Here is a 54,159-nt window from a genome sequence, read left to right as displayed (position 1 = left end):
CGGCTCCGGGGACGGCGCACTGCAACGCGGCAGGAATCGACAGCGTGCAGCTCGCCGTGCCCGACCAGGGTGTGCTCGACCCGTTCGCCGACCTGCGCAGCGCCGCGGCGGGACGGGTGCCAGGAGGCGTGGCGAGCCGCGCCCCGCCGGATTTGTCCGCCCTCTCCGTGCTGCGGATCTAGGCCGTCCCGCACGGCACGCCACGTGCCGTCCGCGCCATGGCCACCTCCGTAGTTTTCACGTCAGAGGACGTCACATCATGAACAGCATCACCCGTCGCTCCCTCGTGCTCGCCGGGCTCGGCACCGCCGGGGCGGGCGCGCTCGCCGCCTGCGGCAGCAACTCAGGATCGGGGAGCGGCCAGGCACTGGTCAGCCCCGCCGGCTCGGCGGTCGCCGACGCCGAGAAGAAGCGCGCAGGCACCGGGCGGGAGCACAAGCTCACGCTGACCGCCGCGCCCGCCACCATCGACCTGGGCGCCGGCATCATGCCCAAGACCTGGGCCTTCGACGGCCGCACGCCGGGCAAGGAGGTCCGGGTATCCGCCGGCGACACCCTGGTCGCCACCCTGGCCAACCAGCTTCCGGGGAAGACGCCGACCTCCGTCCACTGGCACGGCCTCGCGCTGCGCAACGACATGGACGGGGTGCCGCCCACCACACAGACCGCCGTACGGGCCGGTGCCACCTTCACGTACCGCTTCATCGCCGAGGCGCCCGGTACGTACTTCTTCCATCCGCACGTGGGCGTCCAGCTCGACCGCGGTCTGTACGCCCCGTTGGTCGTCGAGGACCCCAAGGAACCCCTCGGCTACGACGACGAGTGGGTCGTCGTGCTCGACGACTGGCTCGACGGCGTGAGCGGCACCCCCGACGAAGCCTTCGCCGAACTCAAGCACGGCATGGGCGACATGGGCGACATGCATGGCGGCGGTGACTCGGGCTCCGGAAGCATGTCGCACGACGGCATGTCCCACGGAGGCATGGGCGGGATGGGCGGGGGAAGTTCTGCCTCCGCTTCCCCCGCGTCGTCGGGCGACGGCATGTCCATGAAGTTCATGCTCATGGGCGCCACCAGCAAGCTGCTGGGCGGCGACGCGGGCGACGTGAAGTATCCGCACCACCTCGTCAACGGCCGGGTGCCCGCCGACCCGGACGTCTACACGGGCAAGCCGGGCAAGAAGGTCCGGCTGCGGATCATCAACGCCGGTTCGGACACCGCCTACCGGGTGGCCCTCGGCGGCCACCGGCTGACCGTCACCCACACCGACGGCTTCCCGGTCCGGCATCAGCAGGTGGACGCCCTGCTGATCGGTATGGGCGAACGCTACGACGTCCTGGTCACCCTCGGCGACGGGGTTTTCCCGCTGGTGGCAGCCGCGGAGGGCAAGGGCGCGAGCGGCCTCGCCCTGATGCGGACGGGCTCCGGAGGCAAGCCGTCGGCCACCGTCCGCCCGAAGGAGCTCGACGGGAAGATCGTCACGGCCTCGCAGCTGCGTGCCGCCGACAGCGTGCGGCTGAAGCAGGCCGGGACCGACGTCACCCACCGGATCCAACTGACCGGCGGCATGGCGAAGTACGACTGGGCCATCAACGGCAAGCCGTTCGACATGGCCGATCCCCAGGCAAATCCCCTCCGCATCACGGAGGGCCAGCGGGTACGGCTGGACTTCGTCAACGAGACCGACATGTGGCATCCGGTGCACCTGCACGGCCACACCTACCAACTCGGCGCATCAGGACCGCGCAAGGACACCACGATCGTGCTGCCGCAGCAGAAGCTCTCGGTGTTCTTCGACGCCGACAACCCCGGCCAGTGGATGCTCCACTGCCACAACGCGTACCACGGCGAGGCCGGGATGATGGCGAACGTGGCGTACCGCGCCTGAACGAGCCGTAGCCGCCGTGGCGGCGAAAGGTCCGGGCCCGTCGGGTGACGGGCCCGGACCTTTCGGCCGGCGGACGCTCAGACGCGGTCGGCGGCGATCAGGAGGTACTGGAAGGAGCCGTCCTCGTAGGAGTTGATGAACGCCTCTTCAATGCCGGTGACCAGGGACGACGTGGCCCGCAGCTTCCAGTACGGCAGCGTCGCGGGAGTCAGGTCGACGACGGCCTGCGGCACGAGACGGTTGTCGGCCATGGCGTGCAGGTCGGCCGGCAGCTCGTAGCCGCCGACGGTGTCGGTGATGGTGGGGCAGGGGCGGAAGTTGTTGAACTGGCGCATCGCCAGGTACTCCCACACCTCCGGAACCTGATCCGTCTGGGCCCAGGCGGCCTCGGCGAGGTACCCCAGGTGCAGACGGGCCATGTCGTGCCGGTACCGGTCGGCCTGCGAAGCGCTGGACTGCTGAAGGAAGTACTCCATGGCGGAGCGGTAGGCCCGCCGAGGGGCGTCCGACTGGAGCGACTCCACCCACGCCGGCGCGTACTCGTCCGTCGTGTGCAACGGGTCGAGTGCCGTGTGCGCCAGCAGGAGGCGGCTGCCGAGACCGATGGGCGAGCCGCCGTGGTCCTCGCAGTAGCAGTCATCGACCGCGTTCTCGGCGACCATCAGCCGTGTGGCGATCATCAGGTGGTCGACGGTCGGAGCGTCCGGATGGCAGGCGACCATGTAGCGGCCGACGGAGAAGCCGTCGAACTGGTCCTCCCACTCCGGCGGGTACGCCTGGACCTCGTGCACCGCCCAGGTTTTGATCCTGCGGCTGATCTCTGCCACCCGCGCCGGGTCGGGCTGCGGCACGGGATGGTGGTAGAGGCCAGGGACCGGTGTGCCATCCGCCGGCGTCTCGGGCGCCGCAGCGGCCGAAGGCTCCTCGCGGCGGCCCGGATGCAGGCTCGCCGTGCCCAGACCACTGGGGCCGCGCAGAATCCGTTCCAGGGCGGAGCCCGGTCGCGGCACCGTGGCCGCGGCCTCCCGCGCCTGCTGCGCGATCAGGTCACCACCCGGACCGTCCACGGGAGAGGCCCTGATGGCACGGAGGGAGGGCGGGCCGGGCAGAGCGGGCCGGGCGCCGGTTTCGGTACCGGTGACGTGGCCGTGCGCCCCGGAGCGGGGCGCCGTGGCAGGCGGGCTCGACTGTAGAGGGGAAGGCCCAGGATCGGGCATCCGTAGCTCCTTGGTGAGGTGGGGTGGGCTGCCCCGGATCCCGGGCGTGCTCGCCCGGCCCGGGAAGGTCCGGGCCGTCGTGGCCGCCGAACGGATCCGCTAGCCGTTGCGGCGGCCGATCTGCACGTTCTCCAGCACGCCGAGCGCATCGGGCACCAGGATGGCGGCGGAGTAATAGGTGGACACCAGGTACGAGATGATCGCCTGCTCGCTGATGCCCATGAAGCGCACCGACAGGCCCGGCTCGTACTCCTCCGGAAGGCCGGTCTGGCGCAGACCGACGACGCCCTGGTTCTCCTCGCCGGTACGCATGGCGAGGATCGAGCTGGTGTTTCCCTTGCTGATCGGGATCTTGCTGCAGGGCAGGATCGGAACCCCGCGCCAGGCCGGGACCTGCTGTCCGCCGAGGTCGACGTGGTCCGGGTAGAGCCCGCGGGCGTTGAACTCGCGCCCGATCGCCGCGATTGCCCTGGGGTGGGCGAGGAAGAGCTTCGTGCCGCGGCGACGGGAGAGGAGGTCGTCGAGGTCGTCCGGGGTCGGCAGCCCGGAGTGGCTCTGAATCCGCTGCTTGAAGGCGGCGTTGTGGAGGAGGCCGAACTCCCGGTTGTTGATCAGCTCGTGCTCCTGGCGCTCGCGCAGCGCCTCGATGGTGAGCCTGAGCTGCTCCTCGGTCTGGTTCATCGGCCCGTTGTAGAGGTCGGCGACCCTCGTGTGGATCCGCAGCACCGTCTGCGCGACGGAGAGTTCGTACTCACGCGGGCGGAGTTCGTAGTCGACGAAGGCGCCGGGCAGTTCGGGTTCACCGGTGTGACCGGCCGACATCGCGATTTCGGCCTCGCCGTGCTTGTTCTGCCGCTGGTGGGGAAGCGAGCGGAACTGCTCGGTGTGGGCCTGGAGGCTCGGCGTCGTGGACAGCACGGAGGCGAAGTCGGCGCGGGACAGGGTGAGCAGGGTGCCGGCGGTCTCGGCGGTGATGGTGCGGTCCCACGTGGCGTCGGAGTCCAGAAGGGCGTCCTCGCCGAAGTGGTCGCCGTCGGCGAGCACGTCGTCGGAGATCTCGGCGCCGTACTTGCCGACGGCGATCTGGCTGACCCGGCCGTGCGCGATCAGGTGGATCTGCTCGGCGTGGGCACGGCGCTCGGCCAGCACCTCGCCGGCGCGGAAGTCGCGCTGGACGCACCGGTTGGCGATCGCGGTCAGCACCTCGACGTCTTCGAAGCCGCGCAGCAGGGCCAGTTCGCCGAGCTCGCGGGGGATCACCCGGACGTTGGCGCCGTCTTGGACGAACTCGATCTGGCCATCGCCGACGGTGTAGGTCAGCCGGCGGTTCACCCGGTAGGCGCCGCCCTTGGTCTCCACCCAGGGGAGTACCCGCAGCAGCCAGCGAGAGGTGATCTCCTGCATCTGCGGGGCGGACTTGGTCGTGCTGGCAAGGTTGCGGGCAGCCGCGGTGCTCAGGCTGGTCTGCCGGGGTGCCTCCGGCTGCGCTTCCGGGCCGGTCTCAACGGTCATCTGGCGAAATCTCCTTCGCGAAGGGGGGATCGGGGTACGGCGGGCCAACCGGTGAATTAGGACGGAGGCCGGATGTCAGGAAATCCGTCCGGCTCCCGGGGACCGGTAAAGGGCCGTTACGCCCAGCTCACGCAAATGAGACCGGCGGTGTTACCTCGATGCAGTGATCTTGCTCCGCATCAGGTTTATACGGATAACCGAAAATATTCGGCCTACTTGATCGGGAGCGCGTCCGGTGCGCGGCACGGTTGCCGCCGCCGTGCTTCCTTCGGCGTCATTCGCACGTGAGGTGACGCCTCGTCAGCCAAAGATCAACGACCAGGAGTCCCGCGTACGTGCTGCCGCAGGGGAGGGCTGCCATCGACGTCGAAAGGGGCCCCGGGTGGCAGTCGGCCCCCGCCATCCGCGATGGCCCGAAGGCGCCCTCGGCACCCGGGCGGAGGTGAATCCGGCCAAGTTCACCGCCGAGCCGGATGCCGGAGGGCGGGAGCCGGGAACCGGCCGGATCACGTCCCGAGCCCCGGGGTGTGACGCCCGCGGCACCACACTGCGCGTAAACCCGCGTCCCCCAGATGTTGACGCCCACAACTGCCGTGATGGCGGCTCGCTTTGAGGCGGCAACTCGGTCGTGGCTGAAGTCCCGGGGGAATGCGAATGCGGGGGGAGCGCAGGGAAAGCAAAGGGTTCTGGGGGAGTGGGGCGGCAGGGCGACGGCGGTGCCACCCCTGCGGCGCTTGACCGGCACAGGGCTGGCCGCGGAGGTCGAAACACGGGCGGTTCCGCGCGACGTGGCATCCGCGCGGAACCGGGACCGCAGAGAGATCAGCTCATGTGCTCGCGCACTTCCGCCCGAGCCGGATCCCTACTTGCTGTGCATGATCTGGATCAGGTTGCCGCAGGTGTCGTCCAGCACCGCGGTGGTGACCGGGCCCATCTCCAGCGGCTCCTGGGTGAAGTGCACCCCCAGCTCGCGCAGCCGGTTGAACTCCGCGGGTACGTCGTCCACGGCGAAGGAGGTGACCGGGATGCCGTCCTGGACGAGCGCCGTCTTGTACGGCTTCACCGCGGGATGACCGGAGGGCTCCAGCAGGAGTTCGGTCCCGTCGGGTTCCTCCGGCGAGACCACGGTCAGCCACCGGTCCTCGCCCAGCGGGACGTCGTGCTTCGTCACGAATCCCAGCACGTCCCTGTAAAAACGCAGGGCCTTTTCCTGGTCATCGACGAAGACGCTGGTCAGGTGAATCTTCATGGGCGCTCTCCCGTGCATCGGGCCTGAGCCACCGGCTCACGATGCGCTCAAGGGGTTCGGTGTTCAGATCGTGGAACTTGTAGCGGCCCTGGCGTCGTGAATGGACCAGACCCGCGGATTCCATTACGGCAAGATGCTGGCTGATCGCCTGGCGGGACAGTCCGAGACCGTGCTTGGTCACCAGCCGTGCGCATATCTCGAACAGGGTTTGGCCGTCCCGCTCCACCAGCTCATCAAGGATGCGCCGACGGGTGGGATCGGCCAGAGCCTTGAAAAGATCCTCCGTCACACCTCGCACCATAGGCAAGTAGGGACTTGCCTATCAAGTTCGCCGCGCCTCATCGGTGGCTGACCGGGCTCTCGTCATCGCGTGCTTTCCCGGCCGCCGTTGCCTTGTCGCCCTTTTCATTGCCCTTGATGAGGTCGGCCGCTTTCTCCGCGGCCATGATGGTGGGGGCGTTGGTGTTTCCGCGCGGCACGGTCGGGAATACCGAGGCGTCGACGACCCGCAGGCACGCCACGTCGTATACGCGCAGTTCGGGGTCGATCACGGCGCCGATGGCGCAGGTAGACGTCGGGTGGTAGAGCGTATGCCCGGATCGCTGTGCCCAGGCGAGCAGGTCCGCGTCGGAGTCCGAGGCCGGCACGTCGTAGGGCCCGGTGATGAGGTCGGCCACCGCCCGTTGCGCCGCGATGTCGAGGGCGATCCGGAGGCCGGCGATGATGCTGTCCCGGTCTTCGGACGTCGTCAGGTAGTTGTGGACGATCCGGGGTGCGGTGTCGGGGCGGGGGGAGCGCAGTGTGACCGTGCCGCGGCTGGTGGGGGTGAGTACGCAGGGGCCGAAGGCGAAGCCGTGTTCGGTGGCAGGGCCGAGTCCTTCCTGGTGGAAGAGGACGGGGGCGGCGTGGAATTGCAGGTCCGGGGCGTCCAGGCCGATGCGGCTGCGGAAGAAGCCGCCGGCCTCACCGATGTTGGAGGTCAGCGGACCGCGCCCTTCGCTCCGCAGCAGTGCGGCGTTCTCCGGGCTCGCGGCGCCGGCCAGCGACTCGGCGTCGGTGCGGAAGTTCAGCAGCGTCATGTAGTGGTCCTGCAGGCCCTGGCCGACGGGCAGGTCGCGTATGACGTCGATGCCGAAGGCGGACAGGGCGGCGGCCGGCCCGATCCCGGACAGCATCAGCAGCTTCGGGGACTCGTAGGCGCCCGCGGACAGGATCACCTCACGCTCGGCACGGACGACCTCGACGGTGCCGCCCCGCTCCACCTCCACACCCGTCGCCCGGCCGTCCTCGATCACGATGCGGTGTGCGCGGGCCGAGGGGAGCACGGTGAGGTTGGGGCGTTCGAGGGCGGGGTGCAGTAGGCGACGGCCGTGCTGCAGCGCATGCCGCCGCGCTGGGTGAGCTGGTAGCGGCCGACGCCGAACTGTGTCTCGCCGTTGAAGTCGTCGTTCGCCTCGTGCCCGGACTGCTCGGCGGCGTGCAGGAAGGCTGAGGCGAGCGGGTGCCGGGACCTGCCGTCACTGACCGTCAGCGGCCCGCCCACGCCGTGGAATTCATCCTCACCGCGCTGGTTGTCCTCGGCGTGCCGGAAGTACGGCAGCACGTCGGTGTAGGACCAGCCGGTGGCGCCGGCCGCGGCCCAGCTGTCGTAGTCGGCGCGGTTGCCGCGAATGTAGATCATGGCGTTCATGGAGCTGGTGCCGCCGAACATCTTGCCCCGGGGCAGATAGGTCCGCCGGCCGCCGATCCCGGGTTCAGGGTCGGAGTCGAAGTCCCAGTCGAGGCCGGTCTTGAACAACTGGGGGAAGGCGGCGGGTATGTGGATCTCCTGGGCGGTGTCGGGGCCGCCCGCCTCGATCACCGCCACCCGGACGCCGGGGTCCTCGGACAGTCGTGCCGCCAGCACGGAGCCCGCTGATCCGGCGCCGACGATGACGTAGTCGTAACTGCTCATTCCGTCTCCTTCATGCTCATGACGTCTTCTTCGGCTGAGGAGTGCGTGGTACGGACGAAGAGTGCGCAGATCACGGACGGATGGGTGGGTACGTGCCGCCCTTGACCGGTACATCCGGGGAGCCCGGCGCCGTCCCGTCGACGGGGGAGCGCGCCGCATCGGGCAGCGCGACACGGTCGTCGGTGCCGGCCTGCACCAGGATCGGGCACGCCAGGTGCCCTGGAAAGGAGGCGTTGCTACCCGCTACGCCCCGGTTCCGCCCGCTCCTTGGTGAAGTTTCGGAAATCGCGTGCGGCGGGGGTGGTGCGACGGGTGCGGTGCCAGGCGAGGCCGATGGTGCGGTGGGCTGAGGGGCCGGTCAGGGGTATGAGGGCGAGGCCGGCGGGTTCGGTGGTGTCGGGGTCGTGGGGGAGTACGGAGACGCCCAGGCCGGAGGCGACCAGGCCGCGGATGGTGGCGATTTCGGTGGCCTCCAAGGCGATCGTGGGGGCGATCCCAGCCCGGGAGAACAGCAGGTCGGTGGTCTGGCGGAGGCCGAATTCCGTTCTTATGCCGGTGAACTTCTCCGCTCCGAACGCGCTGTCCACGCTCCCGAAGATCACCTGTGGGAGTACCCCTTCTCCGTGGACGTGGTCGACTACGGCATGCCGTATAGGGGGCTTTTTGCTGCCCGTTGGCCTGCCCCGGAGATCCGATGGCAGTAGACGACGGCCACGAGCCCACCAACCACCCCCACGCCCCCGGACGTCACCCGCCCCGTGGAGTACTTCCGCCACGGCGTAGCGGCGGCGTTCCCAGCGGACGGCCAGATGGGCGTCTGACCAGTGAGGTTTTCTCAATCAGCCGGCTGCAACGGGCATCCGGTGCCGACGCGCACCTCAAGGTCGGTTCGCAGGGCGGCGAGCTCGGCCATGCGCGCGTCGATGACTTGGATCTTCTCCTTGAGCAGTACAGACAGTGCTTCTGCGGCATTCGGCGCGTCACGAAGTTTCTCGCCGTGCCGTGCGATCTCCGCCAGTGAGAATCCGAGCGATTGTGCGGTGCGGATGTAGTGCAGCCAGGTCACTGTCTCGGGCGGAAAGTCGCGATAGCCGTTGGTCAACCGTCGACCTGTGACGAGGCCGAGTTTCTCGTAGAACCGAATGGTGTCCTTCGAAATGCCCGCTTGTGCGGCCAGTTCTCCGATGCGCATGCCCCTCCGTCGGATCGTGGCTTGACCCTGGAGCGTACTCCACCGTTTAGCGTGAAGCACCGCTGTCCGGCACGGCACCACCGTGGTGCGCCCAGTCGTCCGGCGCCGCGGCTCACCTGGTGGACAAGGCGGCCCACCACGACATGAATTGACTAGCCGTCACCGATTCCGAACTGCATTCCTGGAGAGGGAACTCGATGCGCATCCATCACCTGAACTGCGGCACGATGCAGCCGGTCGGCGGCCGGCTCATCAACGGCAACCGGCTGCCGTTCCAGACCGCCCGGATGGTCTGCCACTGCCTGCTGATCGAGACCGACCAAGGGCTGGTGCTGGTGGACACCGGGGTCGGCCTGCACGACATCGCCAACCCCGGGCAATCTCTGGGCCGCGAATTCCTGTTCTTCACCCGGCCGCGTCTGGACCTCGCCGAGACAGCGGTGCGCCAGGTGACCAAGCTGGGATACGCGGCCGACGACGTCAGGCACATCGTCCTGACCCACCTCGACCTCGACCACGCCGGCGGGCTGCCCGACTTCCCCAAGGCCAAGGTTCACCTCCACGCGACCGAACACCAAGCCGCGATGAGGGCCGCCACACGGGCCGATCGTTCCCGATACCGAACCGGCCAATGGGCCCATGGGCCCGACTGGGTCACCTACAACCCCGCCGGCGGAGACCACTGGTTCGGCTTCGAGGCCGTACGACAACTCCAGGGAATTCCAGCCGACATCGCGCTGATACCGCTACCTGGGCACACCCGCGGCCACACCGGTGTGGCAGTGCGCCGCCAAGAGGAAACGGAAGGCGTAACCAGCCCCCATTGGCTGCTGCACGCAGGGGACGCCTACTTCTCCCATAGCGAGATCGATCCACTGGCTCCACACTCCACGCCAGGATTGGCCCTCTTCCAGACGCTGGTCCAAACCGACGGCCCAGCCCGCCACCGCAATCAGGCCCGGCTGCGCGAACTGGCCAAAGACCATGGCGATCAGATCGAAATCTTCTCCGCCCATGATCCGGTCGAACTCGACCGCTACCGGAAAAACGAGCCGCGGACCGTTGCGCAAGAACGCCAAGCGGGCCAGCCGTCCTGACCACCGCCGACCCCGGCTCCCCCTCCGCACCGATGCTGCGCACCCTCGCCGGACGGCGACGCGAGGAGCATCGGCGCAGCGGCTGTCGGTGAGCACGATCACGGTCGTGCGCCGGATGCCGTCGGCGGGCGCGGACCTGGGAGTTCACGGTTCTTGGGGAAGGGGAGGGCCCGGCCGGGGAGGGGCGGCGGGTTTCGGTCAGCCGCCGTGCGCGGTGAGTGTGTACCCCTCCGGTCCCTCGAAGGAGAACATCGGCCCGAAAGGGCTGTCCTTCATCGGCGTGATGATCTTGATGCCGGCGGCGACGAGCTGGTCGTGGAGCTGGTGAGCGTCCGGAGTCCGGAACCAGAGCACCACGCCGAGGCCCGGTCGTGCGACGTCGGCAAGGTTGATGCCCGGGAGGAGTGCGCGGACGGCGAACGGGGTCGGCGCGGTGTCGAACACGACCGCATGCGGGGGCGAGACCGCGGCTCGGCGCAGCCCCAGGTGCTGCTCGCAGAAGGCCGCCGCGGCTTCCACGTCGTGGACCTGAAGGGCGATGAAGTCGGGACCGTCGATGGCAACAGGCATGAGTTTCCCTCTCGATGTCAGTACTTTGACATAGGGGAGACTAGGCTGCCGGAATAAGCTATGTCAAAATACTGACATGGATGAGGCCGGCATGAACGAGGATGCGCCGACGGACCCGCTCCGTCCCGCGGACGACGTCACCCACCACGTGGGATATCTGCTCAAACGCGCCCAGGCGGCCCTGCGCGGCGCCATGGACAAGGCTCTGCGCGAGCACGGGCTGACCGTGCCGCAGTACGCCACTCTCGAACTACTCGCCCTGAGCCCCGGCATGTCGAACGCCGACCTCGCCCGCGCGACCTTCGTCACCCGGCAGTCCGGGAACGTCGTTCTGCGGGGCCTCCAGGAAGCGGGACTGATCACCCGCCCCGCCACCGCCGATCACGGCCGGGCCCGGCCCGCCCGCCTCACCGAAGAGGGCCACACGCGTCTCGCCGCGGTCCAGGCCGCCGTGTACGCCGTCGAGCAGCGCATGGTCGAGGCGATCCCGCCCCAGCGCGTCGCGGCGCTCCTCACCGACCTCGACCACATCGCGGCGGCTCTGGAGGGCTGACCCGCCGAGCTGGTGCGAAGACGCCCTACGACGACGGCCAGGTGCGCGCGTGCGCGGCCTCCGGCCAAGGTTTTCCCCTGGCCGTTCGTACGGTTGCGTAGGACGCAGGGAGACTGCCGGTCAGCGTTGTTCGGTCCGGTGACCGGGCTCCGGGCGAATCACTGCTACGCCGGAGTGCAGGTCCACGGAACTGCGCGGCGGTGCAGCGGACTTGGCATCGTCACGGAGGGCGAGCCGGCGTTCCTTCTCCTCCTGGACATGCTGTCGTGAGGGCTGGAAGAGCTCGTCCCACGCTCCGGACGTCGCGCCGCCCCCTCCGAACTTGCGCCGGCGCCGGCCCGCCCACACAAAGAGCAGCACCCAAAGGGCGGCGACCACGCCTGCGACCGTCAGCAACACCTAACTCCGCCTCCGAATACCGATCTTCCGGGAGCTCGACCCCGATGTCCTGGTCGCTGCTTGTTCGTTGCTCCCTCAGGGAATCGTAGAGGAGCTGACTTCGGACGGTCTGTGGGAGCGAGGCGCCGAGACGCCCGAAGGGTGGCGGCACCTTTGCCAGGACCTCTAGAGAGCCCGTCGCCCCGTGGCGGTGACCGCCGGACTGTCGCACGTCGCCCTCGCATGTCCGGCGCAGCAGCCAGAAAATCGGAATCCGTTCGTGCCGATGGCGGATAGCATGGTGCTCATGCTGGCCCTTCTGATGTCCGAGGCGACAGACCGCGCGCAGTCCGCGGTCCGCTTCGGCATGGCCAGGTTCTCCCGGGGCCGCCGGGCCATCGACCGTCGCCCGGCCGGCCTGGTGTGGATCTCCAGGCGTCGGCCCGTGATGGCCTCCGGCGCCTGACGCGCGCACCGTTTCCGCGGTTCCACGCGTCCGGGCTCGCGCTTCCATCACCTCTGCGTCCTTTGCACACCTTGTCTTGGTGGTTCATGCGGGCTGCCATGCCGATGGAACGAAGATCCATGCATTCCCTCACCACAGAGTTCCCCCTGTCCGAACACCATGCGGCTGACCGGCGCCGCCGCTGGCTTGGCGTCATCGTCATCTGTCTGGCGCAACTGCTCGTCATCCTGGACGCCTCGATCATGAACATCGCCCTGCCGTCCGTGCAGCGCGCCCTGCACATCTCCGAGCCGACCCGCCAGTGGGGTGTGACCAGCTACATGCTGGCCTTCGGCGCACTGTTGCTGCTGGGCGGCCGGATCGCGGACAACGCCGGACGCAGGCGGGCCTTCGTCCTGGGTCTGGCCGGCTTCGCCGCCTGCTCCACGGTGGGCGGGCTCGCCGTGAACGGCCTGATGTTCTTCGTCATGCGGGCGGGCCAGGGAGCTTTCGCGGCTCTGCTCGCTCCGGCCGCACTGTCCCTGCTGTCCACCACCTTCAGCGACCCGTCCGACCGGGCGAAGGCGTTCGGCATCTACGGAGCGGCCTTCGGAGCGGGCTCCGCGATGGGGCTGATCGCGGGCGGCGCCCTGACCGAATTCGCGTCCTGGCGCTGGTGCATGGTCATCGCGGCGCCGTTCGCGTGGTGCGCTGCGGTGGCCGCCAGGCGCGTACTGGAGGAGAGCCGTACCGACGGCACGCGCCGTTACGACCTGCCCGGCGCGCTGACCGCCGTGCTCGGCCTGGGTGTCCTGGTGTACGGGGTGTCGGCCGCTCAGCAACACGGCTGGAGCTCGGTGTGGACGTGGGGCAGCTTCACGGTGGCACCGGTACTGCTCGTGACGTTCGTACGGCTGCAGCGGCGTGGCAGTCACCCGTTGCTGCCGCTGCGGATCGTCACCGACCGACGGCGTGCCTCCGGGATGCTCGCGGTGGGGCTCGGCGGCCTGGCCATCACCGGCATCTTCCTGCTGCTGAGCTACTACCTCCAGCGCAATCTGGGCATGTCCGCCCTGGTCACGGGACTGGCCTTCCTGCCGTACTCGGCCGGGATGGCCGTCTCCGCCACCCTCGGCGGACGCCTGCTGCCCCGTACCGGGCCGCTGCCCCTGATGACCGGCGGGCTGGCGGTCTCCGCCCTGGGCGTGCTGCTGCTGGCGCGGGTGAACGGCGACGGCGACTACCTGACCGCCGTGCTGCCCGGTCTGCTGGTGCTCTGCACGGGCGTCGGGCCGATGTTCGCCGCGGCCTCGAACACCGCGCTGGACCGGGTGCCCGAGGGCGACAGCGGCACGGCAGGAGCGGTGTTCAACTCCGTCAACGAGATCGCCGGCGCCTTGGGGTCCGCGGTCCTGGCCACGCTGGTCACCGCCGCCGGAAGCGGCCCGGCGGCAGCCGTCCACGGCTACCGCACCGCGTTCGTATTCAGCGCCGTCGCGCTCTCCGCCGGAGCGGTCGTGGTCGGCCTCCTGCTGCGCGAGCGGCGCACCGCCTAGCCGGCCGACCCCGAGCCGGCGCGCACGTAGCCCTCCGCGCCGGCTCGGGTCCGGGCCGGTACGCACCGCACGAAAAGACCGGCCGGACTCACGCCTCCGTACGCCCGACCGGACCCCGACGCCGGTAGCGCCGCCCTCAGCGAGAAGGACCGGGCCGGCGACCTGCTGCTCGCGGAGCCTCGTTCCTCAGTCCGCGTCGTCGGCGGGCTGCTGGCCTTCGCCGGCCATGAACTTCCAGACCAGCCCGTGGCCCAGCACGACCAGCAGGATCAGCAGCACCGCCTCGGCCTGGATCGGCTTCAGGCCGACGACGTCGGCGAGTTCGGGCCTCGCGCCCACCAGCGCGATCAAGGCGTAGAACAGGGCCGCCACCGTCTGAGTCAGGGACACGAACACGGACGAGCCGTTCCGGCCGCTGCGCCCGATCAGGCGCAGCGTCGACACACAGCCGATCACGGCGAACGCCACGAAGCTGAACCGCCAGATCTCCGGGGTCTCGGTACCGCCGACCTGCGCGAACAGGCCCATGAGCGCAGGGAGCAGGAACGAGATGTAGATGCCACCGACGATGCGGCGCAGCGCCGGTTCGCGCAGCCACTCCTGGTGCCCCTGCACCACGTTCCACCAGAGGCCGACCAGCGTGAAGCAGGTGGCCGAGAAGAGTGCGTAGAACGTGCTGACATCCACCGGGCCTCCCACGTCAGGATTCGCACGGCGCGTCCCCGGGACCGCCTTGAACGGTCACGGTCCCGGGGACGTGGACCCGTGCGGAGCGGTGCGAGCGTCCCACGACAACGCCGCCGCCCTGATGGACCGACACTCGTCACGCACCCCAACGGACGCCGGGCCGGCCGCCGTGCCGAGGCGGTTGTGTCACCGGTGTGCGTCGCCCCGTGGGCGTTCCAGGGTGACGCTGTCCACCGGGGTCAGCTCGCCGTGGGGGCCGTCGAAGGTGTAGTACGTGACCCGCATCCGGGTCCGGCCCTCGCGTGCGTCTCCGGGGTCGACGTCGAACGCGGCGAAGCCGTGGGTGTGTTCGCGGTCCTGGAACGCACGCCAGGGCGCGTCCTCGATGAACCACAAGGGCTTGCGGTGGCGGCCCTCCTGCTCCTTCGTCAGGTCCACGACCACCCGGCCCTTCGCCTCCCGGAACAGGTCGTCCTGCGTGGTGGCGAAGTTGCCGCCGCCTCCGATGGCCAGGTGCATCGTGCCCGGCCCGTGTCGGCCACATCGGTGCGGGTCTGCTTCGGCACGGGCGTGCGGGCGTCATTGGGCAGGGTGCCGCGTACGGGCAGGGACCGCTCGTAGTAGTGCTCGTGGCCGCCGAGTACCAGGTCGACACCGTAGGCGTCGAAGAGCGGGCCCCAGGCGCTGCGCACCCCGAGGTCACTGCCGGAACCGCTCCGGCTGCTGGAGATCATCGGATGGTGCATGCAGACCACGATCCAGTCGATCTCCCGGTTGTGCCGGGCGGCCTTCAACTCGCTTGCCAGCCAACGGTGTTGGGCGCCTGCGGAGTAGCCGCGCACGTAGGTGTCGCCGGTGTCCTGGATCGCCACGTCGTCATTGGCGAGCGAGAGGAAGCGGACCGCGCCCACGGTGAACGCGTAACAGAGCCCGCGGGTCTCCCCGGACGCAGGCCGGTGAGCCGGGCGTGGTGGACGTACACCTCCTCCTTCGACAGCGCGTCGCGGTAGGTCACGGTGTCCGCGTCGACGGCCGATCCCGCGCCGCCGTCGGGTGAGCCGAACCGGACCTGCGGTCTGCGGACGGACTGCGGGCTGATCCAGGACACCGTCATCTCCGTGGCGGGATCCGCACCGAACTGGAGATGCACCCCGCTCACCGCCGGTGTGCCGAGCCGGTGCGGCTGCCGCTGGAGGAGGGACGTGGGTGTGCGCTCGTCCGGGCCGGTTCCGTCGGCGGGCTCCGTCGTCCTGGCGGGCTCGGCCGTCGCCGGGACCGGAGCCGCGGCGCCCGCCACGACGTCGGCGGCCACCGCTGAACCCCGGAGTACGGACCTGCGTGCGAGCGTCGTGCGTGCCTCCTGCATGAAGGTCTCTTTCGAGGCGGGGAGCGGGGCGTGGGCAACCGTAGGCGCCCCGGTGCGCGGAATCGCGAACTCCGGCTGATCCGGAGGGAGTTGGCATATCGCCCTCAGGCCGGAAGCACCCTGCTTCGACGGCGAGGACTTCCTCCTCCCGAGGGTGCGGCGCATCGAACGAGTAGGCTCCTGGTCCGCGCCGGCGCCGCCCAACGCCCCGTCGCCGTATAGGTGATAGGTCACCGCTCCGTCTCGTCGGCCGTCTACTGTACGGACACGCCGTGCTGCTCATCGCAGCCACCTGAGGAGGAATGCCATGTCATCGCCCTGCGACCCCCAGCACGCTCCCGTCGGCGATGTGGACGCAGCGCTCATGGTGATCGACTCCCGGCTCAAAAGCATCCACGACGGCACGGCCGGGACCGACCCCGAACAACAGGCGATGATCGACCAGTTCGCCGCGTCGCTGGGCCCCGAGGGAGCCAATGACGTGCTGGACGGCGCGTGCACGCTCATCTTCATGTTCATGACGTGGCTGCGGCAGGCTCATGAGGCCCAGGACAAGGACGTCATCGAGTACGTGGTGCCCAACCTCGTGGCCACGATGCGCATGATGCCCAGGAGCATCCGGCCCGAGGCGGTTCCCACCATGGCCGGCCTCGTCATCGCCGCGGGCACCGGCCTGAGCCCCAACCTGTGGCGCAAGCAGTACGGAGGCTGGACCAAGGAGGAGATGAATCCCCTGGAAGCCACCGCCTTCCTGCTCGCCGAGCACATCAACCGCATCACCGACGACCCGGACTTCGCCACCCGCCTGATCACCGAAGCGCTGTCCAGCGCGGACGAAGACTGACGTACCGGCCGGCGGGACCATCAACCTCACCCGCCCCGCCCCCCCCGCGTCAGTCCCCCTCACCAGCAGCCCTTGAACGTGGGGTGTCTCTGCCGGCGCCTGGCGGCCGGCCGGTGACGCGTTTGAAGGCGCGGCTGAAAGCGGCCTGAGAGGTGTAGCCGAGGCGTTGCGCCACGGACTGGATCGGCAATGTGTCCTGGGCCAGCCACTGGCCGGCGAGGAGCATCCGCAGCTCCGTCGCGTAACGGAGGGGCGGCACGCCGATCGTGGTCTGGAACCGGTCTGCGAAGACGGACCGGGAGACATTGCATTCCGCTGCCAGCTCCGCCACGGTCCAGTGATGCCCGGGGTGCCTGTGCAGAGCCAAGATGGCGCAGGCCAGGCGGGGGTCGCGCAACGCGGCCACGAGGCCAGAGGTGTTGTCACATCCGCATTCGATCCAGCCCCGCACGATCATGGCCGCCGCCACTTCGGCCAGACGGGCAAGGATGCCGGCGAAGCCCACGCGTGCGGAGCAGACTTCGCGCTTCATGGACGTGAGGATCGGCAGGAGCCCGGGGTAACGCTTCCCCCCGGCGTCGACCAGCATGACATCGGGCATCAGCCGGCTGAGGCCCTGCATCCCGCCGAGGTCGAACTCCATGAAGCCGTTGAAGAAAATCGCGCTGGGAGTCGGGTCGGCGCTCGGGCAGGTATCCACGTCACACACCGCGTTGCTGAGGGGAGCCGCGTCGAAGCTGTCTATGCCCCGGACCGGTATGTCAGGACCGGAGAGCAGCTGATGGGACTCGCCGTGGGGCATGAAGACGGCGTTGCCGGCCGACAGCTCGTGGACAGTTCCGTCCTCGGTGCGCAGGACGGCGGAGCCGACGGCGAGGAAGTGGAAATAGGCACGTCCGGGCTTGGCATCGAAATGGAGGCCGAATCGCGGGCCGACATGGACGCGACGGTACTGAACACCGCGCAGTCGCATGCTGGTCAGCAGTTCGCTGATGAGGTCGGACGACAGGGCGAACTGCCCTGCGGTACCCCCGTCCGGAGTCTCGGTCAAATATTGCAGACGTTCTGTCATAGCTCGTCCTGAAGTTCGCGTGCAGGCTTGACTCGAACCTTTCATGCGATTCAGGAGAAGTGAACAGTTGAGCAGCGACGTGCGTGACACCGTGCCCGATGCCACCCCTGGCGAAGCGGCCGATGTGCAACTGGTCCCGCCCGAACCGGTCTCCTCGTCCTGGGCGGCGGTGTTCTCGCTGGCGGTGGGTGTGTTCGGGTTGCTGACGGCGGAGTACCTGCCGGCCAGCTTGTTGACCCCGATGGCCGCCGACCTGGGGATATCGGAAGCTGTGGCGGGGCAGGCGGTGACTGTCACAGCGGTGGCGGCGATGCTTTCCGGGGTATTGACGGCGAGCCTGACCCGGAGGATCGACCGAAGGGTCGTGTTGCTCGGCTTCACCGTCCTGTTGATCGTGTCCAACCTGCTGGTGGCCGTAGCAGCCAACATGGTGGTGCTGTTGCTGATGCGGATCCTGCTGGGGGTCGCACTCGGTGGCTTCTGGAGCATGGCGGCGGCGGTGGCGATGCGTCTGGTGCCCGCGGCTTTGGTTCCGCGGGCAATATCGATCATCTTCAGTGGCATCGCGGTGGCGACCATCGTGGCGGTGCCGCTGGGCAGTTACCTCGGCGAGCTGTCCGGTTGGCGCAGCACCTTCCTGGCGGCAGCCGCACTCGGGGTGGTGACGCTGGTGTTCCAGCTGTTCGCGCTGCCCCGGATGGCGCCCCATGGCACGGCACGGCTGGGCACGTTGTGGGAGGTGCTGCGACGCCCGGGATTCGGGGTGGGAATTGCAGGGATGCTGCTGGTTCACATTGGGCACTACGCGTTGTTCACCTATATCCGGCCTGCTCTGGAAAACGTGGTGAAAGTCGACGTCGATGAGTTGGCGCTGCTGTTGTTCGTCTTCGGAGTGGCGAACTTCGTGGGCACGCTGGTGGCCGGATGGCTTTTGGAGATCAGCCTGCGCCTGACGTTGGCACTGATGCCGGCGCTGATGGGCGTAGCGGCACTGGGATTGGCGCTCCTTCCCGCCGGGCAGGTCGGGTACGTATTTCTGGTGGTTCTCTGGGGCCTGGCCTTTGGCGGCGTGTCGGTGGCATGGTCGAACTGGGCGACGCGCATGGTGCCTGACCAGGCAGAAAGTGCGGGCGGGCTCGTGGTGGTCGGCGTGCAGTCCGCTATTGCCGGCGGGGCTGCTGCGGGCGGCGTGATATTCGGTATCGGCGGCGTCATCACCGTATTCACTGTCTCCGGCGTCGTGTTGCTCGCCTCCGCGTTGCTGATCGTGCTGCGGGTCAAAGCGCCCCGACACCGCGCAAGGAACTGATACACCGATCGGACCTGACCGCGCTTTGCCGCACCCGGTCCCGGAACAGCCGCCGAAACGGTGGCCGTTCCGGGACCGGACAGGTCCTGCGGCACGTGAGGAACAGGCGCTTGATCTCGTTGCACGAGAGCGGGATCAGACCGTCGCCGAAGTGGTGAGGCAGGGTGGCCGAGCGCCGGCAGCACCGATAGCGTCAGCGCATGGATCAGGATGAACGGCTGCTGCACGCCTCGTCGTTCGGCGCGGAGGCGGTCGCATACGCCGAGCACCGTCCCAACTACGCGCAGGCCGCGGTGGGCTGGGCGCTCGAGCCCGCGCCCGGCCCGCGCGTACTCGACCTCGGCGCCGGAACCGGCAAACTGACCGCCACGCTGGTCGCACTGGGTGCCGAAGTCATCGCGGTCGAGCCCGACCCGGCGATGCTGACCGAACTGCGCCGCTCGCTGCCGGCCGTCCGTGCCCTGCCGGGCAGTGCCGAGGCGATCCCGCTGCCGGACGCGTCCGTCGACGCCGTGCTGGCAGGCAACGCCATGCATTGGTTCGACATGGCCGTCGCGGGATCCGAGATCGCCAGGGTCCTCGCACCCGGCGGCACCCTGGCCGGCCTGTGGAACGTCATGGACGACGGGGTCGAGTGGGTTGCCGGGCTCGCGCGGGTCAGCGGAAGCGCGGCCATCGGCCCGCGTGACACGCCCGCCAGCTGGCGCGTCGAGACGGCAGACATGCACCTTCCCAAGACCGGCGTGGCCGCCCGGTTCGGCTCGCCGGAGCAGGCCGAGTTCCCGCACGGACAGCGCCGCACCGCCGACTCCCTCGTCGCGACCCTTGCGACGCGCGCGGGGGTGCTGGTCATGCCGGAACAGGAACAACAGGCCACGCTGAGCCGGATCCGCGCATTCCTCGCGAGTGCACCGGAGACCGCCCAGGGCGAGTTCACCCTCCCGATGCTGACCGGCGTGCTGCGCGTCCGACGGCTGTGAAGCATCACGTCCATCACGCCGGAACAGCTGGTCAGGGGCGGGATATCGGTGGGAGGTATCGGGGGAGTGGAATTGCCTCTCGCCCTACGGATCAGATCTGCTCCACGAAGGGGGCCTGACGGGTAACTTGCCTTTTCTGACGGGTAGTTGGCCTGGCCGGGCGCCCTGTTCAGCTATTCAGCTATTCAGCGGCGAAGAGGTGGCGGATTCTGCGGAAGCTCCGCCGCACCAACCATATCCCCGCGTCGGTGAAGGCCGCCCTCATCTTTCACCACCCTCAACGTGGGTTGGAACGGCTCAGCGGCTGTTGAAGTGCCTACGACGGGGGCGGCGCACCGTCAACGTGACTCGTGGGACAACAAATTGCCCAGAGGGCCGAGGTCCAGGTTGAGGTCCTCGCGGCGCAGCCCGTGTTGCTCACAGAGTTCCGTCATGCGTTCGTCGAGGAGCATCAGTGTGGTGCCGACCCGCTCTTCCTGCTCTTCTGTCAGTTCCCCGCTGTCGAAGCGGCGGATTGCCTGACGTTCCATCAGTTGCCGGAGCAGTTCCACGACGGTAAGGACCAGCGACGCAAGGTCGCGGCCTGCGCTGTGCGCGTCGATGTCCATGCGGGTGTCGCTCACAGGGGCCCTCCGTCGGCCCACGGTGCGGGCACACGCTCGCTGACCGATGCCAGCAGGGCATGCAGGGAGAGGCGGATCAGTGGAACGTCTGCGATGGCGATCACCAGGTCTCCGCTGATGACGACGCCCGTACCGAGCACCCGGTCGAGCAGGTCGACCAACGGGACGCCGATGGGTGCGGTGGCTTCCGGGCCCTGCCAGGGCACGGGGTTATTGATGCCCGGCAAGTTCTCCTCCTTCTGTGAACGAGTAGGGAGCCCAGGGCCCGGAGACCTCGATCTCGATGTTGTCGAAACCGGGGGAGCCGCGGAGTTGCCGGATTGTGGTCGCCAACTCGTCGCCGCCCTCCTCTGCGATCAGGTAGGCCGCGTTCATGACCTGGGTGCGGTCCCTGCCGGTCGCCTCGGGGCCGTGCAGGCGGTGCCGGACTGAGCCGGCGGCCATCTCCCGGATCGCCCTGTCGACCCGCTCGGCTGCGGCCAGTGCGTTCTCCCGGTCCAGCTCGCGCGAGTGCTGACGGTGGCGCAGACGGCTCAGGTAGTCCCGGCCGGAAACTCGCGGGGATCCCGGCTGTGACGTCTCGGGTGGCGCGGACGTGGCGGGCCGGGTCGTCGTGCCGGACTGCACGACGTAGACCTTGACTCCCCATTCGACCCGTCCCGCGACGCGGGCCAACGCCGCGCGAAAGCGTTCCAGGTTCGCGGCGAGGGCGGCAGCGGCCCGCTCGTCGGCGAGATAGAGCGTGGCCAGCGGGAGTGGCACCGTGGGGCTGCCCGCGGCGGCAGCGGTAACGACATCGTGGTGGGCTCGTGCGCAGCGTTCGAGTTCGGCGGCATCGGTGAGCCGCTGGCGAAGGGCCGTCTCGGAGAAGGTGGCCGCCGGTACGTTCTGGACCACGGCCCACAGCGGCCCGACGGACAGGAGACGCAGCGGCCCGCCCCCGGTGTGCCCGCAGGCGGCGGCGAACGGCCCGGGACGGTCCGGACCGCAGACAGCGAAGACGTACGTGACCGAGGAGCCGGCGTTGCCGGTTGAACGGACCGGGCGATGCTGGGTCACACTCATGGGTGGCGCAGTTCCCTTCCGCTGTGGGCTTCCGGGGCGTCATCGCCCTCCAGGGCCTCGATCCGCTCGCGCAGCCGCTGATTCTCTTCAGACAGTGCGTTGTGCGCGGCGCGCGACGAAAGGGCGGGATCGGTCTCCCACCAGTCGATGCCGGCTTTCTTTGCCGTTTCGACGGACGAGATGAACAGCCGTAGGCGAATCGTCAGCAGTTCGATGTCCAGCAGGTCGATCTTGATGTCGCCCGCGATCACAATTCCTTTGTCCAGCACACGTTCCAGGATTTCGGCCAGGTTGGTCGTGGAGGGGGTCGGCGTACCCCGCGTGTCCAATTCCGTCACGCCGTTCCTCCAGCCGTCGGCTTCGCCTCCGCGGACCCGGAGAGCCCATAGGGGGCACCGAGGGGTCTCAGCGGCTTCCTTTCAAGAAGGTCCAGCAGCCGCTCTTCCTCGCGTTCGAATTGCGGCAGGTCGATTTCTCCTCTGTCCAGTGCGAGGTTCAGCGCAGCGAGCTGCGCGCGAATCACGCCTGGGTCGTACAGTTCTGCCTCCGCCGCGTCGATGAGCCGGTCGGCGATCCAGACGACGCCGCGCACCGGAGCCAGTGGAAGGAGCAGCACACCGGAGAGCAGGCCCATGTCAGACCTTGGCCAGGGTGGGTTCCGGACCTACGAAGCTGTAACAGGGCAGGGGCCCGGTCAGCCGCAGTTCCAGCCGGTCCAGGTGGTCCGCGGCGAATTTCTCGGCGATGGCACGGAAATGCGCCTCGTTGCGGCGGCGGACAAGGAACGACGCATTGAGCACACAGCCTTCTACCTCTGGTCCGGGGCGCATTTCGTCGGCGGCCTTAGCGAATTCGGCCGGCAGCCGGGCCGCGGTCACTGCGGCCCGGCGCCGTAGACCGGCCGCCACGGCTTCACCGAGCCGGACATTGGCTTCGTAGCCGGGGTTACGGCGAGTTTCCTCGCGGACCCTGCGGACCACCGGATCCTCGCGGATCAGTGCCGCCAGGTTGTCCTGCACCGGCATGATCTTCACGTTCATCTCGACCCGGGCGTCGAGTCGCTCCAGAACTCCGGTGTGCTCGCTCTGGCGCGCTGCGACGTCGCGCAGCACCGTAGCTTCGTCCGGTGCGACCATGCCGAAGCGCATGGGCAGTACCGGTCCGGATTCCGCCAGCGCCAGGAGCACCCCTTGGTGAGCCATGAGGTCGCGGCGCCGTGCCCTGAGGCCGGGGTGCGTCGCGCTCACCACGACCGCCAGTTCACCGGCCGGCAGCAACCGGATCTCGGCGGGCGGCTCTCCGACACCCTTGACTGCCGGGGGAAGCGGGTGGGAACTTCCCACAACGCCGTACACATAGATGCCCGATGCAGCAGTCATCGGTCAGCGCTCCTCTTTGCGGCTGCGCGTGCGACCGCCGGCGGTGCTCCGCGCACGTGACTTGGTCTTACGCGGCTGTTCTTCCGGCTGTTCCTCTTCCTGCGATTCGTCCTCGTCATCGCCCATGCCGACGGCCTTTTTCACCTTGTCGCCCACGGAATGTGCTGCCTTCTTCGCCCCGGCCTTACCCACGCTCTTGGCCATGCTGCCGCCGAAAAGCTCGGGTACCGTTCTGCTGCTTGAGTCATATTCCAGATCGAGCCGGTTGCAGGCTTCGGCAAACCGAAGGTAGGTGTCGACGCTGGCGACGACGATCCGTGCATCGATCTTGAGGATTTCGATGCCGACCAGCGATACGCGCACAAAGATGTCGATGACCATGCCGCGGTCGAGGATGAGTTCCAGAACGTCGTAGAGACTGCCGGCGCGCGGGACGCGGACAACCTCCTCACTGTATGTACTCACGGCGTGGCCGTCCCTCCGGATCTACTCTGGCGTCGGGCGCTCATGTGTCAGCCTGGCCGCGTCGGTAGCGACGGACCCTGCGGTATTGCAGCAGTGAGCCGCCTTCGTCGAGGTCCACTTCGTAAATGGCCAGCAGGCTGGTGGTGTCGGGAATGCGCGGGAGTTCCAGCACTTCCACGTCGACATGCCAGCCGTCGTCGTTCCGTGTAACTGCGCAAGCGCCTTCAGTCCTGTGGATGATCAGCTTGTTCAGGCTCTGGCATGCGCGTTCGGCTGCTTCCTCCGCTCCCTTTATGTGCTGTCCGCCCACCGAGGAGTGGGCGGATCGCGAGGTCCGGGCCGGTCGGGCGCGCTGCTCTGACATGTGCGTAAGTCTGTTGGCCGGCCAGCTGTCACGCATGCGGTGATGGACCGAACGGTTGGTGACAGTCACCGTGGGTGGTTATCGGAAACCACGCGAATGGCGGATTGCCGAAGGCCGGAGGACATTGGAGGAGAGACGCACCGCGATGCGGGTCAGTTGAAGCATCCCGGTGCCCCTCGCAGACAGACTCTTCTTCACGGCGGAGGCTCGCCGATGGCCAGCAACGACAACGCCGACGGCAGTGGTCCGGGCACGAGCAGCGGTGGCTTCGGGACACGGGGCACGACCACCATCGCCGATACGGTCGTCGCAACTCTCGCGGGCATCGCGGTACGCGAGACCGATGGAATTCACGCAGTGGGTGGCAGCGGCTCCAGGGCCTTGGGATCCGTCCGGGAAAAGGTGTCGAAGTCGCCCGCACCCAGCAGGGGGATCAAAGTCGAAGTCGGCGAAACTCAGGCCGCGATCGACCACCTGCCCGGCTCGGACGACGACAACAACGACGAGGAATCCGGCGGCCGGAGCGACCGAGGCAGATAGATAAGACCGGAACTGCTACCGCTCACGCCATGCCCGCTCACGTGCGACAACGAGAACACGACTCGTTTCCATGAGGACGCGGGCATGGTGCCTTGCCAGGAGAACGCCAAGTAGCTTGAAAACGCATGCACTTCAGATGCTCCTTGCCGCCTCGCGGAAGTCCGGGGTGGGGCGGGCCGGCAAGGATGCGCAGGGGCGGCATTCGGGGGACAGTGGGGTGGTGGGGGCATCGCGGCCTCGCCCCGCGCCCTCCCGAACAGGAGGTGTGCCGAGGCTAACGCGGTGAAGGAGGCACGTGCCCGCTTCGCCGGGGTGTGCTTGGACCGCTTCTCTCCATCTCTTAGAGGCACTCATGGAAAACGGTACGAAGGTCTCTCTCGCCGCCGCTGTAGTGGCCGGCTATGTCCTTGGCCGGACCAAGAAGGGGAAGCTTGCTATCGGCCTCGCATCCCTGGTGGCGGGCCAGCAACTGCCGCTGAGTCCACAGGAATTCGTGAGTCTGGGCGCCCGAAAACTGGCGGAGAACCCACAGATAGCACCACTCATAGAGCAAGCGCGGGGCGAAGTGCTGGAGGCCGGGCGCACAGCTCTGTCAGCTACCGCGAACCGTCGCCTCGAGGCTGTTGCCGAGGCACTCCAGCAGCGCACCAATGCACTGCTGGAACCTCCAGCCGAAGAGGACGAGGACGAAGAACGCGACGAAGCGGAGGACGTCGAAGAGGAGGGCGAGGAAGAGGAGGGCGAGGAAGAGCCCGACACAGAGGAAGAGGAAGAGGACGAAGGCGAAGAAGAAGACGAAGAGGAGGGAGAAGAGGAACCTCCTCGTCGTCCGAAGAAGCGACCGGCCGGAGAGGCGAAGAAGACTCCCGCGAAGAAGAAACCGGCTGAAAAGACTGCAGCCAAGAAGGCGGCGGCAAAGAAGCCCGCCAAGAAGGCAGCGGCCAAGAAGCCGCCCTCAAAGAAGGCCGCTGCGAAGAAGTCTTCGAACCGCAACAGCCGTAGGAGGTAGCTCTCATGGCCAAGCAGGAGTCCAATCCCACGGACAAGAGCCCGTCCGGCCTGGACAAGGTCAAGGAGCAGTTTTCCGCCTACCTTGGAGCCCAGGGACAGCGGCTGGTGAAGTCGGCCACCGGAAAGCTCACCGACATCGCGGAGGGACTCGGGGACACAGCTGGAGACGGCGGCGGAGGCGGTCTTCTCGATGTCGGGAAGCGGGTACTCGGCGGCGAGAACCCGGTCAAGGCATTCGTGGGCGAGAAGGCCGGCGCGATGAAGGACAAGGCCGTGGATACGGTCAAGAGCGCCTTCGGCGGCGGCAGCGGGAAATCCGGAAGCACCAAGGTGACCAATATCGTCGAGGTCATCGACATCGGTATGCCCTTACGCACGGTGTACGACCGGTGGACCGAGATCGAGGAGTTCAGCTCCTTCACCAAGGGCGTCACCAGTGTCTCCCAGTCGGATGAGATCGAGAGCGACTGGAAGCTCAAGGTCGCCTTCTCCCACCGCAGTTGGAAAGCAACCGTTCAGGAGCAAGTGCCCGATGACCGCATCGTTTGGACGTCCGAGGGTGCCAAAGGGACGACGCACGGCGCCATCAGCTTCCACGAACTGGCGCCGAGCCTGACGCGCATCGTCGCTGTCGTCGAGTACACCGCCTCCGGGTTCTTCGAGAAAACCGGCAACGTCTGGCGTGCGCAGGGGCGTCGACTGCGGCTGGATCTCAAGCACTTCCAGCGATACGTCACTCTTACCGATGACGACGAAGTCGAAGGCTGGCGCGGCGAGATCCGTGACGGAGAAGTCGTCCGCACTCACGAAGAGGGCCTCGAAGACGACGAGGACGAATCCGGTGGCGAAGAGGGGGACGAAGAGGACGAAGAGCTGCAAGGCGAAGAAGACGAGTACGAAGGCGAGGACGAGGACGAGGACGAGGACGAGCCTGAAGAGGATGAGGAGCTTGAGGACGAAGAGGAGGAGTGAGGCCGAAAGCCCGGCTCCTTCCAGCTGATTCTTTCGTAGTCAGGGGCTCAGGATGCACCCGAAGCGCGAGGAAATCGCCTCCGTTGAACGGCGCATCACGGTATTTGGCTCGGTGGTGTGCGTTGTCTGGTCGGCTGTACCCGTGGAGATCAGCGGCGAGGCAGGCTCGACTGGCTGACGAGCAGTCCACGCCCAATGCCAAGGGACCGGCCAAGACTCAGATGCCACCGAGGTTTGGCCGCAAGCCTTGGCCTGATGTCGGCTCCAAGACCACAGCGCCCGAGGAAGGTGACGCCCATGTCCGTGCCAGAAGTCAAGCCCAAGGACGTTGGCACCCTGGCGATCGAGTACCGCGACGGTCAGCCTGTGCTCGTCGTCAGAGGCGGGAAGGCCATTCTCGCTCAGCTCGCGGTAGTGGATGCCTCAGCGAACCGCATTGCGGTATACGTCGCGAACTCTGCATCCCAGACAGAGGCAGACGCCCTTGAACTCTTTGATTACGGGTTCCCGGAGAACGGTGTTCAATTCTACCGGGCGTCAGAAGTCAAGCCTGAGGAAATCGGCTCGTTGACGCTTGAGTACCAGGACAGTCAGCCCGTGATCGTTGTCAGCGGCGGGAGAGTCATTCCGGCGGAACTCCAAGCTGTTTCCGCTTCAGGAACAACCGTTGCTGGCTACACGGCCACACAGTCCCGCAACTCCTACCGAAATTCCCATACCGGTGACAACTACATCGTGCTCAACACGTACAAGCCTCAGCCCGATGCGGACAAGTTCTGATCTGCGTCGGCTTGAAGCCTGACACGCGGCTTCAACGCGCTGCTCACCAACACCGTCATCTTGGGGTGCGGCCGGTGCCACGGGCGACGTGGCGTGGTCCGCTCTCCGTGGAAGCGGTGGCGGGTGATCGGCAGGGCGGCGATGGCCTCGTCGCTGATGCGGATGCCGGTGGGGTACTCATCGCCGTCGAGGTCGGCGTGCACCGTCAGACCGGTGCGGCTAGTCGTCGCGGCGATGGTCCGCAGCAGGACTTCTTGGCCTGGCCGGGGAAGCCGTGTGTTGACCTTGACGGGCTGGTGGGCGGGCCGCCACTCGTGTCCGGCGTTCTTGTAGTCGCCGACCAGCTCCTTCTTCTTGGCGTTCACGCTGACCACCGGGTCGTGTCGGCGGAGACCCGGTGGCCCTGCCGGGTCAGTGGGACGGACGGTGTCCTCGGGATATCGGCTGACGAGGGTGGGCGGGGGTCGCCGTCACCCGCACCGTGGCTCCCGGCGGTGCCGTCGGGAGCAGCAGCCGGGCTGTGCCGGGACCGCTGTCCACCACTGCCGCTGGGCCTGCCCCGGTGATGGAGAGGTGTGCCCCGTCGGGGAAGGCGGGGGAGGGGAGGGAGAGCAGTGTCCAGGCGTGCCGTGTGGTGCGGTTGGCGGTCAGAGTCAGGGTGTAGGTCCGGGTGGCCGGAGTGTAGGACTCGGTGCGTGGGGTGCCCGCTACTGCTGGTGCGTACGGGGCGAAGGCGGGCTGCTTTCCGGGGGCGGGGTTGCCGTGGGGGTCGTAGGCGCAGTACCCGCCGCCATCAGGGGCACGGCAGTCGTACCACAGGGCCCAGCCTGCGGCGAAGCGGTCCATGGAGGCTACTTGGCGCTGCATCAGGTCCGCGTTTCCGGGTGTGGTGGCCTGCGGCGGGCCCCATTCGCCGACCAGCACCGGCAGTCGGTGGGCGGTGGGGTAGGCGTCGATGGCGGCTTCGTAGTCGTCGATGAAGTGGCTCGCGGGGTTCCAGTCGGCACCTGATTCGACGGCGGTGTCGTAGTAGTGCGGGGCGTAGCCGAGGCGGTCCGCGCCGGGCCGGGGGTCGTCGAAACCGGGCAGACTGGTGGGGACGCCCTGGCCGACCAGGACGGTGGGTTCGAGGAAGAGCCACGCGTCGGGGTCGGCGGAGCGTACGGCGTCGATCAGCCGCCGGTACATGGCCGCCAACCGGCCACGTTCCAGGGCGGCGGAGGCGTTGATCTGGTCGTCGGGGTCGGTCGGGTCGCCGGGAACCGGCCCGAAGGGCTCGTTGAACAGGTCGTAGCCCAGCAGGGAGCGATGTCCGCGCAGGGCGGTCGCGACCTTGGCGTAGACGGTGGTCTGCGCGGTGCGGAGGTCGTGGTCGTCGTACAGGTGGGTGAAGGCGGCCTGTACGGCGGGCTGGAAGTAGTCCGTGAACCAGTCGCCGGGGTGCGGCTCGAAGGGGAGTCCGTCGGTGCGGGTGGCCCAGGCGGGGATGCCGTTGTAGCCGAATGCCGGGCCGAAGACGTCCTGATGCCAGTCGATCAGGATCAGCACCCGGTGGCGGTCGGCCCAGCCCAGGATCCGGTCGAGGTAGGACAGGTAGCCGGTGTCGTAGCGGCCACGGTGCGGTTCGACCTTCTGCCACTGGATGTTGAGCCTCAGGAGGCCGAAGCCGTCGCCCGCCAGCTGGGCGATGTGTTCCTCGGTCACGGTGTCGGTCTTGCCGAGGTTGAGCCCGCGCAGCCGCAGGACACGGCCGTGCCGGTCGGTGAGGTGCGTACGGCCGTCGGGCGAGGTGACGGTGCCGGAGGGGACGGGCCGGTCGGCGGCCCGGCCGTGCGGGGCGGCCGGCGGTTCGGACCGGGCGACCGCCCCCGCGGTCGCTTCAGGCCCCACCGCGGGGGCGGCTCCGAGCAGAGCCAGGCCGAGGACCAGGATCACGGCGGCGTTGCGCAGGCGCATAACGGCCTCCCGATAGCAGGAAGTTGACTGAGAGTCAGTCAGCGGCTGCTATGTACCCGCTGGGCGTCCTCGCTACCATCGGCGGCGGTGCGGCGTCAGGGGGCGTAGATCTGGGCGTAGAGGCCCTGGATCTCGTCGGCGGTGGGCACGGCGGGGTTGTTGGCGGGGGAACCGGATGCGAGGGCCTGCTCGGCCATGAGGGGCGTCAGGCGGGTCCAGGTGTCCTGGTCGATGCCGTAGTCGCGGGGCGTGGGCACGTCCAGATCGCGGCAGAGTGTGTGCAGGGCATCGACGAGTTTTCCGGCGGCCCTGACGTCGCTGTCCGCGTCGGTCGCGGCGCCCAGGGCGCGGGCGCACTCGGCGTACCGGCTGGGCGCCGCGTGCACGGAGAAAGCGGTCACCGCGGGGAACAGCATGGCGTTCGACAGGCCATGGGCGACGTGGAAGTGCGCGCCGATCGGGCGGCTCATGCCGTGGACGAGTGCCACGCTGGAGTTCGAGAAGGCGATGCCGGCCTGGGTGGCGGCGAGCATCATGGCCTCGCGGGCCGGCACGTCCGCTCCGTTCGCGTAGGCGCGGCGCAGATGGCGGCCGATGGTCGCGATTGCGGTGAGGGCGAGGCTGTCGGAGAAGGGGTTGGCCTTCCGGCTCACATACGCCTCGACCGCGTGGGTGAGGGCGTCGATGCCGGTGTCGGCGGTCAGCCGGGGCGGCATCGACATGGTCAGTTCGACGTCGATGACGGCGGCGAGCGGCAGGAACGCCGGGCCCAGGCAGAGCATCTTCTCGTCGGTGGCGCTGTCGGTGATGATGGTGAACTGGGTCGCTTCCGAGCCGCTGCCCGCGGTGGTGGGCACCGCGATCACGGGGAGCGCGGGGCCGAGATTGACGCGCGGTGCCTTGTGGTCGCGCATGGCGCCGCCCTGCACGCCGAGCAGGGCGAGGGCCTTGGCGGTGTCCACCGGACTGCCACCGCCGAACCCGATCACCGCGTCCGCCTCATGGTCGTGCAACGCCTCCAGGCCCGCGGCCAGGGAGTCGGTCGTCGGGTCGGGCACCGTGTCGGAGAACAGGCGCGGCTGCAGCCCGGCGTCCTTCAGCGTCACCGTCAGGCGCTCGGCCGCGCCCGTCCCGACCAGGAACGCGTCCGTCACGATGAGCGGGCGGCGCAGCCCCAGTCCGGTGATGACCTCGCCCAACTCGTCGGCGGCTCCGCGGCCGACGCGCATGATCCGTGGCAGGGACAGGCTGGCAGTCATGGAGAACCTCTCGATGGGGAGGGGAGTGCGCTGCTCTGCGCTGTTCGACTGTGACGCCCCGGACCGTGTGCGTTCAATCGCCAATGCCGCAGACCTGATGTGCGGAAATGCAGATACGGTGAGCTTGTGCACTCCCGTTCCCGACCGGCCGACGAGAATCCGGCCCCGCGTCCGGAGGCCGGCCGCGGCACGGTCGACCCCCGCCGGCTCCGTGCGGACGACCTGCGCTCTCTGCTCGCGGTCGCCCGCACGGGCCGTCTGGTGGCCGCGGCCGACGCGCTCGGCGTGGACCACACCACCGTCTCCCGCCGTATCGCCGCGTTGGAGAAGGCCCTCGGACTGCGGCTGATGGAGCGGGGCACCGAGGGGTGGGCGCTGACCGACGCCGGGAAGACCGTCTCGGAGAGCGCACGCGCGATCGAGGACGCGCTGGCCCGCGTCGCCGACGCGGTGTCAGGCCAGGGCACGCCGTCGCTCCGGGGCACCGTGCGGATGAGCGCACCCGACGGCTTCGGCACGGTCATCGTCACACCCGCGCTGGCCCGGGTACGCCGGCTGCACCCCGGCCTGCACATCGAACTCATCACCGCCACACGGCAGTTGACCCTGTACCAGTCCGGCGTCGATCTCGCCCTGGCCATCGGGACACCCACGGGAAGCCGCCTGGTGACCGAGCACCTCACCGACTACACGCTGGGGCTGTACGCCAGCGACGCCTACCTCACCCGGCACGGGGCTCCCCGGTCCACCGCCGACCTGCCGGAACACGCGCTGATCTTCTACGTCGAGTCGATGCTCCAGGTCGGCGACCTCGACATCGAACACCACCTTCCGGGGGCCAGCCCCGCGTTCTCCTCCACGAATGTCTTCGCCCAGCTCGAAGCGACCAGCCTGGGAGCCGGCATCGGTGTCCTGCCGGCCTTCCTCGCCCACCGGGCACAGCTACGACGGCTCCTGCCGGAAGAGGTCGACATCCGGCTGCCGATCACCCTGGCCGTACGGCGGGAAGCGGTCACCCACGCCGCCGTACGAGCCGTGCGCGACGCCCTGCGCCACGAAGTCGCCCACCGCACCGCCGACCTGCTCCCGCAATGAACCGGCCGACGCCCGGCCGCGCGATCCAGCCGGGCGCGATGCCTTTGCCGACGCTTCAGTTCCCCCGACGACGGGACCGGGGCGCGCCGCCACCCTTCGATCCACCTCCCGAGCGGGTCGGGCGGAAGGCGCCTCACTAGTAAAGGACCGGGGCAGGCACCTTTTTCGGGTTTTAGAAGAACCCCAGCTTCTTCGCCGAGTACGACACGAGAAGGTTCTTCGTCTGCTGGTAATGGTCCAGCATCATCTTGTGGTTCTCCCTGCCGATTCCGGACTGCTTGTAGCCGCCGAACGCGGCATGGGCGGGGTAGGCGTGGTAGCAGTTGGTCCATACCCGGCCGGCCTGGATGGCGCGGCCCGCTCGGTAGGCGGTGGAGCCGTTCCTGGTCCACACGCCTGCGCCGAGTCCGTAGAGCGTGTCGTTGGCGATGCTGATCGCGTCGTCGAAGTCGCCGAAGGGGGCCACGGCGACCACCGGGCCGAAGATCTCCTCCTGGAAGATCCGCATGTCGTTGGTGCCCTCGAAGATCGTCGGGCGGACGTAGTAGCCGCCCTCCAACTCACCGCCCAGTTCGGCCCGTTCGCCGCCGGTGAGTACCCGGGCGCCTTCCTTGCGGCCGATGTCCAGGTAGGAAAGGATCTTCTCCAGCTGGTCGTTGGACGCCTGCGCGCCGATCATGGTGTCGGTGTCCAGCGGGTGACCCTGGACGATCTTCTCCGTACGGGCCGTGCCCGCCGCGAGGAAGTCCGCGTAGTGACCGCGCTGGATCAGGGCGCGGGACGGACAGGTGCACACCTCGCCCTGGTTGAGGGCGAACATGGTGAAGCCTTCGAGTGCCTTGTCGAGGAAGTCGTCCGCGGCCGAAGAGACGTCGTCGAAGAAGATGTTGGGGCTCTTGCCGCCCAGTTCGAGGGTCACCGGACGCAGGTTCTCCGACGCGTACTGCATGATCAGCCGCCCGGTCGTGGTCTCGCCTGTGAAGGCGACCTTGGCCACGCGGGGGCTGGAGGCCAGCGGCTTGCCCGCCTCGGCGCCGAAGCCGTTGACGATGTTGACGACGCCTGGCGGCAGCAGGTCCGCGATCAGACTCATCAGGAAGTGCACGGAGGCGGGGGTCTGTTCGGCGGGCTTGAGCACCACGGCGTTGCCCGCGGCCAGCGCCGGGGCGAGCTTCCAGGTCGCCATCAGGATGGGGAAGTTCCACGGGATGATCTGCGCGACGACGCCGAGCGGCTCGTGGAAGTGGTACGCGACGGTGTCCTCGTCGATCTCCGAGAGGGTGCCTTCCTGGGCGCGGACCGCTCCGGCGAAGTAGCGGAAGTGGTCGATGGCCAGCGGGATGTCGGCGGCCAGCGCCTCGCGCACCGGCTTGCCGTTCTCCCAGCTCTCCGCGACCGCCAGCGCCTCCAGGTTCTGCTCCATCCGGTCGGCGATCTTGTTGAGGACGGCGGCGCGTTCGGCAGGTGAGGTGCGGGCCCAGCCGGGGGCCGCCGCGTGCGCCGCGTCCAGGGCGCGCTCCACGTCCTCGGCGGTGCCGCGGGCGATCTCGGTGAACGGACGGCCGTTGACCGGCGTCGGGTTCTCGAAGTACCGGCCCTGTGCGGGCGCCACGAACTCGCCGCCGATCCAGTGGTCGTAGCGGGGCTCGTAGGACATCACGGCATCGGCGGAACCGGGGCTGGCGTAACGGGCCATGGGGCGGTCTCCCAATCGCTTGGCGCTTGCCCTCCGCTCCCGTGCGGAGAGTGTGGCGCGCACGCTAGGGGCGGGGAGGTTGCCGGAACGTTGCGGGAGGGGGACGGGGAGGACGTTGCGGGTCGTGGGCGGGGTTCCGGTTCCCCGCTCCGGCGGCCTGACGTCGACCCGGCCCCGGCCCCGGTCACGCTCCCGTCAGCCCGTCAGCCCGTCAGCCCGTCAGCCCGTCAGCCCGTCAGCCCGTCAGCCCGTAAGCCGTCCGCAGCCGCGCCGCCTCGGCATCTGCGTTCGCGCGGGCGTGCGAGTGCGGGGGGAGTGCCTCGACCAGCGCCTCCCAGACCTCCAAGTCGTCCTCGCCCCAGGGGGTCTGTGCCCACTGCCGCAGTGCACCGGCGTCCCGGCAGGCCAGCAGGGTCCGTCGCAGCCGGTCCTCCAGGGCGGTGCGCAGGCGGCGTACGCCGGGTGCTTCGGACAGGGGCAGCAGCGGACCGTGGTAGTCGCCCAGCGCAACGGACAGATCGCCGGCCGCCAGAGCCGCCCGGACCGCAGCGGAATCCGCCTCGACGGGTCTGCGCAGCCGGTAGGGGCGGGAGGCGAGCAGCGGTCCCACCAGCTGCCTTAGACGTGACATCTCGGCCCGCAGGGTCACCGGACGCATCTCACGCTCGCCGTACAGCAGCACCGAGAGCTGATCACCCGTCAGGCCGTCGGGGTGGTGGGCGAGCAGCACCATGATCTCGCTGTGCCGCCGGCCGAGCCGCAGCCGCCTGCCGTCCACGACCAGCAGGGCCTCGTCACGCCCCAGCGCGGTGAGGCAGACCCCCGGCTGCGGGGACTGCGCGGCGAGATGGGATTCGGCGGCGCGGGCGGTGGCCTGGACGAGGGCGAGGCTGTGCGGGCTGGCCAGGTGGTCGCCGCCGGTGATGTCGACGGCGCCCAGCAGCCGCCCGGTGCGCAGGTCGTGCAGCGGGGCGGCGGCGCAGGTCCAGGGCTGCACCCGCCGGTTGTAGTGCTCGGCCGCGAAGATCTGCACCGCGTGGTCGGCGGCGAGCGCGGTGCCGGGAGCGTTGGTGCCCGCGTGCCGCTCGTCCCAGCGCGACCCGGCCACGAAGTTCATCCGCTCCGCACGCCGCACCACCCCGGGATGCCCCTCGACCCAGAGCATCCGCCCCTGCGGATCACAGACGGCCAGGAGGTGCGCACCGTCCTGGGCGATGGCGCCGAGCAGTTCACGGAAGACGGGCATCGCGCGGGCGAGCGGGTGTGCTTCGCGGTGGGTACGGAGTGCGTCCTCGTCCAGCTCGACGGGTGCCATGCCGTCCGACGCGGCCCGCGCGGCGGCCGAGCGGCGCCAGGAGTCGGCGACGACCGGGCGGACCGGCGGCGCGACCTGCCCGCCGGCCAGGAACGCCTCGTGCGCACGCCGCATGGAGGCGATCCGTTCCGCGGGATCCGTACCCGTCTCCATCGCCAGCCAAGGGTTGACCACGTATCACCTCTCCGGTGCGGCTCGGCCCCGTATGCCGATCGTGCTCGTACCGGGCCGAGCCGTAAACCCCGGCGCACGCCGGATCGTGAAGCACGCGACCGGCGCGGGGAAGGGGTGCGGGCGCGGGGGTCAGGCGGGCCGTGCGCGCAACCGCAGTCCGTCGGCGACGATCAGGTCGGAGGTGACCAGTGCCTGTTCCGCCGACACCCGCGTCATGTAGACGAAGGGCGGTACGACCGGCGGGACGGGCAGCGTGTCGGGGGTGAAGGTCAGGCAGACCACGCCCTGGAGGCAGCCGCTGAACTTCGTCAGGTAGAGCGTGACGTCGCCGGACAGCTCCAACGCATCGGATGCCAGCCGGAGTTCGGGGCCGCCGCTGTGGGTGGTGAGCCGGTAGTCGCTGAGCGAGGCGGCCTTCATGCGCAGCACCATGGCCTTCAGCGGCCCGTTGACGGTCGCTACGTCGGTGACGCCCGCCAGGGTGAAGCCCTGTGGTGCGAACCTGGTCGTGGTCACCGTCGGCGGGTGCGCCGGTGCCGGGACGCCGGCGCTGCGGACCGCGTCGGTCGCACCGGCCCGTTCCGCGGGCCCGCCGAGCGCCGTGAGCAGCGCGAGGGGCAGTGCCACTGCCAGCGCCTTGCCCGCCGCCCCGCGGGCGCCCGCCCGGCCGGGGCGCGGCTCGCCGTCCGTCCCGTCGTCCGCCGCGTCCGGCGGCGCCGGGCGCCATCCGAAGCCCATCGCCCCGCCCGCGATGCCCAGCCCCATCCCCACCAGGAAGCCGCCGAGGTTCGTCGCGGCGAACGAGAGGACGGACAGGATCAGCGCGTTGACGCTCACGTAGTGGTGCGCGGCCGGTGTGCACCACAGGAACAGTCCGGCGGCCATCAGGGCGATGCCGATGCCGATCGCCGCCAGACCGCCGAGCCCCAGACTCACCAGCACCGTCAGCGGCGACAGCGGCACCAGCAGCAGTTCGGCCCCGCCGAGCAGGAGCAGCAGCCCCGCCCAGAACGGCCGGGTGCGCCGCCAGTGCCGCAGGGCCGCCCGGCGCTCGGGCCAGGGCAGGCGCCGGTCGAGGTGCGCCGCCCAGCGGGCCCGGCGCGCCCTCAGAAGCACTTCGCACCGCCCAGGCGGACGCTGAGCCGGAGCCCGTTGAGGTGGAAGTTGCCTCCGGTGGCCGACCAGGCGTGCGAGCGGACACCCGCGACCGAGATGTCCCCTGCCTGGAGGCCGAACTTGCCCTTCGGGCCCGTGACATCGGGCACCGCGTCCAGCGACGAGGCGTCGCGACCGATCTGGGCGGTGCCGAACCTGGCGTCGCCCACCAGGTCCTCGCCGTCGATGACGAGGCTGTCGGCGCGCACCGGGCCCGCGTCGCCGCCCGCGGTCAGTTTGAACACCACAGGTCCCAGCGGTGTCTTGACCTCGGCGGACTGGCAGATGTCGGACAGCTCGGCCTTGCCGATGCCGAGCAGCGCGACGGGATGCCCGCCGCCGTCGGTATCGCGGTCCGTGTGGACGTAGGAGGCGAGACCGGAGCTGGTCAGCCTGCCCGACGACACCTGGAAGTCGGTGCCGGACACCGCGAACGAGGCGGCCAGCGCGCCGTCGGCCATCACCACCGCGAGCGCGCCCACCGCGAGAAGCGCGGGCAGCGCGGCCACGGCGGTCTTCTTCCATGAGGTCCGCCCTCCGGGCGGTGTACGGGTCGTGGTGCTCATTGCGTCCTCCCCGGGGTGGCGGTCAGCCGGCAGTCGCGGGACAGGTGCGGATGCGCGAGGGAAGTGCTTCACCGAGCCGTTGTGCAACGACATCGCAGTTGATGACGCTCTGTCATACTGCGGGAAACTCGTGATAGTTGGAGACTAGGGCGGATTTTGAATATGAGTCAACAGCGCGGACGGGCCGCCCGCACCACCGAACGATCCCCATCCCGTCGCGCCGAACTCATAGCCACCGGGCGGAAGTTGTTCGCCGACACCTCCTACGACGCACTGTCCATGGACGACATCGCGCGGCACGCCGGTGTCGCCAAGGGCCTGATCTACTACTACTTCAAGAACAAGCGCGGCTACTACCTCGCGATCATCGAGGACGCCGTGGCCGGCCTCACCGAACTGGCCGGCAGCACCCGCGACCTGGCGCCGTACGCCCGGGTCCGGCACACCGTCGACGGCTATCTGCGCTACGCCCAGCATCACCAGGCCGCCTACCGTGCCATCGTCACCGGAGGCGTCGGCTTCGACGCCGAGGTCCTGGCCATCCGCGACGCGGTACGCGACCGGATGCTCACCACCATCGCCCTGGGCGCCTGGGGCCGCGCGGACCTGCCGCCGCTGGCCAGGACCGCTTTGGTCGGCTGGCTGTGCAGCGTCGAAGGCGTCACCCTCGACTGGATCAGGGAACAGCTGCTGCCCCGCGAGACGGTGGGGGAGCTGCTGGTGCGCGGCCTGGGGGACACCCTGCGGCTGATCGAGGAGTACGAACCGGACTGCCCCGCGCCGCCCGGTCCGCAGTCCGGCTGAACCGCGGCCGGCGCACGCGAAGGGCGGGAGGCCGCAGCCTCCCGCCCTCACCTACGTACCGACGGCGGTTACTTGATCGCCTTGATCAGCTCGCCGTTGGTGGTGTCACCGCTCAGCTCCCAGAAGAACGTGCCGCCCATGCCCTGCTCGTTCTTGTAGGCCATCTTCGAGGCGATGGTCTCCGGGGTGTCGTAACTCCACCACTGGTCACCGCACTTGGCGTAGGCGGTGCCCGCCACCTTGCCGGTGGCCGGGCAGCGCTCCTTGAGCACCTTGTAGTCGTCGATGCCGGCCTCGTACTTGCCAGGGGCCGCTCCGGTGGCGGTGCCGCCCGGCTTGTCCTCGGTGACGCCCTTCCAGCCGCGGCCGTAGAAGCCGATGCCCAGCAGCAGCTTGTCCGCCGGGACGCCGAGCTTCTTCAGCTTCGCGGTGGTGTCGGTGGTGTTGAACCCGGCCTTGGGGATGCCGTCGTACGACGTGAGCGGCGAGTGCGGGGCGGTCGGGCCCTTGTCGTCCCACGCGCCGAAGTAGTCGTACGTCATCGGGTTGTACCAGTCGACGTACTGGGCGGCGGTGCCGTAGTCGGTCTTGTCGAGCTTGCCGCCGTCCGAGGCGTCCGCGCTGATCGCCGCGGTCACCAGCTGGTCCTTGCCGAACTCCTCGCGCATCGCCTTCATGACGTTGGTGAAGGCGTCCTTGCCGCTGGTGTCACAGGTCAGACCACAGTCGTTGGGGTACTCCCAGTCGATGTCGATGCCGTCGAAGACATCGGCCCACCGGGAGTCCTCGACCATGTCGTGGCAGGACTTGGCGAACGCGGCGGGGTTCTTGGCCGCCTCGCCGAAGCCGCCGGACCAGGTCCAACCGCCGAACGACCAGAGGACCTTGAGGTTCGGGTGCAGCTTCTTGAGCTTGCGCAGCTGGTTGAAGTTGCCGCGCAGCGCACCGTCGTCCCAGGTGTCGGCCTTGCCGTCGACGCTCTGATCGGCGGTGTACGCCTTGTCGTAGTCGGCGTACGAGTCGCCGATCGCGCACTTTCCGCCGGTGACGTTGCCGAACGCGTAGTTGATGTGCGTCAGCTTGTCGGCGGACCCCGACGTCTCGATGTTCTTGACGTGGTAATTGCGGTCGTAGACACCCCAGTTGGTGAAGTATCCGACGACCTTGTCGCCTGCCGCGGCCGGCTTGGAACCGGTCGTCCCGGCGGCGGTTGCGGAGGCGGCAGTGGTGCTCGGGCTCGTGGCGGTGGGGGCGCCGGCCGGAGAGGCAACGGCCTGTCCGGTGAGCAGCGAGCCGGCAAGCGCCGCCGTACCAAGCGCGGTTGCGGCGGCGATCAGCGTGCGCGGTGATCGCTTCCGTGGCGATCTGAGCATGTCGTCTCCTCGGAGGGGGGTCGAGGGGTGGAGCCCGACCTGCGTTCCGAACGGTCCTGAACGCGGTGGGCGTTGGGGAGAAGTTAGATGGACTAGACCAGTGCGTCAATGGTTCGGACCAATTTCATCGGGCGGCCCGCACCGGCCTGATGCGCACGTCCACCATTGATCAACCCGTGACGTGAGGCCGCCGATCGGGCATACTCCTAGCGCCACAGTCGCAGGTCACCGCCTTCCGCGACCCGGGAAGCGATCATCGGCTTGGCACACGGAATCCGGCGCCGCCGCCACACCCCATGCGTGCGGAGTCGCAGCGCCCGACAGGGAGGAGAGCGCCGCCATGACCCAGTACGGCCCCCGGCCGGTGGACCGCAGGCTGCCCACGGAGGAAGCCCGCGACCTGTTGACGCTCGTGCGGGAACTCATCGAGCGTGAAATCAAGCCGACGGCCGCCGACGAGGAGGACGCCGGGCACTTCCCGCGCGACACCTTCACGCTGCTGTCCGCGTCCGGACTGCTCTCCCTCCCTTACCCGGAGGAATTCGGCGGCGGACAACAGCCCTACGAGGTGTACCTCCAGATCCTCGAAGAACTCGCGGGCGCCAGGCTCAGCGTCGGCCTCGGCGTCAGCGTGCACACCCTGGCCTGTCACGCGCTCGCCGAGTTCGGCACGAAGGAACAGCGCACCGAACACCTTCCCGCCATGCTCGGCGGCGGACTGCTCGGCGCCTACTGCCTCTCCGAGCCCGCATCCGGCTCCGACGCGGCGTCCCTGACGACCCGCGCCACCCGCGAGGGCGACGGCTGGACGATCAACGGCACCAAGGCGTGGATCACCCACGGCGGGGTGGCCGACTTCTACACCGTCCTGGCACGCACCGGCGGCAGCGGCGCACACGGCATCACCGCCTTCCTCGTCCCCGGCGACGCCGATGGCCTGAGCGCCGCCGCACCCGAGCGCAAGATGGGCATGAAGGGCTCGCCGACCGCCCAGGTGCACTTCGACGACGTCCGCGTCCCCGACTCCCGCCGCATCGGCGACGAGGGCCAGGGCTTCACCATCGCGCTCTCGGCGCTGGAGTCCGGCCGCCTCGGCATCGCCGCCTGCGCCATCGGCGTCGCCCAGGCCGCCATCGACGAAGCACTCGCCTACACCGCGTCGCGCCGCCAATTCGGCCGCCCCATCGCCGACTTCCAGGGTCTGCGCTTCATGCTGGCCGACATGGCGACCCAGGTGGAGGCAGGCCGCGCGCTGTACCTCACCGCCGCCCGCCTGCGTGACGCGGGACTGCCGTTCTCCAAGGAAGCGGCGATGGCCAAGCTCTTCTGCACCGACACCGCGATGCGGGTGACCACCGACGCCGTCCAACTCCTCGGCGGCTACGGCTACACCCTGGACTTCCCCGTGGAGCGCTTCCTGCGCGAGGCGAAGGTCCTCCAGATCGTCGAGGGCACCAACCAGATCCAGCGCATGGTGATCGCCCGCCACCTCGCAGGACCCGAATCACACTGAGCGTCCGCCGTCGCGTGCCTCGGGGGAGAGATCACCCGGGGCACGCCGACGGGGCGCCGAGCGGCGAGGTGAAGTGACTGATGAGGCGTCAAGTCACTTATCCCGCCCCGCACTTCGGGTGCGCCCACGCACCGGTGCGTGCCCCGCGTCCAGGCATGCGAAAGCGCATCGGAGCGGGGTGGAGGTGGGGCGGAGGCCGCCGCGGATGACGGGGCTGGCGGCCTTCGGCGGATCGTCTGCGGCGGTCAGGCCCTGCGGCGCATCCGCGGCACCCTGACCGGCCGCTCGCCGGGCTCACCGATGTGCGAGAACGGCTGACGGCGCCAGTCCAGACTCTCCGGGAGCGTCAACAGCACGGCTGCGTCCTGCTCTTGAGCGTCCATCGAGTCCGGGGTCGCCGGGGCCTCGGTCACCGGCCGCCCGGATCCCTGGCAGACCATCAGGCCGAACGGGTTCCACGGCGAGGGGCACAGCGCGTGTTCCGGGAGGCTGTCCTCCTCGGCGAGCAGGCCGATCGGCTGCCCGCAGTCCGGGCAGGTGACCCGGAAGATCTCAAAGGTTTCGTACGTACCGTCGTCGTCGGAGAAGTCGAAATCATCGCCCTCCGTAGCGCCGGCATCGGCCTGCACGGATTCCTGCTTAAGACGTCGCATGATGTCCATCCCCCTCGGGTGGGCTGATCGGGCCGCCGACTTCCTGTGACGGGCGGTCCCGGCCACCACCAGCAATTCCCCTCATGCCGCGCGCATAATCACCGGCACCCGGCGGACGCCGATGCATGCATGTGGCATTCATCACATGAGCGGCGCAGGAGTGTCCACGATCCGGCGCGCGGTGCGCACACGCGCCCGAGCACAGTAAGTTGAGCGGGTGGAGGAGTTGGACCGACAAATCGTGGATCTGCTCGTCAAGGACGGGCGGATGAGCTACACCGACCTGGGCAAGGCCACCGGCCTGTCCACCTCGGCGGTGCACCAGCGGGTGCGTCGCCTGGAGCAGCGCGGTGTCGTACGCGGCTATGCCGCGATCGTGGACCCGGAGGCGGTGGGCCTGCCGCTGACCGCGTTCATCTCGGTCAAACCCTTCGACCCCAGCGCCCCGGACGACATCGCCGAGCGCCTCGCCGAGGTCCCCGAACTGGAGGCGTGTCACAGCGTCGCCGGCGACGAGAACTACATCCTCAAGGTCAGGGTCGCCACCCCGCTGGAGCTGGAGCACCTGCTCACCCGCATCCGCACCCTGGCCGGCGTCTCCACCCGCACCACCGTCGTCCTGTCCACCCCGTACGAGGCCAGGCCGCCGCGCATCTGAGCGGGATCCGGCCGTCCGGGGCGCATCCGGGCGGCACTTTCGGGTACGCATCCGACCCCGCGCGCCGCCCGTGCGCCCGCAGGGGCGAAACTGTCCGGTATGAGCGAGCGCACTCCCGATCCGTCCCGTCCCCGTACCGTCCTGCTCCGTGGCGGGGAGGTGCACAGCCCCGCCGATCCCTTCGCCACCGCCATGGTGGTGGAGGGCGACAGCGTCGCGTGGGTGGGGGAGGAGGGTGCGGCCGATTCCTTCGCCGACGGAGTCGACGAGGTCGTCCACCTAGACGGCGCACTCGTCACTCCGGCGTTCACGGACGCACATGTGCACACCACGGCCACCGGCCTGGCGCTCACCGGCCTCGACCTCTCGTCCGCCGCCGGCCTCTCCGACGCGCTGGCCCGTATCCGCGCCTACGCGCAGGCCCGTCCCCACGACAAGGTCCTGCTCGGCCACGGCTGGGACGCCAGTGCCTGGCCCGAAGGCCGTGCGCCGTCCCGGCCGGAACTGGATGCGGCGGCCGACGGCAGGCCCCTCTATCTCACCCGCGTCGACGTGCACTCGGCGGTGGTCACCACCGCCCTGCTCGACCGCGTCCCCGGCGTCCGTGACCTGGCCGGATTCCACCCCGACGGGCCGCTGACCGGCGCCGCGCACCACGCCGTGCGGCAGGCCGGGTACGCCACCGTCACGCCTGCCCAGCGCGCGGACGCCCAGGCCGCGGCGCTCGCCCGCGCCGCGTCCCTCGGCATCGGCAGCCTCCACGAGTGCGCGGGCCCCGACATTTCGAGCGAGGCCGACTTCACCGCTCTGCTGGCCCTGGCCGCCGAAGGCCGCGGCCCGCGCGTCGTCGGCTACTGGGCCGAGCCCATCGCATCCGCAAAGGATGCAGCCCGGATCAGGGAACTCGGCGCGCTCGGCGCGGCCGGCGACCTCTTCGTCGACGGCTCGCTCGGCTCGCACACCGCGCACCTCCACGCCCCGTACGCCGACGCCGCCCACACCGGCACCGCCCACCTCGACGCCGCGGCCGTCGCCGACCACGTCGCCCTGTGCACCGAGGCCGGACTCCAGGCCGGTTTCCACGCCATCGGCGACGCCGCACTCACCGCGGTCACCGACGGCGTACGCGCCGCGGCCGACCGCGTCGGCCTCGACCGCGTACGGGCTGCCAGGCACCGCGTCGAACACGCCGAGATGCTCACCGAGCGCACCATCGCCGCCTTCGCCGACCTGGCCCTGACCGCCTCCGTCCAGCCCGCCTTCGACGCGGCCTGGGGCGGCGACGACGGCATGTACGCCACCCGGCTCGGCGCCGCCCGCGCCCGCACCCTCAACCCGTACGCGGCGCTCCTCAAGGCCGGTGTGCCGCTCGCCCTGGGCTCCGACAGCCCGGTCACCCCGCTCGACCCGTGGGGCACCCTGCGGGCCGCGGTCTTCCACCGCACCCCCGGCCACGGCATCTCCGCCCGCGCCGCCTTCACCGCGCACACCCGCGGCGGCTGGCGCGCCATCGGCCGCGACGACGCCGGCGTTCTGGTGCCCGGAGCCCCCGCCGACTATGCCGTCTGGCGCACCGGCGACTTGATCGTCCAGGCCCCCGACGAACGCGTCGAGCGCTGGTCGACCGACCCCCGATCCGGCACCCCCGGCCTGCCCGATCTCCGCCCGGGAAACGCGCTCCCCACCTGCCTGACCACGGTCGTCGGTGGCCGTACGGTCTTCCAGCGGCCGAACGAGTGACATCGGCCGGCCGCCGCCCGCGCGGCGGCCGGCAGGTACGGACTTGCCCCACCTGCGAAGCCGCCGCACCGACCCGGCGGGACGCGAAATCGGTGCAGACGGGACACCTGTTGACAGCAGCCGGTCGGCGGCCGGTAGGTTCGGCCGAGTCCACCACAGGACGTCCGATCGGGAGACATCCGCGCTGTCGTCGAACGCAGCTGGGCCATGGGGCGGTGCACCACACCGGAACACCGCCACTGGGAGCCAGGTCCAGCACAAGCGGCACGGAGCGCAGGAAAGATTCGGCCGGTCGGCAGGTGCGACCCGGGTGGGGCCCGGACGCTCAGTAGACAACGGCTTTCGGTCGACCCGCATCCAGCGGGCCCCAGGTCGGCCCGAAGGGCACCGGGCCCCTATCCGCACCTCATCGCGGCTGTCCGCACCGCTGCGGCCCGCACCCGCCGCCCGAGTCGTCCCGCCCTTCCCGCACCCCGCAGACGGCCCCGCGGCCCACCGATGTACGGTCAGCTGACCAACGCACGACCTGCAGGAAGGCCGCGACCGTGCCATCGGGTTCCGACACCACCGAAGCTGCCGCGGGCGACAACGCGGCCGACGGTCCTGTGCCGCCCGCCGCGCCGGGCTCGTCCCCGGACGCGCCGCGCCGCCCCGGCCGACTGCGCCGCCTCGCCGCACTGGCCAGGCGCGAGGCGCCGCGCACCCTGCTCGCCGTCGTCTCCGGCGTCGCGCTCGGCCTGTCCTTCCCGCCCTACGACCTGTGGCCGCTCTCGCTCGTCGCGGTCGCCGCGCTCGCGCTGCTGGTGCGCGGCAGGACGGCCGGGCAGGGCGCGTGGAGCGGCTTCGCCTTCGCCGTGCCGTTCTTCCTGATCCTGCTGAAGTGGCTGCACGTCGTCGGCTGGGACGCCGTGGTGGGGCTGTCCATCGCCGAGGCGCTGTTCGTGGTGCTGATGGGCGCGGGCCTGGCGCTCACGTCACGGCTGCCCGCCTGGCCCCTCTGGGGCGCCTGCCTGTGGGTCGCCCAGGAGTGGGCCCGCGACCGCCTCCCGTTCGGCGGCTTCCCCTGGGGCCGGCTGGCGTTCGCCAACACCGGATCGCCGTTCACGCCGCTCGCCGCACTCGGCGGCGCCCCGCTCGTGACCTTCGCCGTCGCGCTGACCGGCGGGCTGCTGGCCGCCTGCGCGGCCGGGCTGTGGGGGCTGCGCAGGCCGGGATCCCCGAACCGCGCGCTGCCGGCCATCGAGGCGTTCGGCCTCGCCGCGGTGATCACCGCGGCCGGCGTCCTGGTGCCCGTCCCCACCAAGGCCGACGACACCGTCGACATCGCCGTCGTCCAAGGCAACGTCCAGCAGGCCGGCATGGACTTCCTCGGGCGCCCCATGAAGATCCTCGACAACCACGCCACGGCCACCGAGAAACTCGCCGCCGACGTCAGAGCGGGCCGGGTGAAGAAGCCGGACCTGGTGATCTGGCCCGAGAACTCGTCGGACCTCGACCCGTTCCAGTACCCGCAGGCGTACGACCGCATCGACGAAGCCGTGAAGGACATCGGCGTACCGGTGCTGGTCGGGGCCCTCATCGACCATCCCTCCAAGAAGGGCTACGTCTTCAACGAGGGCATCGTCTGGGATCCGAAGAAGGGCCCCGGCGCCTCGTACACCAAGCAGCACCCGGTGCCGTTCGGCGAGTACGTGCCGTTCCGCGCACAGCTCAGCAAGATCATCACGCGCTTCCAGCGGGTGCCGAGGGACTTCTACCCCGGCGATCACACGGGCGTCCTGAACATCGGCCCCGCGAAGCTCGGCGACGTCATCTGCTTCGAGGTGGCCTACGACGAGATCGTGCACGACACCGTCGACGCCGGCGCCCGCGCCCTGGTCGTGCAGACCAACAACGCCACCTACGGCCGCACCGGCCAGCCCGAGCAGCAGCTGGCCATGTCCAAGCTCCGGGCCGTCGAGCACGGCCGGGCGGTGGTGACGGCCGCCACCAGCGGAATCAGCGCCGTGGTCGCGCCGAACGGGACAGTCACCCACCAAATCCCCGAATTCACCCAGGGGGTCGTCTCCGCGAGCATCCCGCTGCGCGACGAAACGACGCTCGCCGACCGCGTCGGTGCAGCACCTGAGTGGACGCTCGCTATCGTGGGACTTCTGTCCTGCGCCGCGGCCACAGTCATCGGCCGGCGCGGGCGTTCGAAGAGCGAGAAGGGGCAGTTGTGACAGACGGCGGTCAGCGGCAGTACGGTCCGCTCGGCACCACGTTGGTGATCATTCCGACGTACAACGAGGCGGAGAACATCAAGCCGATCGTCTCGCGGGTGCGGTCCGCCGTCCCCGAGGCGCATGTCCTCGTGGCGGACGACAACAGTCCCGACGGCACGGGCAAGCTGGTCGACGAGCTGGTGGCCGAGGACGAGCAGGTCCACGTCCTGCACCGCAAGGGCAAGGAAGGGCTCGGCGCCGCCTACCTGGCGGGCTTCCGCTGGGGCATCGACCACGACTTCGACGTGCTGGTCGAGATGGACGCCGACGGATCCCACCAGCCGGAGGAGCTGCCCCGGCTGCTCACCGCGCTCAAGGGCGCCGATCTCGTGCTGGGATCGCGCTGGGTGCCCGGCGGCCGGGTGGTGAACTGGCCCAAGTACCGCGAGTTCATCTCCCGCGGCGGCAGCACCTACTCCCGGATGATGCTGGACGTCCCGATGCGCGACGTGACCGGCGGCTACCGTGCCTTTCGCGCGGACACGCTCAAGAGCCTCGGCCTCGACGAGGTGGCCTCCCAGGGCTACTGCTTCCAGGTCGACCTCGCCCGCCGCGCCGTCCAGGCCGGGCTGCACGTCGTGGAGGTCCCGATCACCTTCGTCGAACGGGAACGCGGCGACAGCAAGATGAGCCGCGACATCGTCGTCGAGGCGCTGTGGCGGATCACGGCCTGGGGCGTCAGCTCGCGGGTGTCCAAGCTCCGCGGCAAGTAGCAGCGGGCGGCCTCGCGCCTGATCGTCACGGCGACCCTCGACGGCCGTCTGCCGGTACGACCAGGCACACTTGAGGCATGACGTTCGGAGCAACGCCCACGCCGAGTCCCCGCCCGCCCCGGCGCTCCCGCGCCCGCCGGTTCATCCCGCTGTGCGTGGCCGCCTGGCTGGTGCTGGAAATCTGGCTGCTGACCCTGGTGGCCGGCGCGGCGGGCGGCTGGGCGGTGTTCCTGCTGCTGGTGGCCGGCGTGATCGTCGGCGGGTACGTGATCAAGCGCGCCGGACGCCGTGCCTGGAAGAACCTCACGGAAACGCTCCAGGCGGGCTCACAGGAGGCGGCGAAGGACCCCGCGGCCTCCGGGGGCGGCGGCAACACGATGCCGATGCTCGGCGGCCTGCTGCTGATGCTGCCCGGGATGATCTCCGACGTCCTGGGCCTGCTCTGCCTCTTCCCGCCGACCGGGAAGCTGATCCAGCGCCGCGCGGAGAAGCTGCTGACCCGTCAGGCGCGCTACACGCCGGGCTCGCTCGGAGATGCCTTCCAGCAGGCCCGTATGCACCAGCCCGACGGCAAGGTCGTCCAGGGCGAGGTCATCCGCGACGACGCGCCGCAGCAGCCGCCCCGGCAGGATCCGCCGCTGCCCCGTTGAGCCGCCGCGGGCCCTGCACGTCGGGGCCCGCCGCGCACGGGCGTGACGGAATGGCCCGCCCGGAGGGCGCGGCAGCCGCCGGAAACACGCAAGGGCCGGGGCCACCGTGAAACGCGGTGGCCCCGGCCCTTTTGCTGCGATGCTGCGTAGTGAAGCCCGGTTGTCAGGCGGACTTGCGGTTGGTGTCGCGCGGATGCACGGCAATGTTCATGGTGCCGGAGCGCAGGACGGCCAGCCTTTCGGCCAGCACCTCCTCCAACTCCTCGCGGGTGCGCCGCTCCATGAGCATGTCCCAGTGCGTACGCGCGGGCTTCCCCTTCTTTTCCTCAGGGCCGTCGCCATCCACCAGAAGCGAGGGTGCACCGCAAACCTTGCACTCCCACTCCGGCGGAATCTCGGCCTCAACCGAGAACGGCATCTCAAAGCGATGTCCGTTCTCGCATGCGTACTCCACCGCCTGGCGCGGGGCCAGGTCGATGCCGCGGTCGGTCTCGTAGCTGGTCACCACGAGTCGCGTGCCGCGAAGAGCTCGCTCACTCATGAATCGTGCCTCCCGGGCTTGTCGCCCACAGGACAGGTGTCGCTGTCGTCGTCATCCGGTCAACGTCCGGTCGGCGGTGAAGATTCCCGAAATCGGGACATGCGCCCACCCGTCGCCCACCACCGCCCTTGACGGAGGCGCTGTGCGCCGCTGCCTACCTTCGTGCCGCCCCTTGTTGTACCCACCAGCGCCCGGTTTGTCACATCTGGCAGCAGATGTCACCCAGCGCTTCCCAATGTTAAGCGCGCAGTAACGGTCCGCCTGGTGAGCCAAAGGCGTACACTACCGGCCCGCGCGCTCCGGACCTAAATCCGGTCCGGCACGGCATTGCCGGCGGCAGCGATCGCGCGCCGCACCGGCACCCGCGCCAGCAGCACGAAACCGACCACGAAGAACGCCACCAGCGACAGAATCGCGTCCCGGTAGCTGCCCGTCACCTGGTAGGTCACGCCGAAAACCAAAGGCCCCAGCCAGCTCACGCCGCGGTCGCTGATCTCGTACGCGGAAAAATACTCCGCTTCCTTGCCGCGCGGCACCAAATGCGAGAACAGGGAACGGGACAGCGCCTGGCTGCCGCCCAGGACCAGGCCGATCGCGGCGGCGATCACGAAGAATCCCGCGGGCACTTTGGCCGGCAGGAAGAACGCCGCGGCGATCGTCGCCGTCCACGCCACCAGCGAGCCGAGGATCGTCCGCTGCGCGCCGTAGCGCCGCGCCAGCCGCCCCATGAGCAGTGCGCCGGCCGCGGCCAGCACCTGCACCAGCAGGACCGCCACGATCAGCGTCGTCTGGTCCAGCTTCAGCTCCTCCGAGCCGAAGACCGACGCCTGGGTGATCACCGTCTGCACGCCGTCGTTGTAGACGAGATACGCGAGGAGGAAGGCGAGGGTCAGGGGGCGGCTGCGCATGTCGCGCAGCGTGCCGCGCAGTTGACGCCAGCCCTGGCCGAACGTGGCGGCACCCGCGGCGGGCACGTCCGCGCCGCGCGCCGCCCACCGGTCCCGCAGCCGGCGCAGCGGTATCAGCGAGAACAGTCCCCACCACAGCCCCGCGGACGCCAGGCAGATCCGCACCGCCGTGCCCTCGGTGACCCCGAACGCGTCGTGCCCGGCGTACAGCACCAGATTGGCGATCAGGGCCAGCGCAGCCGCCGCGTAGCCGAACGCCCAGCCTCGCGTGGACACCGCGTCCCGCTCGTCCGGCTCGGCTATCTGGGGCAGGTAGGAGTTGTAGAGCATCATCGACACGACGAACGAGACATTCGCGATGATCAGCAGGGCGCCACCGAGCAGATATCGCTGGCCGCCGAGGAAGAACATGCCGGTCGTGGCCGCGGCGCCGGCGTAGGCGCAGAATCCCAGGAGCGGTTTCTTGCGGCCGGTGCGGTCGACGACGGCCCCGGCGACCGGCATCGCCAGCACCGAGAGCAGCAGCGAGGCGGAGACCGTGTACGCGAAGAACGAACCGGCCCTGACCGGTATCCCCAGCGGATGCACGAAGCCGTCCGGGCCGGCCGCCGCCTTCGCCACGGACGTCAGATACGGGCCGAGGAAGACCGTCAGCACCGTCGTGGAGTAGACGCTGTTGGCCCAGTCGTACCAGTACCAGCCGCGCTGTTCCCTGCGTCGTGCCGCATCTCGGGCCGTATCCCCGGCCACGGCCTGTGCGCTCACCGCACCCACCCCCGTCTTCTCGTCCCCGCCCACCGCGGCGGACGGGGCAGGGGCTCAGACCCAGGCGCCCCGTCCGGTCAGCACCGCGCGCAGTGTGTCGATGTGATCGGTCATGATGCCATCCACCCCAAGATCCAACAGAGTCGCCATCCGCCCGGCGTCGTTGACCGTCCACACGTGGACCTGCATGCCGAGCGCGTGGGCCGCGCGGACGAACAGCCGGTCGACGACCGGGATTCCGGACTGCCGCTCGGGGACCTGCACGCACACCGCGCTGCGTCGTACCGCGGCGCCCAGCAGCCGGTCCACCGGCAGCGATCCGCGGCCGAGCGAACGCAGCCGCAGTCCCGCGACGCCCCGGGTGCCCAGCGATGTCGCCATCCGCCGGCCCGCCATCCGCTGCGCCCGCGCGACCCTGGCCTCCGAGAACGAGCCGATGCACACCCGGTCCCAGGCGTCCGTACGGCGCAGCAGTTCCAGCAGCGGCGTCAGCGCGGCCTCCGCCTTGACGTCGACGTTCCAGTGGGCGTGCGGGAACTCCTCCAGCAGGTCCGCGAAGAGCGGCAGCGGCTCACGCCCGGCGACCCTGGCCCGGCGCACCGCACGCCACGGCAGCGCGCCGATCTCGCCACGGGTGTCGGTGACCCGGTCCAGCGTCGCGTCGTGGAAGGCGACCAGCTGCCCGTCGGACGTGGCGTGGACGTCGGTCTCCAGATAGCGGTACCCCCTCTCCGCCGCCCGCCGGAACGCGGCGGCGGTGTTCTCCAGGCCGTCGGCCGCCCCGCCGCGGTGTGCGAACGGGAGCGGGGCGGGGTGGTCGAGGTAGGGGTGGCGTACGCGTATCGCTGGCATCACTCAGGAAGTATCGCGCGCTCCGGCGGGGCGTCGTTGCGGGCCACCACCAGGGGCTGCTGCTCGGGCAGGCCCTTGATCGCGAACCGGCGGATGAAGAACTGCGCCAGCGGGCCGATGGCCAGCGCGTAGAGCACCGTGCCCACCCCCACCGAGCCGCCGAGCAGGAAGCCGACGGTGAGCACGGTCACCTCGATGCAGGTCCGCACCAGGCGCAGCGGGCGGCCCGTACGCCGGTGCAGCCCGGTCATCAGGCCGTCGCGCGGCCCGGGGCCGTAGCGCGCCGAGATGTACAGGCCGGTGGCCGTGCCGTTGAGGAGTACGGCGAAGACCAGCAGCGGGATCCGGATGCCGAGCGCGCGGATGTCGGGAACCAGCGCCAGCGTCGCGTCCATGACCAGCCCGAGCACCACCACGTTCGAGATCGTGCCGAGTCCGGGGCGCTGCCGCAGCGGAATCCACAGCAGCAGGACCAGGGCGCCGGTGGCGATGGTGACGGTGCCCATGGAAAGGCCGGTATGTATGGAAATTCCCTGATTCAGCACGCTCCATGGGTCCAGGCCGAGCCCGGCGCGCAGTTGGAAGCCCATGCTCACGCCGTAGAGCACGAGCCCGACGTAGAGCTGTATGAGCCGTCGCGGCACAAAGGAACGCGGTGATTTGTGCCTGTCGTCGATGGACAAAACTCTTCCCCCTCCTGGCAGGATTGGATTGACACATGACACGATGTGGCATGGCAGGGCTCAAGATCGAGAGCCAATTCGCAGAAGGTGGACTGAATCTCATGGCGCAGTGGACTTCAGCGGTGGGTGCGACCCAGCTCGCCCGGCTGCTCCGGTCACAGGACCCGCGGGATGCCGAACTCGCCGTGGGCGGCCGGAAGTTGCCCGCCTACCGCGGCCTCGCCGACGGCGTACGCCTCCTCGTCCTGGAAGGCCGTGTCCCGGTCGCCGCCCGGCTCCCCGCCGAACGCGAACTGGCCGCCGCGCTCGGAGTCAGCCGCACCACCGTCGCCGCCGCCTACGAAGCCCTGCGCGCCGAAGGCTTCCTGGAGTCCCGCCGCGGATCGGGCAGTTGGACCGCGGCACCGGCCGGCAGCCCGCTGCCCACCCGCGGCCTGGAACCGCTGCCCCCGGAGGCCGGCGGCTCCATGATCGACCTCGGCTGCGCCGCCCTGCCGGCCCCCGAGCCCTGGCTGACCCGCGCCATCCAGGGCGGCATGGCCGACCTCCCGCTCTACGCCCACACCCACGGCGACTACCCGGCCGGCCTCCCCGTCCTGCGCCAGGCACTCGCCGACCGCTACACCGCCCGCGGCATCCCCACCATGCCCGAACAGATCATGGTCACCACCGGCGCGATGGGTGCCGTCGCCGCGATCTGCCGGCTCTGTACGAGCCCAGGCGAGCGGGTGGCCGTCGACTCCCCGTCGTACGCCAACATCCTCCAGCTGATGCGCGACGCCGGCGCCCGGCTCGTCCCGGTGGCGCTCGCCGAACGGCTGGCCGGCTGGGACATCCCCGCCTGGCGCCAGGTGATGCGGGACGCCGCGCCCCGGATGGCATACGTCGTCGCCGACTTCCACAACCCGACCGGCACCCTCGCGACCGACGACCAGCGGCGCCGCATGGTCGACGCCGCCAAGGCGGCCGGCACCCTGCTCGTCGTCGACGAGACCATGACGGAGCTCCAGCTCGACGACAATCCCGAACCGCCGCGCCCGGTCTGCGCGTTCGACCCCGGGGGCAGCGCCGTGATCACCGTCGGCTCGGCCAGCAAGGCGTTCTGGGCCGGGATGCGGATCGGCTGGGTGCGCGCGGCGCCGGACATCATCCGCAGCCTCGTCGCCGCCCGCGCCTACTCCGACCTCGGCTCGCCCGTGCTGGAACAGCTCGCCATCGCCTCGCTGCTGGACACCGGTGGCTGGGAGCAGGCCGTCGAGATACGCCGCGACCAGGCCCGCGAGAACCGCGACGCGATCGTCGGCGCACTCCGACGCGAGCTGCCCGACTGGGAGTTCACCGTCCCCCGCGGCGGCCTCACCCTCTGGGTCCGCACCGGCGGCCTCTCGGGATCCCGCATCGCCGAGGTGGGCGAGCGGCTGGGGGTACGGGTGCCGTCAGGGCCCAGGTTCGGCGTGGACGGCACCTTCGAAGGGTTCGTACGGGTGCCGTTCACGGTCGGCGGTGCGGTCGCCGACGAGGCCGCGTCCCGGCTGGCGGGTGCGGCCCGGATGGTGGCGAGCGGCGCCACCGTCGACGCGGACACGCTCAGGGCGTTCGTCGCCTGAGGCGCCACCGGCTCGCGGCGGGGGCGCAACCGGCGCCCCCGCGCCCCGCCCTCAGCCTTCCGCACCCGCGGCCTGCACCGGGCCGTTGACCTTCACCGCACCGTTCACCGGCCCCGCCGCCGCGGCCGGAACCGTCCCGGGAGCCGCCGCGCCACCCGGCGCCGGCCCGTCCGCAGGATCCGCCGCCTCCCCGGCCACCGCCTTCGTCAGCTGCGCGGGACCGCCGCCCACCGGCAGTCCCGTCTCCCGCTCGCCCGCCGCCGGGCCTGGCACCTGCTCGCCCGCCGGGACCGTACGGTCGGGAAGCAGCGCGAGCACCGCCTGCCGGTGGGTCTCGCTCGTCGCGTCGTCGAACGGGTCCGGGGTCGCGGGCACCTGGAGCCGCAGCACCGGACCCGCGCCCAGCCGCGCGTAGCCGCGTCCGGCCGGCACCTCGGCCGTCGGTGTGGTGTGCGGCGGCGCCCCGAGCACCGCGCCCACCTCGTCCGCCGTCGCGGGGCCGAGCAGCACCCGGGCGCGGGTGAGCGTCCTTACCGGTTCGCTCAGCAGTCCTGCGCTGTCGCACTGGTCCGCGACCACCACCGTGACCTGCGCCGCCCGGCCGTGCCGCAGCGGCACCTGGAGCAGCCGCTGCGGGTCGTCCCGGCCCTCGGCGACCGCCAGGTGGGACAGCGCGGTGGGCCGGTCGGCGATGATCCACAACGGCCGCCTGATGTCGTCGGGCGCCGGCCCTCCGGACTGCCGCGCCCGGTTCGCCACGATGAGCCGCCGCTCGGTCTCGTGCGCCGCCCACTCCAGTGTCGCCAGCGCGCCCGACAGACCGCTCTCCACCCCGAGCACGCCGCCGCGCCCGGCCAGACACCCGTACTCACCCGTTCCGCTGCCGTCGATGACCAGCACGTCGCCGTGCTGGAGCACCTGGAGCGCGAGCGACCGCAGCAGCGTGGTGGTTCCCGACCCCGGCTGCCCCAGCACGAGCAGGTGCGGCTCGGTGGACCTCGGGCCGGTGCGCCAGACGACCGGCGGCTCGTCCCGGGCGCCGTCCGGCCCGTCGACCGGCAGCGTCCTGTGCACCGATGCGTGATCGGTGAATCCGAGCACCGCCTCGCCGGGCGAGGTCACGAACCGCTGCGCGGCGAGGTCGGTGGGCAGCGGACCGAGGACGGTCAGCAGCAGCCGGTTGGCCTCCTCGTCCCACTCGAAGCGGTACTCGCGCCCGCGCCCGCACTTGGCGTGCAGCACCTGCTCGATACGGGCCCGGGACGGGGCCTCGCCGTCGGTGAAGTACGCCGGATACCGCAGCCGGAGCCGCGCGATCCGGCCGTCGTCGTCGAAGGTGTACTCCTCGAACACCGCCTCGCAGTCGCCGCCGTGCGTGTAGAGCGGGCAGGGGTCGCCGTCGCTGGAGAAGTACGGCACCAGCGCCTCGTACAGCGTCTGGAGCCGCGCCGACTCCGCCTCACCGGGACCGTTCTGCACGGGCGTGTGGTCCCGCCCCGCCCAGGCCGCCGCGCCCATCGCCCCGACCAGCCCCAGCAGCGGCCCGTACGGCACGAACGTCACGACCAGCAGGCAGGCGGCGACGAGGAAGAACAGCGGGCCCCGGCGGTCCTTGGGGGTGGCGGCCCAGCGCTGCCCGCCGGAGACGGCCAGCCGGCGCGCTCCGCGGCCGATGGTGATCAGCGGATGGAACACATCGGTCGCGCTGTCGGCTGCGGTGCGCGCGAACTCGCGGCTGCGGGCGAGGGATGCGCTGTCGGTCAGGATGCGGGGCAGGGGGCGCCGGGCCACATCTGTCTCCTGGGGTCGGTACGCGGCTGTGACGGGCTCTGCGCCCCGTCGCCCCGGCGACATCCTGCGGAACGGGCTATTCCGTGGACGTCGCCGGAGGCCACGGGGCCGGGGCGGCGGTGAAGGCGCCTCTCGGGCGTGGGCGGCGGGCGCACCGGAGGGGCGAGTCAGGCGCCGCGCTGCGGGCGCGACGGCGGACCCGCTCGCCTAGATCTTGAGTCCTCCCAGGAGGCCGGCCAGGCTCGCGCTGCCGGCCTTGATGCTCGGTGCGATGGCGGACCCCGCCAGATAGAACCCGAAGAGCGCGCACACCAGGGCGTGCGAGGCTTTGAGGCCGTCTTTACGGAAGAAGAGGAAGAC

At 69.9% G+C, this 54,159-nt stretch carries 57 protein-coding genes and 4 pseudogenes (2 of these 61 only partly in view); 22 read left to right on the top strand and 39 right to left on the bottom strand.

Translation table 11 applies throughout. The features are described from left to right. Both ACGFNI_RS05945 and ACGFNI_RS05940 read left to right on the top strand, forming a co-directional pair. Positions 1–182, top strand: partial view of a DUF6153 family protein gene (locus ACGFNI_RS05945; protein ID WP_393680976.1) — the final stretch only. Its footprint begins 253 nt before the window's first position; 182 of the gene's 435 nt are visible here — the last part of the coding sequence; its start codon lies beyond the left edge, outside the window; the stop codon is at positions 180–182. 77 nt (positions 183–259) lie between these two features. Beyond that, positions 260–1,888 (top strand): multicopper oxidase family protein, encoded by a 1,629-nt coding sequence (locus ACGFNI_RS05940; protein ID WP_393680974.1) that lies wholly within the window; start codon positions 260–262, stop codon positions 1,886–1,888. Positions 1,889–1,965: 77 nt separating this feature from the next. Here ACGFNI_RS05940 and ACGFNI_RS05935 read toward each other — a convergent pair whose 3' ends face one another. The 8 genes and pseudogenes from ACGFNI_RS05935 to ACGFNI_RS05900 form a co-directional block, all read right to left on the bottom strand. Continuing rightward, positions 1,966–2,955: a hypothetical protein gene (locus ACGFNI_RS05935; RefSeq protein WP_393680973.1), complete on the bottom strand. Its 990-nt coding sequence runs from the start codon at positions 2,953–2,955 to the stop codon at positions 1,966–1,968. A gap of 249 nt (positions 2,956–3,204) precedes the next feature. Continuing rightward, complete coding sequence (locus tag ACGFNI_RS05930) at positions 3,205–4,617, bottom strand: family 2B encapsulin nanocompartment shell protein (RefSeq protein ID WP_393680971.1); 1,413 nt, start codon at positions 4,615–4,617, stop codon at positions 3,205–3,207. Between the two features lie 862 nt (positions 4,618–5,479). Continuing rightward, the gene (locus ACGFNI_RS05925) at positions 5,480–5,866 is read right to left on the bottom strand and encodes a VOC family protein (protein WP_393680969.1); all 387 of its coding nucleotides are present in this window, start codon (positions 5,864–5,866) and stop codon (positions 5,480–5,482) included. Continuing rightward, positions 5,832–6,155, bottom strand: coding sequence for an ArsR/SmtB family transcription factor (locus tag ACGFNI_RS05920; RefSeq protein WP_393680967.1), 324 nt, complete (start codon positions 6,153–6,155; stop codon positions 5,832–5,834). Before ACGFNI_RS05920 ends, ACGFNI_RS05925 begins: the two co-directional genes overlap by 35 nt. 49 nt (positions 6,156–6,204) lie before the next feature. Continuing rightward, positions 6,205–7,257 (bottom strand): annotated as a pseudogene (locus tag ACGFNI_RS05915) (GMC family oxidoreductase); the annotation flags it as partial. Further along, positions 7,158–7,820 (bottom strand): GMC family oxidoreductase, encoded by a 663-nt coding sequence (locus tag ACGFNI_RS05910; protein ID WP_393680965.1) that lies wholly within the window; start codon positions 7,818–7,820, stop codon positions 7,158–7,160. The gene ACGFNI_RS05910 and the pseudogene ACGFNI_RS05915, both read right to left, overlap by 100 nt. Positions 7,821–8,056: 236 nt before the next feature. After that, positions 8,057–8,407 carry a LysR substrate-binding domain-containing protein gene (locus tag ACGFNI_RS05905; protein ID WP_393680963.1) on the bottom strand — a complete coding sequence of 117 codons (351 nt, stop codon included), beginning with the start codon at positions 8,405–8,407 and terminating at the stop codon, positions 8,057–8,059. 248 nt (positions 8,408–8,655) lie between these two features. Continuing rightward, positions 8,656–9,012, bottom strand: a complete 357-nt coding sequence (locus tag ACGFNI_RS05900) for a MerR family transcriptional regulator (protein WP_393680961.1) — start codon at positions 9,010–9,012, stop codon at positions 8,656–8,658. Between the two features lie 197 nt (positions 9,013–9,209). Here ACGFNI_RS05900 and ACGFNI_RS05895 point away from each other — a divergent pair, with 197 nt between their 5' ends. Further along, positions 9,210–10,109 carry an MBL fold metallo-hydrolase gene (locus ACGFNI_RS05895; RefSeq protein WP_393680960.1) on the top strand — a complete coding sequence of 300 codons (900 nt, stop codon included), beginning with the start codon at positions 9,210–9,212 and terminating at the stop codon, positions 10,107–10,109. A gap of 198 nt (positions 10,110–10,307) precedes the next feature. Here the strand turns inward: ACGFNI_RS05895 and ACGFNI_RS05890 are convergent, their stop codons facing one another. Continuing rightward, positions 10,308–10,679 carry a VOC family protein gene (locus ACGFNI_RS05890; protein WP_393680958.1) on the bottom strand — a complete coding sequence of 124 codons (372 nt, stop codon included), beginning with the start codon at positions 10,677–10,679 and terminating at the stop codon, positions 10,308–10,310. Between the two features lie 91 nt (positions 10,680–10,770). Between ACGFNI_RS05890 and ACGFNI_RS05885 the strand changes: the two genes are divergently transcribed. Continuing rightward, positions 10,771–11,232 (top strand): MarR family winged helix-turn-helix transcriptional regulator, encoded by a 462-nt coding sequence (locus ACGFNI_RS05885; protein WP_393681458.1) that lies wholly within the window; start codon positions 10,771–10,773, stop codon positions 11,230–11,232. Between the two features lie 120 nt (positions 11,233–11,352). Here ACGFNI_RS05885 and ACGFNI_RS05880 read toward each other — a convergent pair whose 3' ends face one another. Then, positions 11,353–11,631, bottom strand: a complete 279-nt coding sequence (locus tag ACGFNI_RS05880; protein WP_393680957.1) for a DUF6191 domain-containing protein — start codon at positions 11,629–11,631, stop codon at positions 11,353–11,355. Between the two features lie 286 nt (positions 11,632–11,917). Here ACGFNI_RS05880 and ACGFNI_RS05875 point away from each other — a divergent pair, with 286 nt between their 5' ends. Beyond that, positions 11,918–12,076 carry a hypothetical protein gene (locus ACGFNI_RS05875; protein ID WP_393680956.1) on the top strand — a complete coding sequence of 53 codons (159 nt, stop codon included), beginning with the start codon at positions 11,918–11,920 and terminating at the stop codon, positions 12,074–12,076. A 119-nt stretch (positions 12,077–12,195) separates the two neighbouring features. Then, positions 12,196–13,611, top strand: coding sequence for an MFS transporter (locus tag ACGFNI_RS05870; RefSeq protein WP_393680954.1), 1,416 nt, complete (start codon positions 12,196–12,198; stop codon positions 13,609–13,611). Between the two features lie 186 nt (positions 13,612–13,797). Here ACGFNI_RS05870 and ACGFNI_RS05865 read toward each other — a convergent pair whose 3' ends face one another. The 4 genes and pseudogenes from ACGFNI_RS05865 to ACGFNI_RS05850 form a co-directional block, all read right to left on the bottom strand. Continuing rightward, complete coding sequence (locus ACGFNI_RS05865; protein WP_393680952.1) at positions 13,798–14,298, bottom strand: hypothetical protein; 501 nt, start codon at positions 14,296–14,298, stop codon at positions 13,798–13,800. Between the two features lie 186 nt (positions 14,299–14,484). Beyond that, on the bottom strand, positions 14,485–14,736 hold the full coding sequence (locus tag ACGFNI_RS05860; RefSeq protein WP_393680951.1) for a hypothetical protein: 252 nt from the start codon (positions 14,734–14,736) through the stop codon (positions 14,485–14,487). After that, entirely contained in the window at positions 14,727–15,209 is a 483-nt protein-coding gene (locus ACGFNI_RS05855; RefSeq protein WP_393680949.1) for a metallophosphoesterase, read from the bottom strand. Before ACGFNI_RS05855 ends, ACGFNI_RS05860 begins: the two co-directional genes overlap by 10 nt. Before the next feature lie 89 nt (positions 15,210–15,298). Further along, positions 15,299–15,412, bottom strand: a pseudogene (locus tag ACGFNI_RS05850) (fibronectin type III domain-containing protein); the annotation flags it as partial. 559 nt (positions 15,413–15,971) lie between these two features. On the opposite strand from ACGFNI_RS05850, the gene ACGFNI_RS05845 reads away from it, so the two are divergent. After that, positions 15,972–16,508 (top strand): hypothetical protein, encoded by a 537-nt coding sequence (locus tag ACGFNI_RS05845; protein ID WP_393680947.1) that lies wholly within the window; start codon positions 15,972–15,974, stop codon positions 16,506–16,508. Positions 16,509–16,557: 49 nt separating this feature from the next. Here ACGFNI_RS05845 and ACGFNI_RS05840 read toward each other — a convergent pair whose 3' ends face one another. Next, positions 16,558–17,580, bottom strand: coding sequence for an AraC family transcriptional regulator (locus ACGFNI_RS05840; RefSeq protein WP_393680945.1), 1,023 nt, complete (start codon positions 17,578–17,580; stop codon positions 16,558–16,560). Positions 17,581–17,647: 67 nt separating this feature from the next. Here ACGFNI_RS05840 and ACGFNI_RS05835 point away from each other — a divergent pair, with 67 nt between their 5' ends. Both ACGFNI_RS05835 and ACGFNI_RS05830 read left to right on the top strand, forming a co-directional pair. Then, entirely contained in the window at positions 17,648–18,889 is a 1,242-nt protein-coding gene (locus ACGFNI_RS05835; protein WP_393680943.1) for an MFS transporter, read from the top strand. Positions 18,890–19,089: 200 nt separating this feature from the next. Continuing rightward, complete coding sequence (locus ACGFNI_RS05830) at positions 19,090–19,869, top strand: class I SAM-dependent methyltransferase (protein ID WP_393680941.1); 780 nt, start codon at positions 19,090–19,092, stop codon at positions 19,867–19,869. Between the two features lie 338 nt (positions 19,870–20,207). On the opposite strand, the gene ACGFNI_RS05825 is transcribed toward ACGFNI_RS05830, so the two are convergent. The 8 genes from ACGFNI_RS05825 to ACGFNI_RS05790 are packed head-to-tail and all read right to left on the bottom strand — an operon-like array spanning position 20,208 to position 23,765. After that, positions 20,208–20,477 (bottom strand): gas vesicle protein K, encoded by a 270-nt coding sequence (locus ACGFNI_RS05825; protein ID WP_393681456.1) that lies wholly within the window; start codon positions 20,475–20,477, stop codon positions 20,208–20,210. 11 nt (positions 20,478–20,488) lie between these two features. After that, positions 20,489–20,698, bottom strand: a complete 210-nt coding sequence (locus ACGFNI_RS05820) for a gas vesicle protein (protein ID WP_393681455.1) — start codon at positions 20,696–20,698, stop codon at positions 20,489–20,491. Between the two features lie 4 nt (positions 20,699–20,702). After that, positions 20,703–21,557, bottom strand: a complete 855-nt coding sequence (locus ACGFNI_RS05815; RefSeq protein WP_393680939.1) for a GvpL/GvpF family gas vesicle protein — start codon at positions 21,555–21,557, stop codon at positions 20,703–20,705. Further along, positions 21,554–21,895 (bottom strand): gas vesicle protein, encoded by a 342-nt coding sequence (locus ACGFNI_RS05810; protein WP_393680937.1) that lies wholly within the window; start codon positions 21,893–21,895, stop codon positions 21,554–21,556. The genes ACGFNI_RS05815 and ACGFNI_RS05810 overlap by 4 nt, the downstream gene beginning before the upstream one ends. Continuing rightward, positions 21,892–22,191 (bottom strand): gas vesicle protein GvpG, encoded by a 300-nt coding sequence (locus ACGFNI_RS05805; protein WP_393680935.1) that lies wholly within the window; start codon positions 22,189–22,191, stop codon positions 21,892–21,894. Before ACGFNI_RS05805 ends, ACGFNI_RS05810 begins: the two co-directional genes overlap by 4 nt. 1 nt (position 22,192) lies before the next feature. After that, a complete protein-coding gene (locus ACGFNI_RS05800) occupies positions 22,193–22,936 on the bottom strand; it encodes a GvpL/GvpF family gas vesicle protein (protein WP_393680933.1) in 744 nt (247 codons plus the stop codon). Between the two features lie 3 nt (positions 22,937–22,939). After that, positions 22,940–23,401 (bottom strand): gas vesicle protein GvpJ, encoded by a 462-nt coding sequence (gene gvpJ / locus ACGFNI_RS05795; RefSeq protein ID WP_393680931.1) that lies wholly within the window; start codon positions 23,399–23,401, stop codon positions 22,940–22,942. Between the two features lie 40 nt (positions 23,402–23,441). Beyond that, on the bottom strand, positions 23,442–23,765 hold the full coding sequence (locus tag ACGFNI_RS05790; protein ID WP_393680930.1) for a gas vesicle protein: 324 nt from the start codon (positions 23,763–23,765) through the stop codon (positions 23,442–23,444). 213 nt (positions 23,766–23,978) lie between these two features. On the opposite strand from ACGFNI_RS05790, the gene ACGFNI_RS05785 reads away from it, so the two are divergent. From ACGFNI_RS05785 to ACGFNI_RS05770, 4 genes are all read left to right on the top strand, one after another. Continuing rightward, entirely contained in the window at positions 23,979–24,305 is a 327-nt protein-coding gene (locus ACGFNI_RS05785; RefSeq protein WP_393680928.1) for an Asp23/Gls24 family envelope stress response protein, read from the top strand. Positions 24,306–24,657: 352 nt separating this feature from the next. Further along, the gene (locus tag ACGFNI_RS05780) at positions 24,658–25,314 is read left to right on the top strand and encodes a hypothetical protein (protein ID WP_393680926.1); all 657 of its coding nucleotides are present in this window, start codon (positions 24,658–24,660) and stop codon (positions 25,312–25,314) included. Positions 25,315–25,319: 5 nt separating this feature from the next. Continuing rightward, positions 25,320–26,288, top strand: a complete 969-nt coding sequence (locus ACGFNI_RS05775) for an SRPBCC family protein (RefSeq protein WP_393680924.1) — start codon at positions 25,320–25,322, stop codon at positions 26,286–26,288. Positions 26,289–26,585: 297 nt separating this feature from the next. After that, positions 26,586–27,068, top strand: a complete 483-nt coding sequence (locus ACGFNI_RS05770; protein WP_393680922.1) for a hypothetical protein — start codon at positions 26,586–26,588, stop codon at positions 27,066–27,068. Here ACGFNI_RS05770 and ACGFNI_RS05765 read toward each other — a convergent pair. The 4 genes and pseudogenes from ACGFNI_RS05765 to ACGFNI_RS05750 all read right to left on the bottom strand — a co-directional run. Beyond that, positions 27,044–27,313: pseudogene (locus tag ACGFNI_RS05765) on the bottom strand (hypothetical protein); the annotation flags it as partial. The gene ACGFNI_RS05770 and the pseudogene ACGFNI_RS05765 sit on opposite strands and share 25 nt — an antisense overlap. A 36-nt stretch (positions 27,314–27,349) precedes the next feature. After that, positions 27,350–27,454, bottom strand: a pseudogene (locus ACGFNI_RS05760) (hypothetical protein); the annotation flags it as partial. A gap of 25 nt (positions 27,455–27,479) precedes the next feature. Further along, positions 27,480–29,024, bottom strand: coding sequence for a cellulase family glycosylhydrolase (locus tag ACGFNI_RS05755; RefSeq protein ID WP_393680920.1), 1,545 nt, complete (start codon positions 29,022–29,024; stop codon positions 27,480–27,482). 95 nt (positions 29,025–29,119) lie between these two features. Then, complete coding sequence (locus ACGFNI_RS05750) at positions 29,120–30,283, bottom strand: iron-containing alcohol dehydrogenase (protein ID WP_393680918.1); 1,164 nt, start codon at positions 30,281–30,283, stop codon at positions 29,120–29,122. 126 nt (positions 30,284–30,409) lie between these two features. On the opposite strand from ACGFNI_RS05750, the gene ACGFNI_RS05745 reads away from it, so the two are divergent. Next, a complete protein-coding gene (locus ACGFNI_RS05745; protein WP_393680917.1) occupies positions 30,410–31,378 on the top strand; it encodes a LysR family transcriptional regulator in 969 nt (322 codons plus the stop codon). A 172-nt stretch (positions 31,379–31,550) separates the two neighbouring features. On the opposite strand, the gene ACGFNI_RS05740 is transcribed toward ACGFNI_RS05745, so the two are convergent. The 4 genes from ACGFNI_RS05740 to ACGFNI_RS05725 form a co-directional block, all read right to left on the bottom strand. Continuing rightward, positions 31,551–33,074 (bottom strand): aldehyde dehydrogenase family protein, encoded by a 1,524-nt coding sequence (locus tag ACGFNI_RS05740; protein WP_393680915.1) that lies wholly within the window; start codon positions 33,072–33,074, stop codon positions 31,551–31,553. 235 nt (positions 33,075–33,309) lie between these two features. Further along, positions 33,310–34,563 (bottom strand): GAF domain-containing protein, encoded by a 1,254-nt coding sequence (locus tag ACGFNI_RS05735; protein ID WP_393680913.1) that lies wholly within the window; start codon positions 34,561–34,563, stop codon positions 33,310–33,312. 129 nt (positions 34,564–34,692) lie between these two features. Further along, positions 34,693–35,679, bottom strand: a complete 987-nt coding sequence (locus tag ACGFNI_RS05730; RefSeq protein ID WP_393680911.1) for a DUF6114 domain-containing protein — start codon at positions 35,677–35,679, stop codon at positions 34,693–34,695. After that, on the bottom strand, positions 35,670–36,284 hold the full coding sequence (locus ACGFNI_RS05725) for a DUF6230 family protein (RefSeq protein WP_393680910.1): 615 nt from the start codon (positions 36,282–36,284) through the stop codon (positions 35,670–35,672). Before ACGFNI_RS05725 ends, ACGFNI_RS05730 begins: the two co-directional genes overlap by 10 nt. Positions 36,285–36,440: 156 nt before the next feature. On the opposite strand from ACGFNI_RS05725, the gene ACGFNI_RS05720 reads away from it, so the two are divergent. After that, positions 36,441–37,088: a TetR/AcrR family transcriptional regulator gene (locus ACGFNI_RS05720; RefSeq protein WP_393680908.1), complete on the top strand. Its 648-nt coding sequence runs from the start codon at positions 36,441–36,443 to the stop codon at positions 37,086–37,088. A gap of 68 nt (positions 37,089–37,156) precedes the next feature. Here the strand turns inward: ACGFNI_RS05720 and ACGFNI_RS05715 are convergent, their stop codons facing one another. Next, complete coding sequence (locus tag ACGFNI_RS05715; protein WP_393680906.1) at positions 37,157–38,461, bottom strand: glycoside hydrolase family 18 protein; 1,305 nt, start codon at positions 38,459–38,461, stop codon at positions 37,157–37,159. A gap of 340 nt (positions 38,462–38,801) precedes the next feature. Between ACGFNI_RS05715 and ACGFNI_RS05710 the strand changes: the two genes are divergently transcribed. Beyond that, positions 38,802–39,974, top strand: a complete 1,173-nt coding sequence (locus ACGFNI_RS05710) for an acyl-CoA dehydrogenase family protein (RefSeq protein ID WP_393680904.1) — start codon at positions 38,802–38,804, stop codon at positions 39,972–39,974. A gap of 245 nt (positions 39,975–40,219) precedes the next feature. Here ACGFNI_RS05710 and ACGFNI_RS05705 read toward each other — a convergent pair whose 3' ends face one another. Then, a complete protein-coding gene (locus tag ACGFNI_RS05705; RefSeq protein WP_393680902.1) occupies positions 40,220–40,636 on the bottom strand; it encodes a hypothetical protein in 417 nt (138 codons plus the stop codon). A gap of 208 nt (positions 40,637–40,844) precedes the next feature. Here ACGFNI_RS05705 and ACGFNI_RS05700 point away from each other — a divergent pair, with 208 nt between their 5' ends. From ACGFNI_RS05700 to fxsA, 5 genes are all read left to right on the top strand, one after another. Further along, positions 40,845–41,285 carry an Lrp/AsnC family transcriptional regulator gene (locus tag ACGFNI_RS05700; RefSeq protein WP_393680900.1) on the top strand — a complete coding sequence of 147 codons (441 nt, stop codon included), beginning with the start codon at positions 40,845–40,847 and terminating at the stop codon, positions 41,283–41,285. Positions 41,286–41,384: 99 nt separating this feature from the next. After that, entirely contained in the window at positions 41,385–43,025 is a 1,641-nt protein-coding gene (locus tag ACGFNI_RS05695; protein ID WP_393680898.1) for an amidohydrolase, read from the top strand. Positions 43,026–43,570: 545 nt separating this feature from the next. Then, a complete protein-coding gene (gene lnt / locus ACGFNI_RS05690) occupies positions 43,571–45,247 on the top strand; it encodes an apolipoprotein N-acyltransferase (protein WP_393680896.1) in 1,677 nt (558 codons plus the stop codon). Then, positions 45,244–46,002, top strand: a complete 759-nt coding sequence (locus ACGFNI_RS05685; protein WP_393680894.1) for a polyprenol monophosphomannose synthase — start codon at positions 45,244–45,246, stop codon at positions 46,000–46,002. The genes lnt and ACGFNI_RS05685 overlap by 4 nt, the downstream gene beginning before the upstream one ends. Before the next feature lie 77 nt (positions 46,003–46,079). Beyond that, complete coding sequence (gene fxsA / locus ACGFNI_RS05680) at positions 46,080–46,652, top strand: FxsA family membrane protein (protein WP_393680892.1); 573 nt, start codon at positions 46,080–46,082, stop codon at positions 46,650–46,652. A 163-nt stretch (positions 46,653–46,815) separates the two neighbouring features. Here the strand turns inward: fxsA and ACGFNI_RS05675 are convergent, their stop codons facing one another. The 4 genes from ACGFNI_RS05675 to ACGFNI_RS05660 form a co-directional block, all read right to left on the bottom strand. Continuing rightward, positions 46,816–47,193, bottom strand: a complete 378-nt coding sequence (locus tag ACGFNI_RS05675) for an RNA polymerase-binding protein RbpA (RefSeq protein ID WP_100605284.1) — start codon at positions 47,191–47,193, stop codon at positions 46,816–46,818. 305 nt (positions 47,194–47,498) lie between these two features. Next, complete coding sequence (locus ACGFNI_RS05670; protein WP_393680890.1) at positions 47,499–48,866, bottom strand: MFS transporter; 1,368 nt, start codon at positions 48,864–48,866, stop codon at positions 47,499–47,501. Positions 48,867–48,920: 54 nt separating this feature from the next. Then, positions 48,921–49,718 carry a glycerophosphodiester phosphodiesterase gene (locus ACGFNI_RS05665; protein WP_393680888.1) on the bottom strand — a complete coding sequence of 266 codons (798 nt, stop codon included), beginning with the start codon at positions 49,716–49,718 and terminating at the stop codon, positions 48,921–48,923. Then, positions 49,718–50,308, bottom strand: a complete 591-nt coding sequence (locus tag ACGFNI_RS05660; RefSeq protein ID WP_393681453.1) for a YitT family protein — start codon at positions 50,306–50,308, stop codon at positions 49,718–49,720. The genes ACGFNI_RS05665 and ACGFNI_RS05660 overlap by 1 nt, the downstream gene beginning before the upstream one ends. 194 nt (positions 50,309–50,502) lie before the next feature. Between ACGFNI_RS05660 and ACGFNI_RS05655 the strand changes: the two genes are divergently transcribed. Next, a complete protein-coding gene (locus ACGFNI_RS05655; RefSeq protein WP_393680886.1) occupies positions 50,503–52,008 on the top strand; it encodes a PLP-dependent aminotransferase family protein in 1,506 nt (501 codons plus the stop codon). A gap of 51 nt (positions 52,009–52,059) precedes the next feature. Here ACGFNI_RS05655 and ACGFNI_RS05650 read toward each other — a convergent pair whose 3' ends face one another. Both ACGFNI_RS05650 and ACGFNI_RS05645 read right to left on the bottom strand, forming a co-directional pair. Then, a complete protein-coding gene (locus ACGFNI_RS05650) occupies positions 52,060–53,799 on the bottom strand; it encodes a hypothetical protein (protein ID WP_393680884.1) in 1,740 nt (579 codons plus the stop codon). 207 nt (positions 53,800–54,006) lie between these two features. Next, positions 54,007–54,159, bottom strand: the 3' portion of a protein-coding gene (locus tag ACGFNI_RS05645; protein WP_393680882.1) for a hypothetical protein. Its footprint extends 42 nt past the window's final position; only the last 153 of its 195 coding nucleotides appear in the window; the start codon falls outside the window, past its right edge — the gene reads right to left on this strand; its stop codon occupies positions 54,007–54,009.

The sequence above is a fragment of the Streptomyces sp. NPDC048644 genome (assembly GCF_043199105.1).
Taxonomy (GTDB): domain Bacteria; phylum Actinomycetota; class Actinomycetes; order Streptomycetales; family Streptomycetaceae; genus Streptomyces.
The sequence above is the reverse complement of the archived record's forward strand: the minus strand, read 5'-3'. Positions and strand labels throughout refer to the sequence as shown.

Bases quoted from the DNA above. Each gene is read 5' to 3' on its own strand.
- ACGFNI_RS05790 (WP_393680930.1), bottom strand. From the start codon at position 23,765: ATGTCAGAGCAGCGCGCCCGACCGGCCCGGACCTCGCGATCCGCCCAC.
- ACGFNI_RS05725 (WP_393680910.1), bottom strand. From the start codon at position 36,284: ATGAGCACCACGACCCGTACACCGCCCGGAGGGCGGACCTCATGGAAG.
- ACGFNI_RS05895 (WP_393680960.1), top strand. From the start codon at position 9,210: ATGCGCATCCATCACCTGAACTGCGGCACGATGCAGCCGGTCGGCGGC.
- ACGFNI_RS05665 (WP_393680888.1), bottom strand. From the start codon at position 49,718: ATGCCAGCGATACGCGTACGCCACCCCTACCTCGACCACCCCGCCCCG.
- ACGFNI_RS05715 (WP_393680906.1), bottom strand. From the start codon at position 38,461: ATGCTCAGATCGCCACGGAAGCGATCACCGCGCACGCTGATCGCCGCC.
- ACGFNI_RS05655 (WP_393680886.1), top strand. From the start codon at position 50,503: ATGGCGCAGTGGACTTCAGCGGTGGGTGCGACCCAGCTCGCCCGGCTG.
- ACGFNI_RS05830 (WP_393680941.1), top strand. From the start codon at position 19,090: ATGGATCAGGATGAACGGCTGCTGCACGCCTCGTCGTTCGGCGCGGAG.
- ACGFNI_RS05740 (WP_393680915.1), bottom strand. From the start codon at position 33,074: ATGGCCCGTTACGCCAGCCCCGGTTCCGCCGATGCCGTGATGTCCTAC.
- ACGFNI_RS05900 (WP_393680961.1), bottom strand. From the start codon at position 9,012: ATGCGCATCGGAGAACTGGCCGCACAAGCGGGCATTTCGAAGGACACC.
- ACGFNI_RS05780 (WP_393680926.1), top strand. From the start codon at position 24,658: ATGGAAAACGGTACGAAGGTCTCTCTCGCCGCCGCTGTAGTGGCCGGC.
- ACGFNI_RS05875 (WP_393680956.1), top strand. From the start codon at position 11,918: ATGCTGGCCCTTCTGATGTCCGAGGCGACAGACCGCGCGCAGTCCGCG.
- ACGFNI_RS05845 (WP_393680947.1), top strand. From the start codon at position 15,972: ATGTCATCGCCCTGCGACCCCCAGCACGCTCCCGTCGGCGATGTGGAC.
- ACGFNI_RS05770 (WP_393680922.1), top strand. From the start codon at position 26,586: ATGTCCGTGCCAGAAGTCAAGCCCAAGGACGTTGGCACCCTGGCGATC.
- fxsA (WP_393680892.1), top strand. From the start codon at position 46,080: ATGACGTTCGGAGCAACGCCCACGCCGAGTCCCCGCCCGCCCCGGCGC.
- ACGFNI_RS05755 (WP_393680920.1), bottom strand. From the start codon at position 29,024: ATGCGCCTGCGCAACGCCGCCGTGATCCTGGTCCTCGGCCTGGCTCTG.
- ACGFNI_RS05675 (WP_100605284.1), bottom strand. From the start codon at position 47,193: ATGAGTGAGCGAGCTCTTCGCGGCACGCGACTCGTGGTGACCAGCTAC.
- ACGFNI_RS05750 (WP_393680918.1), bottom strand. From the start codon at position 30,283: ATGACTGCCAGCCTGTCCCTGCCACGGATCATGCGCGTCGGCCGCGGA.
- ACGFNI_RS05940 (WP_393680974.1), top strand. From the start codon at position 260: ATGAACAGCATCACCCGTCGCTCCCTCGTGCTCGCCGGGCTCGGCACC.
- ACGFNI_RS05885 (WP_393681458.1), top strand. From the start codon at position 10,771: ATGAACGAGGATGCGCCGACGGACCCGCTCCGTCCCGCGGACGACGTC.
- ACGFNI_RS05925 (WP_393680969.1), bottom strand. From the start codon at position 5,866: ATGAAGATTCACCTGACCAGCGTCTTCGTCGATGACCAGGAAAAGGCC.
- ACGFNI_RS05930 (WP_393680971.1), bottom strand. From the start codon at position 4,617: ATGACCGTTGAGACCGGCCCGGAAGCGCAGCCGGAGGCACCCCGGCAG.
- ACGFNI_RS05825 (WP_393681456.1), bottom strand. From the start codon at position 20,477: ATGGACATCGACGCGCACAGCGCAGGCCGCGACCTTGCGTCGCTGGTC.
- ACGFNI_RS05815 (WP_393680939.1), bottom strand. From the start codon at position 21,557: ATGAGTGTGACCCAGCATCGCCCGGTCCGTTCAACCGGCAACGCCGGC.
- ACGFNI_RS05775 (WP_393680924.1), top strand. From the start codon at position 25,320: ATGGCCAAGCAGGAGTCCAATCCCACGGACAAGAGCCCGTCCGGCCTG.
- ACGFNI_RS05785 (WP_393680928.1), top strand. From the start codon at position 23,979: ATGGCCAGCAACGACAACGCCGACGGCAGTGGTCCGGGCACGAGCAGC.
- ACGFNI_RS05840 (WP_393680945.1), bottom strand. From the start codon at position 17,580: ATGACAGAACGTCTGCAATATTTGACCGAGACTCCGGACGGGGGTACC.
- ACGFNI_RS05705 (WP_393680902.1), bottom strand. From the start codon at position 40,636: ATGGACATCATGCGACGTCTTAAGCAGGAATCCGTGCAGGCCGATGCC.
- ACGFNI_RS05800 (WP_393680933.1), bottom strand. From the start codon at position 22,936: ATGACTGCTGCATCGGGCATCTATGTGTACGGCGTTGTGGGAAGTTCC.
- ACGFNI_RS05890 (WP_393680958.1), bottom strand. From the start codon at position 10,679: ATGCCTGTTGCCATCGACGGTCCCGACTTCATCGCCCTTCAGGTCCAC.
- ACGFNI_RS05805 (WP_393680935.1), bottom strand. From the start codon at position 22,191: ATGGGCCTGCTCTCCGGTGTGCTGCTCCTTCCACTGGCTCCGGTGCGC.
- ACGFNI_RS05695 (WP_393680898.1), top strand. From the start codon at position 41,385: ATGAGCGAGCGCACTCCCGATCCGTCCCGTCCCCGTACCGTCCTGCTC.
- ACGFNI_RS05870 (WP_393680954.1), top strand. From the start codon at position 12,196: ATGCATTCCCTCACCACAGAGTTCCCCCTGTCCGAACACCATGCGGCT.
- ACGFNI_RS05710 (WP_393680904.1), top strand. From the start codon at position 38,802: ATGACCCAGTACGGCCCCCGGCCGGTGGACCGCAGGCTGCCCACGGAG.
- ACGFNI_RS05660 (WP_393681453.1), bottom strand. From the start codon at position 50,308: ATGGGCTTCCAACTGCGCGCCGGGCTCGGCCTGGACCCATGGAGCGTG.
- ACGFNI_RS05910 (WP_393680965.1), bottom strand. From the start codon at position 7,820: ATGAGCAGTTACGACTACGTCATCGTCGGCGCCGGATCAGCGGGCTCC.